The 43,695-nt window shown below is 41.5% G+C and carries 39 protein-coding genes; 22 read left to right on the top strand and 17 right to left on the bottom strand.

What is annotated here, in order from left to right; genetic code table 11:
* Positions 1-88: 88 nt before the first annotated feature.
* Positions 89-337 (bottom strand): DUF2887 domain-containing protein, encoded by a 249-nt coding sequence (locus UYC_RS0114020; protein ID WP_016876464.1) that lies wholly within the window; start codon positions 335-337, stop codon positions 89-91.
* A 164-nt stretch (positions 338-501) separates the two neighbouring features.
* Here UYC_RS0114020 and glyS point away from each other — a divergent pair, with 164 nt between their 5' ends.
* The 3 genes from glyS to UYC_RS0114005 all read left to right on the top strand — a co-directional run bounded on the left by glyS (position 502) and on the right by UYC_RS0114005 (position 4,966).
* The gene (glyS, locus tag UYC_RS0114015) at positions 502-2,733 is read left to right on the top strand and encodes a glycine--tRNA ligase subunit beta (protein ID WP_016879549.1); all 2,232 of its coding nucleotides are present in this window, start codon (positions 502-504) and stop codon (positions 2,731-2,733) included.
* An 84-nt stretch (positions 2,734-2,817) separates the two neighbouring features.
* Positions 2,818-4,191, top strand: coding sequence for a UDP-N-acetylmuramoyl-L-alanine--D-glutamate ligase (murD, locus tag UYC_RS0114010; RefSeq protein WP_016879548.1), 1,374 nt, complete (start codon positions 2,818-2,820; stop codon positions 4,189-4,191).
* Positions 4,192-4,237: 46 nt separating this feature from the next.
* On the top strand, positions 4,238-4,966 hold the full coding sequence (locus UYC_RS0114005; RefSeq protein ID WP_016879547.1) for a Uma2 family endonuclease: 729 nt from the start codon (positions 4,238-4,240) through the stop codon (positions 4,964-4,966).
* Positions 4,967-4,968: 2 nt separating this feature from the next.
* Here UYC_RS0114005 and UYC_RS0114000 read toward each other — a convergent pair whose 3' ends face one another.
* Positions 4,969-5,556: a Uma2 family endonuclease gene (locus UYC_RS0114000; protein WP_016876460.1), complete on the bottom strand. Its 588-nt coding sequence runs from the start codon at positions 5,554-5,556 to the stop codon at positions 4,969-4,971.
* 292 nt (positions 5,557-5,848) lie between these two features.
* Between UYC_RS0114000 and UYC_RS0113995 the strand changes: the two genes are divergently transcribed.
* On the top strand, positions 5,849-6,133 hold the full coding sequence (locus tag UYC_RS0113995) for a hypothetical protein (protein ID WP_016879546.1): 285 nt from the start codon (positions 5,849-5,851) through the stop codon (positions 6,131-6,133).
* A 120-nt stretch (positions 6,134-6,253) separates the two neighbouring features.
* On the opposite strand, the gene mfd is transcribed toward UYC_RS0113995, so the two are convergent.
* On the bottom strand, positions 6,254-9,784 hold the full coding sequence (gene mfd / locus UYC_RS0113990; protein WP_016876458.1) for a transcription-repair coupling factor: 3,531 nt from the start codon (positions 9,782-9,784) through the stop codon (positions 6,254-6,256).
* Between the two features lie 303 nt (positions 9,785-10,087).
* On the opposite strand from mfd, the gene UYC_RS0113985 reads away from it, so the two are divergent.
* The 6 genes from UYC_RS0113985 (at position 10,088) to psaI (ending at position 17,023) form a co-directional block, all read left to right on the top strand.
* Positions 10,088-11,413, top strand: a complete 1,326-nt coding sequence (locus UYC_RS0113985; RefSeq protein ID WP_016876457.1) for a hemolysin family protein — start codon at positions 10,088-10,090, stop codon at positions 11,411-11,413.
* Positions 11,414-11,929: 516 nt separating this feature from the next.
* Positions 11,930-12,706 carry an RNA polymerase sigma factor SigF gene (locus tag UYC_RS0113980; protein WP_016876456.1) on the top strand — a complete coding sequence of 259 codons (777 nt, stop codon included), beginning with the start codon at positions 11,930-11,932 and terminating at the stop codon, positions 12,704-12,706.
* Between the two features lie 166 nt (positions 12,707-12,872).
* Positions 12,873-13,754 carry a hypothetical protein gene (locus tag UYC_RS0113975; RefSeq protein ID WP_016876455.1) on the top strand — a complete coding sequence of 294 codons (882 nt, stop codon included), beginning with the start codon at positions 12,873-12,875 and terminating at the stop codon, positions 13,752-13,754.
* A gap of 2 nt (positions 13,755-13,756) precedes the next feature.
* Positions 13,757-14,002 carry a hypothetical protein gene (locus UYC_RS0113970; protein ID WP_016876454.1) on the top strand — a complete coding sequence of 82 codons (246 nt, stop codon included), beginning with the start codon at positions 13,757-13,759 and terminating at the stop codon, positions 14,000-14,002.
* Positions 14,003-14,326: 324 nt separating this feature from the next.
* Positions 14,327-16,759 (top strand): hypothetical protein, encoded by a 2,433-nt coding sequence (locus UYC_RS0113965; protein ID WP_016876453.1) that lies wholly within the window; start codon positions 14,327-14,329, stop codon positions 16,757-16,759.
* A 153-nt stretch (positions 16,760-16,912) separates the two neighbouring features.
* Positions 16,913-17,023: a photosystem I reaction center subunit VIII gene (psaI, locus tag UYC_RS36540; protein WP_016876452.1), complete on the top strand. Its 111-nt coding sequence runs from the start codon at positions 16,913-16,915 to the stop codon at positions 17,021-17,023.
* A 301-nt stretch (positions 17,024-17,324) separates the two neighbouring features.
* On the opposite strand, the gene UYC_RS36535 is transcribed toward psaI, so the two are convergent.
* The 6 genes from UYC_RS36535 to UYC_RS0113940 all read right to left on the bottom strand — a co-directional run bounded on the left by UYC_RS36535 (position 17,325) and on the right by UYC_RS0113940 (position 19,599).
* Positions 17,325-17,444: a photosystem II reaction center protein J gene (locus UYC_RS36535; RefSeq protein WP_071588464.1), complete on the bottom strand. Its 120-nt coding sequence runs from the start codon at positions 17,442-17,444 to the stop codon at positions 17,325-17,327.
* A gap of 70 nt (positions 17,445-17,514) precedes the next feature.
* Positions 17,515-17,634 carry a photosystem II reaction center protein PsbL gene (locus UYC_RS36530; RefSeq protein ID WP_071588463.1) on the bottom strand — a complete coding sequence of 40 codons (120 nt, stop codon included), beginning with the start codon at positions 17,632-17,634 and terminating at the stop codon, positions 17,515-17,517.
* 9 nt (positions 17,635-17,643) lie between these two features.
* Positions 17,644-17,781, bottom strand: a complete 138-nt coding sequence (psbF, locus tag UYC_RS0113955; RefSeq protein ID WP_016876451.1) for a cytochrome b559 subunit beta — start codon at positions 17,779-17,781, stop codon at positions 17,644-17,646.
* Between the two features lie 9 nt (positions 17,782-17,790).
* Complete coding sequence (psbE, locus tag UYC_RS0113950; RefSeq protein WP_016876450.1) at positions 17,791-18,039, bottom strand: cytochrome b559 subunit alpha; 249 nt, start codon at positions 18,037-18,039, stop codon at positions 17,791-17,793.
* A 116-nt stretch (positions 18,040-18,155) separates the two neighbouring features.
* The gene (locus tag UYC_RS0113945; protein ID WP_016876449.1) at positions 18,156-19,178 is read right to left on the bottom strand and encodes a photosynthesis system II assembly factor Ycf48; all 1,023 of its coding nucleotides are present in this window, start codon (positions 19,176-19,178) and stop codon (positions 18,156-18,158) included.
* An 85-nt stretch (positions 19,179-19,263) separates the two neighbouring features.
* Complete coding sequence (locus UYC_RS0113940) at positions 19,264-19,599, bottom strand: rubredoxin (protein WP_016876448.1); 336 nt, start codon at positions 19,597-19,599, stop codon at positions 19,264-19,266.
* A 194-nt stretch (positions 19,600-19,793) separates the two neighbouring features.
* On the opposite strand from UYC_RS0113940, the gene ndhC reads away from it, so the two are divergent.
* Genes ndhC through UYC_RS0113925 form a run of 3 tightly spaced genes read left to right on the top strand, consistent with a single transcriptional unit; the run spans position 19,794 to position 21,410 of the window.
* The gene (gene ndhC / locus UYC_RS0113935; protein ID WP_026087586.1) at positions 19,794-20,156 is read left to right on the top strand and encodes a photosynthetic/respiratory NAD(P)H-quinone oxidoreductase subunit C; all 363 of its coding nucleotides are present in this window, start codon (positions 19,794-19,796) and stop codon (positions 20,154-20,156) included.
* Positions 20,147-20,893, top strand: a complete 747-nt coding sequence (locus UYC_RS0113930) for an NADH dehydrogenase subunit K (RefSeq protein ID WP_016876446.1) — start codon at positions 20,147-20,149, stop codon at positions 20,891-20,893. The genes ndhC and UYC_RS0113930 overlap by 10 nt, the downstream gene beginning before the upstream one ends.
* Positions 20,886-21,410, top strand: coding sequence for an NAD(P)H-quinone oxidoreductase subunit J (locus UYC_RS0113925; RefSeq protein WP_016876445.1), 525 nt, complete (start codon positions 20,886-20,888; stop codon positions 21,408-21,410). Before UYC_RS0113930 ends, UYC_RS0113925 begins: the two co-directional genes overlap by 8 nt.
* Before the next feature lie 250 nt (positions 21,411-21,660).
* Here the strand turns inward: UYC_RS0113925 and UYC_RS0113920 are convergent, their stop codons facing one another.
* Positions 21,661-22,284, bottom strand: a complete 624-nt coding sequence (locus UYC_RS0113920) for a tetratricopeptide repeat protein (protein WP_016876444.1) — start codon at positions 22,282-22,284, stop codon at positions 21,661-21,663.
* A gap of 814 nt (positions 22,285-23,098) precedes the next feature.
* On the opposite strand from UYC_RS0113920, the gene UYC_RS0113915 reads away from it, so the two are divergent.
* Complete coding sequence (locus tag UYC_RS0113915) at positions 23,099-23,425, top strand: YbjQ family protein (protein ID WP_016876443.1); 327 nt, start codon at positions 23,099-23,101, stop codon at positions 23,423-23,425.
* 476 nt (positions 23,426-23,901) lie between these two features.
* A complete protein-coding gene (locus tag UYC_RS0113910; protein WP_016876442.1) occupies positions 23,902-24,537 on the top strand; it encodes a hypothetical protein in 636 nt (211 codons plus the stop codon).
* Positions 24,538-24,665: 128 nt separating this feature from the next.
* Here the strand turns inward: UYC_RS0113910 and UYC_RS0113905 are convergent, their stop codons facing one another.
* Both UYC_RS0113905 and sufR read right to left on the bottom strand, forming a co-directional pair.
* Complete coding sequence (locus tag UYC_RS0113905; protein ID WP_016876441.1) at positions 24,666-24,926, bottom strand: hypothetical protein; 261 nt, start codon at positions 24,924-24,926, stop codon at positions 24,666-24,668.
* 130 nt (positions 24,927-25,056) lie between these two features.
* Positions 25,057-25,731, bottom strand: a complete 675-nt coding sequence (gene sufR, locus UYC_RS0113900) for an iron-sulfur cluster biosynthesis transcriptional regulator SufR (protein WP_016876440.1) — start codon at positions 25,729-25,731, stop codon at positions 25,057-25,059.
* 223 nt (positions 25,732-25,954) lie between these two features.
* Between sufR and sufB the strand changes: the two genes are divergently transcribed.
* The 4 genes from sufB (at position 25,955) to UYC_RS0113880 (ending at position 31,045) form a co-directional block, all read left to right on the top strand.
* On the top strand, positions 25,955-27,391 hold the full coding sequence (gene sufB, locus UYC_RS0113895) for a Fe-S cluster assembly protein SufB (RefSeq protein WP_016876439.1): 1,437 nt from the start codon (positions 25,955-25,957) through the stop codon (positions 27,389-27,391).
* Positions 27,392-27,519: 128 nt separating this feature from the next.
* Positions 27,520-28,308 (top strand): Fe-S cluster assembly ATPase SufC, encoded by a 789-nt coding sequence (gene sufC / locus UYC_RS0113890; RefSeq protein ID WP_016876438.1) that lies wholly within the window; start codon positions 27,520-27,522, stop codon positions 28,306-28,308.
* Positions 28,308-29,672, top strand: coding sequence for a Fe-S cluster assembly protein SufD (sufD, locus tag UYC_RS0113885; protein WP_016876437.1), 1,365 nt, complete (start codon positions 28,308-28,310; stop codon positions 29,670-29,672). The genes sufC and sufD overlap by 1 nt, the downstream gene beginning before the upstream one ends.
* 110 nt (positions 29,673-29,782) lie before the next feature.
* A complete protein-coding gene (locus UYC_RS0113880; protein WP_016879545.1) occupies positions 29,783-31,045 on the top strand; it encodes a cysteine desulfurase in 1,263 nt (420 codons plus the stop codon).
* 39 nt (positions 31,046-31,084) lie between these two features.
* Here UYC_RS0113880 and UYC_RS0113875 read toward each other — a convergent pair whose 3' ends face one another.
* The 3 genes from UYC_RS0113875 to UYC_RS0113865 all read right to left on the bottom strand — a co-directional run bounded on the left by UYC_RS0113875 (position 31,085) and on the right by UYC_RS0113865 (position 35,731).
* A complete protein-coding gene (locus tag UYC_RS0113875) occupies positions 31,085-32,758 on the bottom strand; it encodes a sensor histidine kinase (RefSeq protein WP_016876435.1) in 1,674 nt (557 codons plus the stop codon).
* 445 nt (positions 32,759-33,203) lie between these two features.
* Entirely contained in the window at positions 33,204-34,463 is a 1,260-nt protein-coding gene (gene metK / locus UYC_RS0113870; protein ID WP_016876434.1) for a methionine adenosyltransferase, read from the bottom strand.
* Positions 34,464-34,726: 263 nt separating this feature from the next.
* Complete coding sequence (locus UYC_RS0113865; RefSeq protein WP_016876433.1) at positions 34,727-35,731, bottom strand: phosphoribulokinase; 1,005 nt, start codon at positions 35,729-35,731, stop codon at positions 34,727-34,729.
* A gap of 1,179 nt (positions 35,732-36,910) precedes the next feature.
* Between UYC_RS0113865 and petH the strand changes: the two genes are divergently transcribed.
* The 3 genes from petH to UYC_RS0113850 all read left to right on the top strand — a co-directional run bounded on the left by petH (position 36,911) and on the right by UYC_RS0113850 (position 41,001).
* Positions 36,911-38,251, top strand: a complete 1,341-nt coding sequence (gene petH, locus UYC_RS0113860) for a ferredoxin--NADP reductase (RefSeq protein ID WP_016879543.1) — start codon at positions 36,911-36,913, stop codon at positions 38,249-38,251.
* Between the two features lie 183 nt (positions 38,252-38,434).
* Positions 38,435-39,718 (top strand): homoserine dehydrogenase, encoded by a 1,284-nt coding sequence (locus UYC_RS0113855; protein WP_026087791.1) that lies wholly within the window; start codon positions 38,435-38,437, stop codon positions 39,716-39,718.
* Positions 39,719-40,053: 335 nt separating this feature from the next.
* Complete coding sequence (locus UYC_RS0113850) at positions 40,054-41,001, top strand: S-layer homology domain-containing protein (protein WP_016876430.1); 948 nt, start codon at positions 40,054-40,056, stop codon at positions 40,999-41,001.
* A 134-nt stretch (positions 41,002-41,135) separates the two neighbouring features.
* Here the strand turns inward: UYC_RS0113850 and UYC_RS0113845 are convergent, their stop codons facing one another.
* Together UYC_RS0113845 and UYC_RS0113835 are read right to left on the bottom strand one after the other, a co-directional pair.
* A complete protein-coding gene (locus tag UYC_RS0113845; protein WP_026087584.1) occupies positions 41,136-41,576 on the bottom strand; it encodes a CAAD domain-containing protein in 441 nt (146 codons plus the stop codon).
* 735 nt (positions 41,577-42,311) lie between these two features.
* The gene (locus UYC_RS0113835; RefSeq protein ID WP_016876427.1) at positions 42,312-42,794 is read right to left on the bottom strand and encodes a pentapeptide repeat-containing protein; all 483 of its coding nucleotides are present in this window, start codon (positions 42,792-42,794) and stop codon (positions 42,312-42,314) included.
* Positions 42,795-43,695: the final 901 nt, after the last annotated feature.

Here is a 43,695-nt window from a genome sequence, read left to right as displayed (position 1 = left end):
TTTTCTAGGGTACTTAGCTCACCTACATCAAATGAACAGTTATACATTTTGATGGTGACTTTTCAAAATGTACCTTAGCCATACATCCCTAGAAACTAGGGGTTCCTGCTGAGAACGAGCCGCACTCTTTTTGAAACTGTACTTCACAGAAATACACTGTTTTGTCTGGATTATTTTCTGGTGGCAGAAATACTCCATCAATACGGAAAGCAGTTTGTTTGATTTCCACTGAACGAAACTGATAACCTTGAGTATCGCTGGGAGAGCGTCCAATCAATTCAAAGAAAATACTGGGAAATTCTGCAAATAACTGATAAAAAATACTATCCGTTTTCACTAGTATTATTTGTTGCGAAAATCACACCATATTGATTTTATGCATAGATTTGGCTCTGTGAATTAATGAGTTGCGCGATCGCACACGTCTGCGTTACAAGCACGGTACACTGTTTGAGTTGACTAATATGAGTTGAGCCACGCTTTTCTTGAAAATATTGTCCTATGCCGGCATTTTTATTAGAAGTTGGTACAGAAGAACTACCTGCAAGCTTTTTGAGTAGCGCCGTAGCCCAGTGGAAGTCGCTGATTCCCCAAAGTTTAGCAGACAACAGCCTCACGAGCGACGCCGTAGAAGTTTACGGTACTCCCAGACGCCTAGCGGTACTCATTAAAGGTTTACCATCTAAGCAAGCAGATCGTGAAGAAGAAATTAAAGGCCCACCCGCACAAGCTGCATTTAAAGATGGTACACCAACACCAGCAGCGCAAGGTTTTGCCAAAAAGCAAGGTGTGGAACTTGATGCTTTAGAAGTTCGCGCTACCGACAAAGGGGATTTTGTATTTGTGCGGAAAGTCATCTCCGGTCGCAGTGTAGCAGAAATTTTGACAGAACTGGTGCGAGAGTGGATTTCGCGTTTAGAAGGTAAGCGGTTGATGCGCTGGGGCGACGGAGATTTACGCTTTTCTCGTCCGATTCGTTGGTTGGTAACTTTATTAGATGAAGCAGTGCTGCCGATAGAATTAGTGAATGGATCGGAGACAATCAAGAGCGATCGCATTTCTAGAGGGCATCGCATCTTGCATCCAGAGCCGGTGATTATTCCTCAAGCTATTGATTATGTGACTGTGATGCGTTTGGCATCCGTGGTTGTGAATGTTGAAGAAAGGGCAAAGATTATCACCCAAGAAGTCAAAGAGTCGGCACAAAAGTTAAATGGGTATGCAGAGATTTACCCAGATTTATTAGAGGAAGTTACTAACCTTGTAGAATGGCCCTCAGCTGTTATCGGTAAATTTGAAACAGAATATTTAAATTTACCAACAGAGGTAATCACCACTGTGATGGTGCATCATCAGCGTTATTTTCCTGTTTTTAAGAAGGCAGGAGGCAGTAGACGCGGAGCGGCTTCCGAAGGTAGGCAGGAGGCAGAAGGCGATAAATTAGATCCTTCATCATCATCTACTTTAGATAAAGAATTACTGCCCTATTTTGTCACGATTTCTAATGGTGATTCAGCTAAATCAGATATCATTGCTGTTGGGAATGAAAGAGTTATTCGTGCGCGTTTAGCTGATGGCAAATTTTTCTATGATGCTGATTTAAAAAATCCCTTGGATAGCTTTTTACCCCAATTAGCAAAAGTGACTTTCCAAGAAGATTTAGGCTCACTGCTTGATAAAGTAGGGCGAATATCCAAAATTGCCGCGCAAATTGCAGAACAATTGCAAGTAAATGAAGATGAACGCCATCATATTCACCGTGCTGCTTTATTGTGCAAAGCTGATTTAGTAAGTCAAATGGTGTACGAATTTCCTGAATTACAGGGAATTATGGGACAAAAATACGCCTTAGCCAGTGGAGAACCACAAGCAGTAGCAACAGCAATTTTTGAGCATTATTTACCACGGGGTGCAGATGATATTTTGCCGCAAACTTTAACAGGACAAGTTGTCGGTTTAGCAGACAGATTAGATACATTAGTCAGTATTTTTGGCTTGGGAATGATTCCCACAGGTTCCTCCGATCCCTTTGCCTTGCGTCGGGCAGCTAATGCAGTAATTAACATTACATGGGCGGCTGATTTGTCCATCAATTTGCAACAGTTATTAGAGCAAATAGCTACAGATTTTGTTGCAGCCCGCGATAAAAATAAAACAGAATTAGTTGCGACTTTGGAAGAATTTTTCCTGCAACGTATCCGCACCTTACTACAAGAAGAAAAACAGATTGATTATGACGTAGTAAATGCTGTTTTGGGAGAAAATGACCGAGATTACGCAGAAAGAGCCTTAAAAGATTTATTGGATGTACGCGATCGCGCTTTATTCTTACAACAAATCCGTAATGACGGCACCCTAGATAAAATCTACGAAACCGTCAATCGTTCGGCACGTTTGGCAGCCCAAGGAGATTTGGATACAAAACAACTCGATCCAACGGTTGCAGTCAGCCCAGAACTATTCCAAAAGCCTTCAGAAGCAGCCTTTTATAACGCCTTAGTCGAATTGTTACCCCAGACTCAAACCGCAGGGCGATCGCGCAATTATCAACTGTTGGTAGCAGGGCTAGAAGAAATTGCTCCCACAGTCAGTAACTTTTTTGATGGAGCAGAAAGCGTTTTGGTGATGGATCCCGATCCCCAGATCAAGCGCAATCGATTACACTTACTTGGTTTATTGCGTAACCACGCCCGTGTATTGGCGGATTTTGGGGCAGTTGTAAAAAATTTGTAGCCATCATCTATCAAAAGGTAGTGTAAATTGTGCCAATACACGTTACGATAAGGATTGCTTAACCAGGGACTTCTGCTACAGTCTATGCCCAAAGGCCATGTTATTGGATTAGGAAAATCCGGTGTCGCTGCGGCGAGATTGTTGAAACAGCAGGGATGGGAGGTGGTGCTAAGTGATCGCAACACCTCTGCCAACCTGCAAAAACAACAACAAGAATTAGCAACTGAACAAATTACTGTTGAACTAGGGTATTCCCTGGAATTAGATAGTTCAGATTTACCACAATTAATAGTTGTCAGTCCCGGTGTTCCCTGGGATATTCCCGAATTAGTCAAAGCACGAGAATTGGGTATAGAAACGATCGGGGAAATGGAACTCGCTTGGCGGTATTTACAACCAGTTCCTTGGGTAGCAATTACTGGCACCAATGGTAAAACTACTACTACCTCTTTAATTGCTGCAATTTTTCAAACAGCAGGATTGGATGCACCAGCGTGCGGTAATATCGGCTACGCTGCCTGTGAAGTAGTCTTAGCACCAAAGCGCCCTGATTGGATAATCGGGGAAATTAGCAGCTATCAAATCGAATCTTCTTCTTCTTTAGCACCACGTATTGGTGTATGGACGACTTTTACGCCAGATCACCTCAGTCGCCACAAAACATTAGAGAATTACTACAATATCAAAGCCAGTTTGCTGCGTAACTCAGAAATACAAGTATTTAATGGCGATGACGTATATTTGAATAAATTAGGTTTAAGTCATTGGCCTGATGCCTATTGGACAAGTATAAAAGGCAAAGATTTCCTGATTGGAGATAAAGGTTTTTACATCGAAGATGGTTGGGTTGTCGAAAAATTAACTGCAACATCTACACCGGAAGCCATTATCGAAGTATCTGCATTGCGAATGGTAGGAGAACACAATCAGCAAAATTTATTAATGTCAGTTGCTGCGGCGCGGTTAGCAGGAATTGATCCAGCCGCCATTTCTCGTGCCATTAGTGAGTTTCCTGGTGTTCCTCATCGCTTGGAACATATTTGTACTTGGCAAGGCATTGATTTTATTAACGACAGTAAAGCCACTAACTACGACGCCGCCGAAGTTGGATTAGCATCGGTTAAAAGTCCAGTCATTTTAATTGCTGGTGGTGAAGCAAAAGCTGGTGATGATACTGGCTGGATGGCACAAATTAAAGCCAAAGCAGCTGCCGTTTTACTGATTGGCGATGCAGCACCCACCTTTGCTCAACGCTTGCAAGAGCTTAGATATACCAATTATGAAATTGTAGAAACAATGGACAGAGCTGTTCCTAGAGCGGCAGAATTAGCTCAAAATAATCAAGCAGCTGTAGTTTTGCTATCACCCGCTTGTGCAAGCTTCGATCAATACGCCAACTTTGAACAAAGAGGCGATCGCTTCCGGCAGTTGTGTTTGGAGTGGGTAGGAAATAGTTAAACTTTGCTTGTTACAATCAGTGTAAATTGCAAGGATACTACCCACTATGTCTGAAGTCGGTACTGTAGATATCAACTTTTCTGAAATTTCAGACGCAGAAGTTACCTTTCCACCTGGCGATTTATGGAGTGATGAACCCCCTTTGGAAAGCGATTTACACCGCGATCAAATTGAACTATTAATTAGTATCCTCAAACTTTGGTGGCGAGAACGTCAAGATTTTTACGCTTCTGGGAACCTAACAGTTTATTATAGTCCCAACCAGAAAAAGTCAGAGTATTTCCGGGGGCCTGATTTTTTTGTAGTTTTGGGAACCGAGAAAAAAGACCGTAAAAGTTGGGTAGTCTGGCAAGAAGACGGCAAGTATCCCAATCTAATTATCGAAATTTTATCGAACTCTACTGCCGATGTTGACAAAGGCTTTAAAAAACAACTTTATCAAGACACTTTCCGCACACCTGATTACTTCTGGTTTGATCCTGTCACACTAGAATTTCAGGGATTTCATTTAGTAGATGGGCAATATCAAGAAATTCAACCTACTCCTGATGGCAAGTTGTGGAGTCAGCAGTTAGGACTTTATTTAGGAGTACATGAAGGGAAATTACGCTACTTCACACCTGAACAACAATTGATACCTTCTGCTGAAGAATTAGCGGAACAAGAAAAATTACGGGCACAACAAGCAGAAGAACGCTTACACCAAACAGAGCAAGAATTGGCTAGATTGCGAGAAATTTTACGCGCCCAGGGAATAGATCCTCAGAATATTTAACTTTACTCTTCACTCTCTGCAAAATTTACGCGATCGTAAATATCATTCAAACTAATTTGAAACCGGATAGAACTAAATTCCAAAACAGCTTCTTGGGATTCATATTCAGTTAATAACCATTTTCCTTCAAGAGTTTTGCTGTACTGCATGACATAATATCTTGCTTGGTCAATTAAGATATATTCTTTAAACTCAGGAATTGACCGATAGTAGAGAAACTTGTCACCTTGGTCATAGTTTTTAGTTGACTTGGATAATACCTCAACAATTAGCAACGGATTCATTACAGTAGTTGTACCCGTTCCTGTATAAAGGGGTTCTCCCTCGATTACCATGATATCGGGATAAGTGTACTGGCGATAACGGGGTATCCACAACCGCACGTCACCAATGTAGATATCATAGTTTTGCCCTTTTAGGCCAAACTTCAAGTTAGCATAAAAATTACCAGCAATTTTATTGTGATTGGTAGTTCCTCCTGTCATTGGAACGATTTCTCCGTCGCGATATTCACTTTTATACTCAGCCGCTTCCTCTAGTGCGAGATATTCTTCTGGGGTGTAGTAGCGTTTGGGGGATTGTACTTGCATAAAGGATTAATATAGCTCTATTTCTATTTAAACTTGCAGATTTTAGACTTTGAAAAAATACAGTAGGGTGATGCTTACACTAAGTTTCACCTATTTAGACCACACTCTTGATTCCTCTTTGCGCCTGGTGCGCCTCTGCGTGAGACAAAAAAGATGTGGTTCATTTACCCGAAAATTGCTGTAAGTAATAATGCAGCTGCAAGATTAAGCTCTTGTTCTCACAGATGAAATTCCAAAACTCAACAACGAGACTTTAAGCCTCGCTGATGAAGCTCTCAAACTCGACGATGAGATGATTATCCTCACTGATGAGATTCCCAAACTCAACGATAAAATTATCATCTTTGCTAACGAGATTCATAAACTCAACAACGAGACTGTAAATCTTGCTGGCGAGACTTCCAAACTCGACGATGAGGTTATTATCCTCGCTGATGAGACTCCCAAGCTCGATGATGACATGATTATTCTCGCTGGCAATATTCTTAGACTCAACAACGAGAATATTAACCTCGCTGGTGAATTTCTCAAACTCGCTGATGAGATGATACTGTTGGTCAATTTGTGTTGGATTTAACTCCTCGACATAAAACCCTTAATTTGACGGCATTATCCTGCCCTTGCACAGTTGTAGTATCGGAAGGCGGCAGCCCACCACCCTCGTTACCAGGTTCAACCTGGCAACGAGAAATTAATCTTAAACAACCGCCGCCTCCACAACCGCACCCTGCATTTTCTCAAACGCATCAATCAGAGTTTGCAACTGCTGATCTGCCTTAAACACTCCCAAACCCCGCACTGTGACTTTTCCAGGTGAATAAACAAAACGAGACTTGAGATTTTCTGGTAAATTCGCTGCCAACAAGTTCCAAGCTGGTTCTTCCATCGGCGTTTCTAACACAACGTGCTGCTTGGCTTCTGGTTTAATTCGGCTGAAGCCTAGCTTTTTCCCTAGCTGTTTCAACTCGATCACCCGCAATAGTTGGTTTGCAGGTGTGGGAACAGCACCATAGCGATCGCTCCACTCGGCAGCAATTTGTTTGAGTTCTTCTTTAGACTTGGCAGCCGCCACCGCCCGGTAGGCACTCACTTTTTGATCGATATCTGGAATATAATCTGCGGGAATAAACGCCGTAAGGTTAAGGTCAATCTGAGTATCATCAACTTTGGGAATTTCTTGCCCTCGGATTTCCCGAATCGCTTCTTCCAGCATTTCCATGTATAAATCAAAACCGATTACATCCATCTGACCGGATTGTTCCGCTCCTAACAAGTTACCAACTCCGCGAATTTCCATATCGCGCATTGCTAATTGATACCCAGAACCCAATTGAGTAAATTCCTGAATCGCCCGCAAGCGTTGCCGTGCTGCATCGGATAATGTTCTTTGCTTTGGATAAAATAGCCAAGCATGAGCCTGGATACCTGCACGTCCTACACGTCCCCGCAATTGATATAACTGTGCTAAACCAAAGCGGTGAGCATCTTCAATCAAAATAGTGTTAACTCGCGGAATATCCAAACCAGATTCAATAATCGTGGTACAGACAAGGATATCTGCTTCACCACTGCTGAAAGAGAGCATCGTTGCTTCTAACTCGCTTTCATCCATTTGTCCGTGGGCGATCGCTATTCTCGCTCCCGGTATCATCTCCCGCAAGCTACCTGCTGTCTCTTCAATTCCTTCCACCCGTGGAACTACGTAGAAAATTTGTCCGCCTCTGTCAATTTCCTGACGAATTGCGCTGCGGATACTTTCGGAATTCATCGCTGCCAGATGGGTTTTAATTGGACGGCGGGATGGAGGTGGTGTGGTAATCAAACTCATTTCCCGAATACCTGACAAAGACATATACAATGTCCGGGGAATCGGGGTAGCGGAGAGAGTGAGTACATCAATCTGAGTTTTGAGGGTTTTAATTTTCTCTTTTTGGTTCACCCCAAACCGCTGTTCTTCATCCACCACCAAAAGCCCTAATTCTTTGAAAGTAACTTCTTTACCCAAAAGTTGGTGCGTACCTACAACGATATCTAACTCACCCGTTGCCAGTCGTTTTTGAATTTCGCGGCGTTCTTGGGGAGTGCGGAAGCGGTTGAGTAACCCAACGTTAATCGGGTAGGGGGCAAAGCGTTCTTTGAGGGTGTGATAGTGTTGTTGCGTTAGGATGGTAGTAGGTGCAAGGAGTGCAACCTGTTTTCCGGCGGTGACAGCTTTAAAGATAGCGCGAATAGCTACTTCAGTTTTACCAAAACCAACGTCGCCACAGACTAAGCGATCCATCGGGCGATCGCTTTCCATATCCCGTTTGACATCTTGTACAGCCTTGAGTTGATCGGTTGTAGGTTGGTAAGGGAACGAGTCTTCAAGTTCCTGCTGCCAAGGCATATCTGTTGGAAAGGCAAAACCTTTTTGTTGTGATCGCGCTGCGTACAACTTTAGCAAGTCCACCGCCAATTTCTTAATTGCTCTGCGGACTTTATTCTTGGTGTTTTCCCAAGCTTTGCCAGTCATTTTATTGAGTTCTGGCGGCTTCTGAGTCGTTGTCCGAAACCGCGACAGCGCACCCACTTGATCGGCTGCTACCCGCAGCAAACCATCGGCATATTGCACTACCAAGTACTCACGGGTTTCGTGGTTAATTGTCAGACTTTCTAGTTTGAGGAATTTACCTACACCGTGGTTTCTGTGGACAACAAAGTCGCCAGGGCGAAGCTTATTAGGATCTACTTGTTTAGAAGTAGCTTTTCTGCGCTTGCGGACATAGCTAAAAGTCGCGAGGCTATGTTGCCCGTAAAATTCACGGTCAGTAATAATAACAATACGGAATGTAGGCAGAATAAAACCTTCTAACTCTGCCATACCGGAATATTTTAAGGCAATAGGTACGTGATTAATTTGTAGCTTTTCAATCGCTTGATAGTCACGGGGATTAGGTATAAACTGAGCAGGGCAGTCATGTTCTTGCAACAGAGACACAGAACGACTCGGTTGTGCCGAAATTAACCAAATAGAAAAATTGCGATCGCGTTCTTGTCGTAGTATTTCTGCTATTTTGGCAAAGGAATGGGGCGTTGCTGGCACTCCACGACTAGCAAGATTTATACCTTGATTTTCCTCTGCCAGTTCTGATAAGTATACTCTCTTGAACTCTGCCAACGCAGCCAAACAATCATCAAACCAACGATGAATTTTTGGTAAGGCAATCAAGGCTTGTTCGATGCTTCTGCCTCCATCCTCGTCTGCTGCCTTACTGCCCAAAGCTAACCACTGCTCCTCAGCATTCTCCACCCAGCGATCGCTGTGAGCGTGACACTGTTCTGGCTCATCAATGGCAATCAGGGTATTTTCTGGTAAATAATCTAACAATGAAGCTGGTTCGCGAAAAGCAAGTCCTAAAAAGCGACGGCTACCTTCTAAAGATGTGCCTGCTTCAAACTGTTCTTGTTCAACTACAGAAAGATAAGTTTTAACTGTTTCTAGCACCTCCTCACCCAAAGCCGATTGAACTACAGGGGAAAAGCTCGTAGGAGTGAGAATCAGCTGCTCAACCTTATCTAACGCAGAACGCTGAGTGGACGGATCAAATTCTCGTATTTGTTCAATCTCATCACCAAACCACTCCAAGCGCACTGGCAACTCAGAAGACACTGGAAATACATCAACAATATCGCCACGGCGGCTCCACTGTCCTTCCGTTTCTACCAGAGGAACCCGCTCGTAACCTAAACTAGTGATTTTTTCGCCAAAACTATCTAGGTCAAACTCTATACCAGACTTAATAGTAAGACAGAAAGGTTTGAAAGCTTCTAATGGTGGCAGGTGCAGTTGCAAAGCGGCATGAGTAGCGACAATAGCAATTTGTCTCCTGTCTCCTATCTCCTGTCCCCTCACTTGGACTAAATCCGCCAACACCTGCATCTGTCCCCAAGTCATTTCAGTCTCAGGATCAAAAGGTTCGTAGGGAGAGGCTTCGGAAGTTGGGTAAAAATGCACAGTTTGCCATCCCATCGCCTCTAGCTGTGCCGAAAAGCGTCCTGCTTCTTCCAAAGTTGCACAAACCACAAACAAATTCTGCCCCTCAGTTTGAGCCAAACTTGACGCTATCAAGCCTTTTGGCAACCGGGGTATACCATTTAAATGCAAATCTTGTTGTCGATTTAGCTTGGTAAGAAGCTCTGTGGTGAGCGGCGATCGCCCTAGAGTACGGACAATGGAAGAAAAAGCCATAAGTTCAAAAAACAGGTGGAAGTCGTTCTGAGCAGCAATGGATAATCATAGCGCCTACTTTAACTATTTTAGAAATGTCAAGGATGGTAGAAGTATTGTCTGAAAGAGGTAAGTCCCTAGTACAATTACGACTACTAATAGCTAATATCCGAACTGTGCTCTATCCCAATCACCTATGAATAAATGACTAATAGTTGTATTTTCAGGTTTTGAGTATTCTCTAAAAACATCTTGGATACTAGATATTAATTTCAGATTAAAGTTTAAGTATGGTTTGCCGATAGCATCGGCAATTTTATAAGAATGTCACCAACTGTTGAAATCCTAATTATTTTCCTACTCATCCTCGCCAACAGCCTGTTTGTCATGTCAGAGTTGGCTATAGTCTCAGCGCGAAAGGTTCGTCTACAACAGCTTGCAGAGCGGGGAGATCAAAAGGCTCGCGTTGCCTTTGAACTAGCCTCTTCCCCAAATCAATTTTTGGCTACTGTTCAAATCGGGATAACTCTCCTGGGTATTTTATCTGGTGCCTTTGCCGAATCGACGATCGTCAAGAGATTAGAGCCTATATTGATTCAAATGCCCTGGCTAGCATCCTATGCTGATGCGATCGCTACCGTTATAGCTGTCTTAATTATTACCTATTTGACGCTGATTCTTGGCGAATTAGTACCCAAGCGTATAGCTTTAAATAGACCAGAGCCAATTGCTTCCATTGTTGCTATTCCCATGAAATGTTTAGCAACACTTACTTCACCATTAGTTTATTTATTAAGTATTTCCACTGATACGGTTGTGCGAGCTTTGGGTATTAGACCATCTACAGAACCACAAGTAACAGAAGAAGAAATTAGAGTCTTGATCGAGCAGGGTACAGAAGAGGGAACCTTTGAAGAAGCAGAACAAGATATGGTAGAGCGAGTATTTCGGTTTGGCGATCGCCCCGTGAGCTCGTTTATGACACCCCGCCCAGAAATTGTCTGGTTGGATTTAGAGGATTCTGTAGAAGAAAATCGACAGAAGGTGATTGAAAGTCCCTATTCCCGGTATCCGGTTTGTCAAGGAGGGCTAGATAATGTTTTAGGTGTGATCCCGGTGACTGACTTGTTAGCCCGCAGTTTAACTGGAGAACCGTTAGATTTGACGGTGGGATTGCGAACGCCAGTATTTGTACCAGAAAGTACTCGTGGTTTGAAAGTCCTGGAATTATTCAAACAAACCGTCACTCACATGGCACTAGTAGTTGATGAATATGGTGTGATTCAGGGATTAGTTACTCTCAACGACGTGATGATTGAAATTGTTGGTGATGTTCCTTCCGCAGAAGAATTAGAAAACCCCCAAGCAGTACAACGGGAGGATGGTTCTTGGTTACTGGATGGAATGTTATCTGTAGAAGAATTTTTTGAACTTTTCGATCTTGAAGAATATTTGCGAGAACATCAAGGCAACTATCAAACACTAGGTGGTTTTGTGATTACTCATCTTGGTCGCATTCCCTCAGCAGCAGATCATTTTGAATGGCAGGGTATGCGCTTTGAAGTCATGGACATGGATGGTAATCGTGTTGATAAGGTACTGGTAGTGCCTAAGCAAAAACAATCACTGGATAGTAAAAAACAAGACTAGTTTAGTTAGAGTGAACCTCAGTCTTAAATACTTTATGGTACTAGAATTTTCTCCGTATAATTAAGGAATGATCTACGGAGAAAATTTTTGCTTGCATACTATTAGGAATCTTGTTAGCAACCGATAAATTAATCAATACATTAATTAAATTAAGTACAATTTCGGTTTTTGTTTTAGTAAAAAATTTTATATCTTTTGTAAGTAGTGTTGAAAAAACTATAAACCAATAACAGCAGATATTTCCATCCAAGAATTTTGATCTGCTGTTAGGGTTGCTCTGTCTTATAGAGCAATACGTTTTTTAGATATCCCTATATCTGACAACAGATTCAGTTACCTTCGGTAAAGCTGACGGTGTACACCGAAAATGCTTGTGCTGCCTATGAGTTAGTTTCCTTGTTTAACAGAAACTAGCCAAATTTTGCATACCGAAGTTTCCTTTGATATCAAAAATTTTGTTTGCGTTTACAAACACACATACCAATTGCAGTTTGTTTGACACAGAAACACGGTACTATGCCAACTACAGTCACCTACGAACTGAAACATGAAATTTTGCAGTTGTTGCGAGAATATCAGCAATCTCAATCAGCAGTTGTTCGCAATCAACTTGTAAAACTGAATTTTGGATTGGTGAGAAAAGAAGCTCACTATTGGATAAATCAATGCCAAGAAAGCTATGAAGACTTGCTTCAAGTCGGTTGTCTGGGTTTAATTCGGGCGATTGAAAGATTTGAAATATCTAAAGGCCATGCTTTCAGTTCCTTTGCTATTCCTTACATTCGCGGTGAAATTCAACATTATCTACGAGATAAAGGTGTAACGGTACGTATCCCCAGACGCTACTTAGCTTTGCAACAACAGGCGATCGGAGTTTCGCGTTCTCTACGGGAAAAATACAATCGCCAACCAACCGATTCAGAGCTAGCAGCAGCACTGGAAATTTCCTCCCAAGAATGGCAAGAAATTAAATTAGCATGGATTAATCGCGCTCCTCTGAGCTTGGATGTACCAGTACAAGATGGAGAAGAGGGATCTACCAGCTTGGGTGAACTAGTACCAGATCTCCACTACCGTAGCTTTCAGTTGGCACAAGAAGATCAAATTCGCTTGCAACAAGCTCTAGTGAAGGTAGAAAAGCGTACTCGTGAAGTTTTAGAGTTTGTTTTTTTACACGATTTAACGCAAAAACAAGTAGCAGAACAGCTAGGTATCAGTGTTGTCACTGTTTCTCGTAGAGTTAAAAAAGGACTGGACTTGCTGAAACAGTTAATGGGCGGGCCTGAAGAGTAACTGACAGCCGCATCTAAAAAATAGTTTTGCTGGAAAATGAAGTGTAAAAAAATACTTTGACAACCGAAAAATTAGGTTATAAAGGTATAAGATTTAGCCTTTGATAAAAATTTCCAGTATGTTGACTTCGATAAGCAAATATACCTGTAGCTATAGAGAAAGGTTAATGCACAGAAATTCAATAATTTTTGCTGCAGCTATTGTGTCTTTGGCGATCGCTTCCTGTGGTTCGGAAGGAGAACAACAAGCGACTAATACCCCACAGCCGAGTAACCCACCAGCACAAACTCAGCAACCGCAGGCACAAAAGTTTAACAACCCAGTGGTGCCAGCCAAAGAAAGTTCATTAGTTGCACAAGCAAGTCCTAGCTTAATTCAACCAACAAATCCAACAGAAAGGATCAATTTCGTCTCCAAAGGACGGAGCGATCCATTTGAGCAACTTGTTAAGCAATATCCCCAAGGACTATCAGATCCGAGCACCAAATTGAAACCTGTGCCTTTATTACCACCTTTACCAGCGGTGGTAACAGTAGCAAGAACACCACAAAAACGCAGTGCGGTTATATCTGCCAAGATAAATTCACCAAATACCGCTAAGTTAAACGCATCAAACACCAAAACTAATCGCAATCCCAGTTTAATTTCTGTTTTGCCTCGTGTGTTACCGCAGGTTATCCCCGATCAGAAACTAAAAGCTGCGTTGCCTCCCTCTCCACAACCTGACTTAGCAAAAGCAGTTTTTGTGAGTGGTGTAGTCTTGCTTGGCAATCAACCCCAAGCAATTATTAAAGTACCAAACGAACCAACGAGTCGTTACGTGCAGCCAGGACAAAGATTGGCGAACGGAGTACTGATCAAACGTATTGAAATGAATGAAGGTTTAGAGCCGATCGTTATTCTGGAACAATATGGTATAGAAGTTGCCAAAATGGTTGGAGAAGCGCCTGCGGGTAGTCCAGCCGCAGCGACGACAACAGCAGTTGTCCCAAATACTGTTTTGGAAACATCACCAACTCAAAACCCACTTGCGATTGGATCTTCGTAAATATGGAGACAAAAGAAAAAATTGAATTTACTGGTTTACCTTTGGCAGTCTATCGAGAGATAGCAGCGCATTTACGTCAAGTCGAAGGGGTAGAAGTGAGTTTAATTCCCCAATCTTCCCAAGAGTTTGATTATAGCCAAAGTCAAATCGGTGGCTTGTGGATATCGTGGCCTTCTGATTTCAGTTCCCAAAGCCGACAAAGGATTGAACAGATTTTGGCCTACTATCGCAGTCACTACATAGTTTAATGACTCAGATATATAAGTCGAGATATTTTGGGTTGAGGTTTCTCCACCCAAATTTTTTGTATTGCACAATATATACATAGCCTTCATAAGCTGCGTACAACAGAGCAGGGAACAGGGTACAGGTTACAGGGAATAGGAAAATTAAACTCATCTGTCTCCTGTTCCCTATCCCCTATTACCTAACTTCCCTTCTGCCTTTTCAAGTCTAGTGTTTGAATTGAAACAGCATATCAAGTTATAAAATTACAATTTGCTGAGGTAAACTGGCAAGCAAGATCGGGGAATAATGACAACAACGGCTTTACAGTCTGGGCATCTATTACGATGGAAAACTGGCAATTTCTGATACAGAAACAGGGCGATCGCTCTTGGCATCTCCTGGAATCGCCAAAACTAGATATTTTGGAAGGTAGGTATAGAGTTGTGGCTCGCTCCAACCTTACCAATACAGATGTGGAAGTGCGGATAACTCACTCCTCAACTGATCGTGCAGAAGTACCACCAAAACGACGCGTTCATAAGCGATCGCGCCGCACTAACGCAGAAGGTTTAATGGCGGTAATTCCTTTTACCCACCTCAAGCCAGGCATATGGGATTTGCAATGTTGCGGCGATTTAATGTCGGATTTGCTTGGTAAACCCTGGCAATATAGCGTTCAATTGCAAGTTTCACCCCAGGTAATAGATGGGGAGACAAGAAAGCTAGGGGTAGCGCCTTGGGAGCGCCCTGAAAATGGGGAAAACTCTGCAATTTTCAAAAAAACGAAGAGTAGCACTGAAGATACAATTATCGATCAGCCTATAAGTCCCGTATGGCTCAAAGCAGAAACAGCACAGCAGATTTTACAAAATCTGATAGATTTAGCTTTACCTAATTCAGCAACTCTTCTAGAAGATGAAAGGACTGAGAATTATCCTCTAGTTTTTACAGATCTACCACTACAAATAATTCTGGAAGAAGAAACCTACATTGGTAATTGGGGACAAGCACTTAGTCTCAATGGATACGTACAACCAAAAGAAACGACCAATCTACCAAGCATCTGCACAAAAGAGGTGCGAATCGAATTGCGCTCACCTCAGGGTTTGGAAATATTAAGTCGTCAGGTACTACAAAACTTAGGCGAAAAGTTACTGCCATTTTCCATTAGCTGCTCAATTGAAATTCCGGCTGAGTGCGAATCCAAACTCATTTTGGGTAACATCAGCTTGTATGGCACGCTCAATCCTGACACGGAAGCAATATTATTAGGCAGTCAGTCTTTTACAATTACAGCAGATATTACAGAATTATTGGCTTTGGGCACCCTAGCCAACAAAAACGAACCAGAAGTCTGGCAAGAGCAAGCTCAAATACCATCAACGCCACCTATCAAAACTAAATCGTCAGAGTCAGCTGCAAAGCTAAATTTAGAACTTTTCAATATCGTCAAATCTAAAAAAATTACTCAATCTTTACCAGCCCATCCCGCCCCAAAAATATCTCTCCCACCGCGCCTAAAGCCACTTTCATCTGAGAATTCAGGAGCTTGCCGTTCGCCACAATTACCAAATCTTCCACAACTTAATAGTCTAAATAATAACATTAGTGCCGATGTTTCCTCATCTACAGTACAATTGCAGGATTTTGAGCAAGAAGGTACTCCTACCATTGTTGAGCAAGTAGCAAGGATAGATACTACTTTTCCATTTTTAAAACGAGTCAAAAACTTGCCACAAGAGCAAAAAGAAGACATTTGTTATGATGGGGAAGCATTGGACTTGTACATTTGTAAGGAATGTGAACATCAAGGCATAACCACAACACCTGATGAAGATATAGCTCAATCAGTTACAGATCAAGGTGCAGAATACGAGGATGACTCTTTTGAAGAGTCTGTTGCATTAGTTATCCCATCAAGCTCACATTTATTAACAGTGCAACCAAATCCCTATATCTCTCCCTTGATTGTGAAGTGGATGTACAATCACGGATACTCTTTATCCGAACCCATCGACGTCGAATATGAAGACTACAATACTCACACTCCCACTCCAGAAGAGATACCTCAGGAACAATCTCCATTTACTTTTAATCCTGAATATCTACTTGAAGATACCAATTTGTACATCACCTCAGACTTAGATATAAAACCGGAGGAAGATGAAGAAAAACCCCTTACGATTTCCCTTCCTTTCCCTCCACCACCTCCTTTTGTTGCTTCCCCCTTATATCAACTACCGCCTCTTCGTCATGCCAAGACACCACCAGTGTGGTTGACAAAAGAAATTGTTGTAGATGATACATACAGCAAAGTGGAAGTTGAAGCAAAAGACAGTAGCTCTGCTAGCGAGGAAAAGCAATGTTTGCCAAATATATCAATTGCTCTACCAATGACTGGAGCGATCGCACAGCCATTACCAATTCCGCAACTGCATTTACCAGAAGGTGAATTAATCTGTGGCAAGTCTGTGAGGATACGCATCCAAGTGCCTTGTAGGCGTCCTGGCATTGCAGTTAAATTATGGATAGAGGATTGCCAAATGCGGTGGCTGTTAGAAGGGCCACGTTTGCTCACGAATTTACAGCCCAACTCTTCGGGAGGATTGGAAGTTATTACTATAATCCAGATTCCTTTTGGCTGTTTGGAAATTTGCTTAGAAGCGATCGCCGTAGATATGGCAACCAAACAGGAAAGCCACAAAGCCACTATTATGCGGACTGTGATTCCAGAAGACTTGCTTAGTTTGCAGCAAGATGAAATGCTGGGTTTATAGGATGCTTGTGTAAGAACTGCTAGCCAGAAATGTTAAATAGCTGTTTACATAAGGTCTCACAGTGTTAAAAATCTTTAGAATTTACAAAATTAGGCTGGATTTGCAGTAAGCTCATTTTGAATCGTAGTGTGATTTCAACAGGAATTATTTACTATGGCTGCTTCATTTTTGCCTTCTATTTTCGTTCCCCTGACAGGTCTAGTTTTTCCATTTGTAGCAATGGCGTTTTTGTTTGTGTACATTGAACGCGAAGATCTTGTCTAAATTTGGATAGTGGATAGTGGATAGTGGTAAATAACTACCTACTACTTACTAACTACTACCTACTGTACGGGCGGGTTTAAACTAAAAGTCATTAAAAAAACCCGCACGGCAGTCGCTACAACGGAGCGGAGCCGGAGAATCCGAAAGCTCCTCTTAACCTCTAAGGGCGCGCTGCCTCCCCTACTCACAACAATCTCAAAATAATACCGCCCGTCTCCATGAGATAGGCGGTTTTTTAAATACTGATTTCTAAACCAGTGCTAGAAAATTTGAGACCGTTGTTATGCGGCTCATGCCAATCTTAAACAGATGAACCAAGTCCGGCGTAAGCTCCATAGAAGAAAATGCCTACAACCGTAATTACACCTAAGCCCGCGATTGTCGCAACAATCCACAAAGGAATTCTCCCACTTTCAGACACTGTATTCTCCTCCCTAAACAAAAAAATCAACGCAGGTTAAATAAACAAAAATTAATACCTATGCTTCCAGTTAGTTAAAGAAGTAACTGGAAAACAAAATCCCCAGAACAAAAACTAGTAGCAGTCCCAGGTATAAAGATGTCCGGTTTAATTCAACCGGCTGATTATTAGGGTTGGTGTTTCTTTCCATTCTTATCTCCTAGCGTTGAATAAACTGCATTGCGGCGATCGCGCCCAAAAAGAATACAGTAGGCACAGCTAGGGTGTGAACTGCCAGCCATCTGACGGTAAAAATTGGATATTGTACTGGTTGGTTAACGTTGCTGCCGCTAGTCATAATTTCAAACTACTTTGCAATAAATTCTTCGACTTGTTGTTTTGCATCAAAACGGTTATTCACAATCGGCAATTCTTGCCGTTCTTGGGTGTAATACTCGTTTGGCCGAGGTGTGCCAAATACATCATACGCCAAGCCTGTACTCACAAATAACCAACCTGCGATAAATAAGGCAGGAATGGTGATGCTGTGAATCACCCAATAACGAACGCTGGTAATAATATCCGAAAACGGACGTTCTCCAGTACTACCTGACATTTAGATCCCTACCTCCATCATCTATTGTTAATTAATTTATTATCCTACAAAGTTAAGAAAGAGTTACAACTTGCAACTTCTTTCTCATAAATAGGAGTTAATACCTGTTTTGTTACCTAAGCTGCTTCTGATTTGGCATCAGGGGCAATATTAGGTTGGTATTTGAGCAAAATTCCGCGATCGCCAATTACAAATCCTTGTTCTGGTGATAAGAAAACTATTTTGTAAAAATTAGCAGGCACATTTTCAACATCACGGTCTTTTTCCCAAGTTTTGCCACCATCAGGACTGCGTAGCAAATTAGCACTGCCACCGCTGATCCAAACTTCCTCAGGTGTGCGATATGCCAAATCAAGCAAACCCCAACTAGTAGACACTTCTGGATATTGTACTTCCAACCATTTGTCAGGGTTAGCAGGATCGCTAAATTGTACCTGTCCTCCCCGTGCTAGCATCCACATTTGCCCGTTTTCTGTAAAGCCCATATTTTCGACTCGTCGGGAACTATTGCGGTTATGGGGTACCCAAGCATTTATACCCGGCTCCCAAGTCGAATAAAAGTTACCTTTAGCAGAAACAGCAACGTATTTGCCATCAGCAGAACGTTCCATATTTCGCACTACACCGACGGCTTCTTCCACCTGTGCTTTCCAGTTTTGACCCCCATCTGTAGTTTTGTATATTGCTCCTACATCGGTAGCCATTTCAGCTGTTTTTGCTCCTAGCGCTAAAACATTTATCGGATTACCTGGCAACTTTTCACTCAAAGGAATGCGTGACCAAGAATTACCTTCATCAGTGCTGTGTAGTACCAGCGAAGGTTCACCGACAATCCATCCTTCCTTGCCAGCAAAACTGACGGAGTTAAAGCGATACTTGTTGTCATCTAGCTGTAATGTTATTGGTTGCCAGGTATTGCCACCATCTTTGGTTTCCAAAAGTGTAGCGTTACTGCCTACTAAATAGCCGTGTTTAGGATTGTCAGTAAAGGCTATATCCAGTAGTTTTGCTTCTGTCGGTAGGGAAATCACTTCCCAAGGGTTGTAACTTGTGGAAGGAACGTTACTACAACCGACACACATTAAAACAACAGCAAACAAGGCAAATATTCGTTGCCAGATTCTCACTTTTGAGCGCATTTTTGTATTTATTAGTTTTTTGTTAATTTGTCTAAGATTTGCTGTAGGCAGGGTATTACCCTACCTACACTCTTAAAAGTGCGGCTTATTGTAAGCCATAAAGACTCATGAAAAATAAGAAAGCAAGAGCCAAAGCACCAAAAATCAAAAGACTTTTTTGAGTTGGTGTCAGATTATTGACACCCAAACCATAACCGAGATTTTCTTGGAAGCCAGAAGCCTTACCCGCAGGGCCGATATTGGTGAAAGCGTTTTTCTTTGCACCACAAACCGGACAGCGCCAAGTTAAGGGCAGCTCTGCAAAAGGTGTACCTGGGAGAATGTCATTTTTTTCATCTCCTTTACTCGGTTCGTAGACGTAACCGCAGGCACGACACTCGTAGCGGTCTAAAACTGGATTTTCAACAGCTTGGTCGCTCATAGCCGTAGCATGGGTGAGGGTCAAAGCTTAAACTTACGTTAAAAATTATGACATAACTGTTAGGTTTTTCTATCACTGACAAAAAGGAATCAAATTACCTCTGGTCTGTTTTCCAAATTTCAGAATAGTCAAATCGATATAATGTAAAAGAAGGTAACAGAGTTATTTGCACTATATAGCGGTAGATATTCATTGTGTTTGTCCTTAGCGGTTACGAGTACCTTCTAGGCTTCTTAATTATCTGTAGCCTAGTGCCTGCCTTAGCTCTATCTGCGTCCAAGCTCCTGCGACCTAGCGGTCGCAACCCAGAACGGCGCACTACTTACGAATCCGGTATGGAACCTATTGGCGGAGCCTGGATTCAGTTCAATATCCGCTACTATATGTTTGCCCTGGTATTCGTTGTATTTGATGTGGAGACAGTGTTCTTATACCCTTGGGCAGTTGCTTTCCACCGTCTGGGCTTACTGGCATTTATTGAAGCACTAATTTTTATCGCAATTCTTGTAGTTGCCCTAGTTTATGCATGGCGTAAAGGAGCATTGGAATGGTCTTAGATGCTAATTTAACAGCGAAAGATGTGGAACAACAGCAAAAGGAGCGCATTCTCAGCCCAATTGGGCGTCCGACAGTTACTCAAGAGTTGTCAGAAAATGTCATTTTGACAACTGTTGACGATCTCTACAACTGGGCACGACTTTCTAGTCTTTGGCCTTTACTGTTTGGTACTGCTTGCTGCTTCATTGAGTTTGCTGCTTTGATTGGTTCCCGGTTTGACTTTGACCGCTTCGGACTAATTCCCCGTTCTAGCCCCCGCCAAGCTGATTTGATTATTACAGCAGGTACAATCACGATGAAGATGGCTCCTCAACTGGTGCGTCTTTATGAACAAATGCCCGAACCAAAGTACGTGATTGCGATGGGGGCTTGTACAATCACTGGTGGGATGTTCAGCGTAGATTCCCCTACAGCAGTGCGTGGAGTCGATAAACTGATTCCAGTTGATGTGTACTTACCCGGTTGTCCACCACGTCCAGAAGCAATTATTGATGCAATTATCAAGTTGCGGAAGAAAATAGCTAATGATTCGATGCAAGAGCGGGGTGTAATCAAACAAACCCATCGTTATTACAGCACGACTCATAACATGAAGTCAGTACCCCAAGTCCACACTGGTCAATATTTGCTTTCTGATACCCGCGTTACACCACCAAAGGAATTAACAGAAGCAATAGGGCTGCCTGTACCTCCTGCTCTGTTGACTGCGAAGAAGGAGGAGGCAAATCGTGGCTGAAGAATCAAAACCAGTACCAGCAGAAGAACAATCTTTAGTCAAAGCAGGCAAAACTTCTCAGTGGTTGATGGAAAATGGTTTTGCCAATGAGGCTTTAACACCTGATGTAAATGGGGTAGAGATCATTAAGGTAGAACCTGATTTCCTGTTGCCAATTTGTACCGCTCTTTATGCTTACGGGTTTAATTATCTCCAGTGTCAATGCGGTATAGATCTGGGGCCTGGACAGGATTTAGTCAGTATGTACCACTTGGTTAAGGTCAGTGATAATGCTGATAAGCCAGAAGAGGTACGTATAAAAGTTTTCTTGCCTAGAGAAAACCCAAGAGTGCCTTCAGTCTACTGGATCTGGAAGACGGCTGACTGGCAAGAGCGCGAATCCTACGATATGTTCGGGATAATTTACGAAGGGCACCCGGATTTGAAGCGTATTTTAATGCCAGAAGATTGGGTTGGTTGGCCTTTGCGTAAGGATTACGTGTCACCTGACTTTTATGAGTTGCAGGACGCTTTTTAGAGCGCATAGGCACCTTACTCCCCCTTAATCCCCCTCTCGTATGTGTAGAGGGGGTGTTTTTTGTTTTTTTGGTGGGTAGCCACAAGAATGATCGCGCTAATTAATTTATCATGCAGCCAATGTGAGCCATGATATGAATGGTTAGGTATCCAATAACAGTAAAATACAATGTCTTAAGATTTATTAAAGTCGTTTCAGAGGGAGTGATTAGATAACTTGCTATAGCCACCAAGACGCCATTTAAATTAATTCATACTCCTAACTCGCGCAATGTAGCTTCTATTCTACTCACACTGTCATATTTACCCTGCTGCTCGTACAAATCGCGTGCTTTTCTAAAAATAGCGATCGCTTCTTTAGCTTTACCCTGCTTTTTCAACATTGTTCCCCGCAATTCAAACACTTGAGGATTTTTAGGAGCGAGCTTCACTGCTTCATCGTATGCCCACTGGGCACTTTTGTAGTCTCCCAGCCGTAGCAGGATAGTTGCTAATCCTACGTAGGCATTGACATTACTACGGTTAAGTTGTATCGCCCGACGATAAGCTTCTTTTGCTCTAGCATTATCTCCTAAGTTGCCACTAACGTAACCAAGAGCGTATTGATAATCACTATTATTAGGATTGAGGGCAGTCGCACGGCGGTAAAAGTTTAAAGCTGTCGAATAATTTCCTTGCAATGCATATAAATAACCAATGCCAGAATAAATAGATGCATTTTTTGGCTCTAATTCTGCTGCTTGCTGATAGACTGCGATCGCCCGATTATAATCACCAGCTTGCACCAAACTACGCCCTTCTTGCAAAAGTTCCTTTACTTGTGCGCTACTTTGGCTTTGTGCAAGCAAAACTTGAGCTTGAGCAGGAAAAGACATTATTGCAGCAATGCTTCCTATTAAGAAAACTTTAATTAAGAGTGGTGTTTGTCTGTACACAGCAAAATACCCTGGTCTTCATGCAACATTTATAAAGTTTCCGTGATTGCTTGTCCATTAAAACAAAAATCTTCAGCTTTGCAAACTCTATTAATTAACTTTTACCAAAGATTTATAGCAATCTAGGATTAATAGACTGCGGTGAATACTATATATACTTAGTTCTTTTTGATACTACTATCTTCATTAGTTACAAATCATTACCTATAGGAATGATTTAATGAAGTGATCGGTAGAAGTCAAAGGTTAAAGAGCAGGAGACTCAAAAGTAACATATCCGTTAGTAGGTAAAAGGTAAAAGAATGTTTCTATTTACTGTCTAGAAATTGGTATTTTACATTTAATTGTGTCCGCCTACTTATCACCGATACACAATCTCAAACTACAACTTTTGATTAGGGTTGTAAATTTTGAAAGAAAAATAATTATATATGATTCAACATTCTCCATAAAAGGCAGAGATGGTAGACGCTAAGATTGTGTAGATTTACCACTACTACAGTCTTTTGATGGATATAATATAGAGCTTATCAAAAAAATAGGAGCAAATAACTTTATGAAAAAACACGTAATATATCAATGTTTGCGTGTTTAGCTACTTAGTTTTTAGTTCTTAACTTCTATGTTTTATCTGAATAATATAAACTCACCCTCGAACAAGATACTGATGCAAATCAAAACTCTATTGCATCTCTCTTACATATATTGATTTTAAATTAACATAAGTTGATAGTTGCGTTTTTAAGGGAAATCTATGATTTTAACTACTACTGATGTCATTCAAGGTGTTATAGTTGAATCATACTTAGGTATTGTTACGGCCGAAGTTGTTTATGGCAGCAATTTTCTAAGGGATTTTTTTGCTGGCTTGAGAGATATTATTGGAGGACGTACTGGTAGCTATGAGCGTCTGTTTGAAGAAGGTCAAAGGAAAGCACTAGCAGAATTAGAGCAACGGGCACTGCGGCTAGGCGCAGATGCTGTAATTGGTATTGAAATTGACACTGGTACAATCAATGTCGATCAATCGGGTGTTCTTTTATTAATTACCGCTACAGGTACTGCAGTTAAGGTACGCTAGTCAGCAAGATTGGTTTAGTATTAATACCAGTTTTCATAGTTAGCCAAAAAAAGTTAAACATCACTACCCAGAAGATTGGTATTAATATTTTTTTTGAACTTTAGCCTCAGAAAATTTAGAACTTACTAATTATTCAGCTGACATTTATCAAAATTATTATATTTTCATATACATTGCTATCAAATAGCTTCATAATGTCATGCATTTTGAAACTTATTTTGACAAACTGTATAATTATTTAATTTACCTTTTTTAATATTTCCAAGCATAGAAATTATTAACACACTTAACATTGCATTCTTCAAGATTCAGTCTATATCAAATGTCATAAAAGGAATATAAGTTTTATTGCTAAAGATAGAGAGAGTAACTCTTTCTATTGATAGATATTCAAATTTAGAGATAGCAATTTAATTTTAAGATAAGCATAAAAATACCGAAAATCTTCAAGAAAAAGAGTCAGGAGACTATAGCTTATGTCTTATGTGAACCGTGTAGGTGACGATGTTATTAATGAACCTGCAGTACCCAGTAGAGTTGTTGATTACCACGATCGCGTTCGTTGGGGGCCTATTATTTCTGGCTTATTAGTTGCTATAGCTACTCAGCTAATTTTGAGCGCCATTATTGGTGCCTTAGGCGCAGGCGCAATAGAAGCTTCAGGTAGACCAAGAACAATTGCACCTAATGTTGCCGGTAATGTGGGGATTTGGTCAACTATTGCTTTGTTAATTTCTCTATTTACTGGTGGTTGGGTAACAGCCCGTGCTTGTGGCCCTATGAACCGCAATACAGCCCTTCTCAATGGTGCTATTCTCTGGGCAACAACTTTAGCAGTTAGCTCTTGGTTATTTGCAAGTGGTGTAACAGGTGCTTTTGGAGTTGCTGCTTCTAATGCAGCGGAAGTTCTTAACCAAGTTCAACAACCGGGTGGTGCGGCTGTACCGCAAAATGTACCTAACCTTACTGCCCAACAAGCTCGTGAGGTTGCAGAATCTTTTCGTAGATCGTTGTGGTGGTTTGTATTTGGTTCCTTGTTAGGTTTACTTGCCTCAATGATCGGAGCCGTTGTTGGTGCTCGCAGTCCGCGCAATGCAGAGAACTACAGATAAAATTTAGTCTACAAAATTTAAGGACACTACTTGCTTTAGCACCTGAGAAAAGGTGCATTTTTTTATGAATAGTTAATGGCAATTCATAATTAACTATTAGCCATTAACTACTATGATCTAATCACTACTCACCATTTTAAATATGCTGCTTCTATACCCTTCTCCCGTCTAGTCTTGCCGTCTTTCTCAAACCAAGCAATTACTTGCTCTGATGTTAAATCTTCAATTGCAACATTGTGCTCAGTAGCAATGTGCTTCAAAAGTTTGAGTGATGAAATCGTCAATCTCGTTAAAAACTTTTCTGGTGAAGAAAGCAAAGCAGCATCTACTTTTGCTGACTCTTCCGAAGTTAAAAATTGCTCTGACGGTTGTGTTGGTGGAAAATTCATAACCAAATCTAAAACTCATCAGTTTAAAATCGTGAATAGGTAATGGCTTCATAAATTATTCCCAATTCGTAAAACCAATTACCAATTACCAATTATCTATGCCATAGAGTGATAGTAAAAATTCAGTTATTTATTCATTAAGTCTATTTTTTCTTGCTTGTACTAAATATCCGCAACGATGCTCACCGTTAATTATCCAGTGAGTACGTTCTACTGTGCAATCTGGCAAAACAGCGGCAAACATTTCTAATTCGTGAACACAAACACTGGGGAAAGACTCTGCAACGTTGGAAATTGCGCAGTTATGCTCAGTGATGATAAAGCGATCGCGACTGTTAGAGGTATCTGTAGGGTGGCACTCAGCCATGTAGCCTTCAGCTTTTCTCAATTCTACTAAGGTTGCAACGCGATCGCTTAACGAGCCGTTACCCAAGCGTTCTCGATATTCCTGCGCTTTACGCTGCCATTGTTTTTTTAAAATTGTACTTACTTGGTCGTGTCCTACCGTTTCTGCTAAAGCATCTAGTAAAGAAACGGCAAACTCGCCATAGCTGTCAGCGTATTCTCCACGTAAGCGATCGCTTCCCTTACTACTTAATTTATAGACGTGCTGGGGACGTCCCATTCCCACTTGCACTGATGAATAGACAATTAACTGCTCTGCCTCCAAGTCTTTGAGATGACGACGAATCGCTTGAGGACTAATCTCTAAAGCGGTGGCAAGTTCCAAAGCCGTTGCTTGGATGTGTTTGTGGAGATACTGGAGTATATCTTGTTTAGTTGAGGACTGGTGGATAGTCGCCATCATCGTCCCAAAATTTTATTAGAAAATTTCACTTTGACAACAATATTGTTGTTAATCTAGCTTAAAATGAAGATGTGTTAAACAACATAGCTGTTGTTTTAGTAGTTATCCTTATTCTAACAGCCGTGTGACCAGTTGGTAACACGATATGGGAATTGCCCAGCAATAACCCGTCTTCCATCCTTAAAGAGATTGATTTTGCGAACACGAGAGATTATTAGCAATGAGTGCCACTGTCAAAACTTTAGTCAACCAGCCCTACAAATACGGCTTCGTTACAAATATCGAGGCAGACACTATTCCTCGTGGACTAAATGAGGACATCATCCGCATGATCTCCGCGAAGAAGAACGAGCCGGAGTTTATGTTGGAATTTCGCTTGCGAGCTTACCGCCAGTGGCAAAAAATGACAGAACCAACTTGGCCTAGTGTCAAGTATCCACCGATTGATTATCAAAATATTATCTATTACTCAGCACCCAAGCAAAAAGCTAAGAAGCAAAGCTTGGAAGAAGTAGATCCTACCCTTTTGGAAACCTTTGAAAAATTAGGCATTCCTTTATCAGAACAGAAGCGACTGGCAAATGTCGCTGTAGATGCCATTTTCGATAGTGTTTCCGTCGCCACCACCTTCAAGGAAAAGCTAGCCAAGGAAGGAGTAATTTTCTGCTCTATTTCCGAAGCATTGCAGGAATACCCAGAACTAGTGAAGAAGTACCTGGGTAGTGTGGTTCCAGTTGCAGATAACTACTTTGCGGCTTTAAACTCCGCAGTCTTCAGCGATGGTTCCTTTGTCTACATTCCCAAAGGCGTGAAATGCCCGATGGAATTGTCTACTTACTTCCGTATTAATAACGGTGAAACAGGGCAATTTGAGCGGACATTAATTGTTGCTGAGGAAGACAGCTACGTTTCTTACTTAGAAGGTTGTACGGCACCGATGTACGACAGCAACCAACTGCACGCGGCAGTTGTAGAACTCGTTGCTCTCGACAACGCTGAAATTAAATACTCCACCGTACAGAACTGGTACGCTGGAGATGAAAGCGGCAAAGGCGGTATTTACAACTTCGTCACCAAGCGCGGTTTGTGCCAAGGTGTCAATTCTAAGATTTCTTGGACGCAGGTGGAAACTGGTTCTGCTATTACTTGGAAGTATCCTAGCTGCGTGCTAGTGGGTGATAACTCTGTGGGTGAGTTTTACTCTGTAGCATTAACAAATAATATGCAGCAAGCCGATACTGGCACCAAAATGGTTCACATCGGTAAAAATACTCGCAGCACCATTATTTCTAAAGGAATTTCTGCTGGTAAATCAAGCAATAGCTATCGAGGTTTGGTAAAAATCGGCCCCAAAGCCCAAAAAGCGCGGAATTATTCTCAGTGTGACTCCATGCTAATTGGGGATAATGCCCATGCCAATACTTTCCCTTACATTCAAGTCCAAAATAATACTGGGAAGGTAGAACACGAAGCTTCTACTTCCAAAATAGGAGAGGATCAACTGTTTTACTTTGCACAGCGGGGCATTTCAGCAGAAGACGCAGTGAAGCTGATGATTAGCGGCTTCTGTAAGGATGTGTTTAATCACCTGCCGATGGAATTTGCTGTGGAAGCTGATAAGCTGTTGAGTTTGAAGTTGGAAGGTAGTGTTGGGTAAATCGAACATAGATAAACACAGATGCACATAGATGATTTATCTGTGTTTATCTGTGTGCATCTGTGGTTGAAATAAAAAATCGCCGTGACGCACAGAGCACATAGAAATAGAAGTAATAGAGAGAGAACATGATTATTGAAAATAGTGAAGTTGTGCTATCAGTTCGCGACTTGACAGCTGAGGTTAATGGGACACCAATTCTCAGAGGTGTAAATCTTGAGGTACGCTTAGGAGAAATCCATGCGATTATGGGGCCGAATGGTTCTGGTAAGAGTACCTTTTCTAAAGTGCTAGCTGGGCATCCGGCGTATGAAGTGACTGGCGGAGAGGTGATTTTCCAAGGGCAAAATCTACTAGAAATGGAACCAGAAGAACGCGCCAGAACTGGTATATTTTTAGCGTTTCAGTATCCTTTGGAAATTCCGGGCGTTAGCAATTTGGATTTCTTGCGTGTCTCTTACAATTCTCGCCGGAAAGCACAGGGATTGGAAGAATTGGACGCGTTTGATTTTGATGATCTAGTAGAGGAAAAGCTGGAAGTGGTGAAAATGGATGCCGCTTTTCTGAATCGAAGTGTGAATGAAGGTTTTTCTGGTGGTGAGAAAAAGCGGAATGAAATTTTGCAAATGGCGCTACTAGAGCCAAAGTTGGCTATTTTAGATGAAACAGATTCTGGTTTGGATATTGACGCGTTAAAAATAGTGGCGAATGGTGTCAATCAGTTGACTAACCCAGAGAATGCCACGATTATGATTACCCACTACCAGCGGTTACTTAACTACATTGTGCCGGATTACGTACACGTGATGGCACACGGACGGATTATTAAGTCGGGTGGTAAGGAGTTGGCGCTGGAATTAGAGAACCGTGGATATGATTGGCTGTTAGAAGAAGCTGCGATTGAGGTGGGTGTATAATGACAATTTCAGTTTCTCCCAGTCCTATACCTAACTCCAGTGAAGTTAGCTTGGCAACTACTTTGCTCAATCGAGATGCTTATCTAACTGAGTTATTAGATCGAGTAATTGCACCAAAAGTAGAAGGTTGGTTGCAACAAGTACGCGATCGCGCTGCTAGTTGGGTGCGTCATTCGGCTCTTCCCACCCCTCGCGATGAAGAATGGCGCTTTACTGATTTGTCCCCCCTACGGCAGGTAAAATTTACTGTACAAACAACATTAGGTGTGTCTGTACAACCAGACGCTCTTCCAGAAACTGCTAACTCTCGCTTGGTGTTCGTTAACGGTGTCTATGCACCAGAGTTATCAGCGATCGCTGCTTTGCCAGAGGGGGTAGTAATTAGCAATTTAGCTGATTTGCCTGTAGCTTACAGCCAGCGTGTGCAGCAATATTTAGCACAGTCTGAAGGGGCACTAGAAGTATTTACTGCCCTTAATACTGCTGGAATCAAAAATGTGGCAGTTATTTGGGTGCCTAAGAATGTAGTAGTGGAAACACCGATTCATTTAGTGTTTATTGCTGCTGGGGATGTAGCGGGGATTTCTTTACCGCGTTGCTTGGTGGTAGCGGAAAGTGGAGCGCAGGTGACTTTGGTGGAAGAATATAAAAACCACAAAGACGCAAAGAGCGCAAAGGAAGAGCTTTACTTTACCAATGCGGTGACGGAGATTTTTGTTGAGGAAAATGCTCAGGTAAATCACACGCGTTTGGAGTTGGATAGTACAGAGGCTTTTCATATTGGAAAGACAGCCGTTACCCAAGCACGCTATAGTCGCTATACCTGTAATGCCATTTCTTTGGGTGCAAAGTTGTCGCGGCACAATTTAGAAATTTTACAAACTGGCGAGCAAACGGAAACCACTCTCAATGGATTGACGATTATCGGTGGGAACCAGTTGGCAGATACTCACAGTGCGATCGCACTCAATTATCCTTATGGCACAAGTCGGCAATTACATAAGACAATAGTAGGCGATCGCGCTCATGCTGTATTTAATGGTAAAGTTTTTGTCCCCAAGCCCGCACAGCTTACAGACGCATCGCAGTTGAATCGTAATTTGCTACTATCGTCTAAAGCGAGAATTGATACTAAACCCCAACTAGAAATTACAGCAGATAATGTGAAATGCGCTCACGGTGCCACCGTCAGCCAACTAGAAGATGATGAAATCTTCTACCTGCAAAGCCGGTGTATCGATGAACAAGATGCCCGTAACTTACTAATTAATGCCTTCGCGGCTGAAATTATTAATCAAATTCCTGTCACCTCTTTGCGCGAAAGACTCACACAAACCGTCAATAGTCTACAGTCCAAAGCTTAAAACTATTGACTGTTGTACGGGCGGGTTTAATGAGAAATTGTATCTGCCCTGCTACTAATTAACTGGTAAAACCCGCCCCTACTAAACTTTTGACTATTAACCAATTAGACATGACCTTTACCCAAGAATTAACCCTTGCTGAAAAAGTCCGTTTTGACTTCCCGATCTTGCACCAGGAAGTCAACGGCAAACCCTTGGTTTATTTCGACAACGCTGCCACATCTCAAAAGCCTTTGCTCGTAATAGACACGCTGCGCGATTACTATGAGCACTACAATGCCAACGTACATCGCGGCGTACATACCTTGAGCGCTAAAGCTACCGATGCTTACGAAGCAGCGCGAGACAAAGTTGCTAAATTCGTTAATGCTAAATCGCGGCAGGAAATTGTCTTCACCCGCAATGCAACTGAGGCAATTAACTTGGTTGCTTATAGCTGGGGCATGAACAATTTACAGCAGGGAGACGAAATTATTCTGTCGGTGATGGAACACCACAGCAATATTGTTCCCTGGCAATTTGTCGCTGCCAAAACAGGTGCGGTGCTCAAATACGTGGAACTGACATCAGAAGAGACTTTTGATTTAGAACAGTTTCAAAAGCTGCTTTCTGAGAAAACAAAATTGGTGTCAGTAGTTCATGTTTCTAACACTTTGGGTTGTATCAATCCTGTGGAAGAAATTTGCAGCCTTGCACACCAGCACGACGCAAAAGTATTAATTGATGCTTGCCAAAGCGTGCCTCATATGCCTGTTGACGTACAGCAAATAGACTGTGACTGGTTGGTGGCATCCGGTCATAAAATGTGCGCTACGACTGGGGTTGGCTTTTTATGCGGGAAGCTGGAACTGCTGCAAGAAATGCCACCTTTTTTAGGTGGTGGCGAAATGATTGCGGAAGTATTTTTAGACTATTCTACCTACGCAGATTTACCACATAAATTTGAAGCTGGTACACCTGCCATCGGAGAAGCGATCGCTCTTGGTGCTGCGGTAGACTATCTTAGCGCCATTGGTATGGATAAAATTCACGCCTATGAAGCAGAATTGACTGCTTATTTATTCCAACAGTTAGAAAAAATACCTCAAATTAAAATCTACGGCCCTCAACCAGATGCTAAAGGTGAAGGTAGAGCAGCTCTTGCTGCATTCACTGTGGCAGAAGTTCACGCTAACGACTTATCGACATTATTAGATCAAGAAGGTATTGCCATCCGTTCGGGGCACCACTGTACACAACCCTTACATCGTTACTTAGGTGCTGCTGCCACCGCACGGGCAAGTTTATCTTTCTATAATACCCGTGAGGAAATAGATGTTTTTATTAAGGCGTTAAAGGAAACTATTGACTTTTTTACTGGGATTTTCGGTTAATTCCTATCTTGTCCCCTGTCCCCTGTCACCTGTACCCTGTTACTCTTTAACAACAATCGGCAACCGTACAGTAAAAGTAGAACCTACACCCTGCTCGCTAGTTACAAAAATTTCTCCTCCCATCATATGGCAAAAGTGCCGGCTAATTGCTAATCCCAGTCCGGTACCGCCATATTTTTTTGTCGTTGAGGCATCTCCTTGGGTAAAGGGTTGAAATAACTGTTGCTGTTGTTTTTGAGACATACCAATCCCCGTGTCACTGACTACAAAAGTAATCTTGCCACTAGTCTCTTCCTCTAATGAGTAATCTTTTTCCCGCTTGATTTTCAGCTTAACTTTACCGTTAGTGGTAAATTTGGCAGCATTACTCAGCAGGTTGTAAAGTACCTGCCGCAGCTTAGTCTGATCGGTATGCATAATGCCTAATTCATGATCGTAATCAATCTCTAATACATTGCCATTTTTCTCTACCAAAGGCTTAACTGTAAGGACGACATTATTAATTAACGTCATCAAGTCAAATGTCTCTGAGTAAAAAGTCATTTTACCCGCTTCAATTTTCGACAAGTCAAGAATGTCGTTAATCAATGTCAGCAGATGTTTACCTGCGGAGTTGATAGAGTCAAGATCGTTAATAAAATCTTCTGCTAAACCCATATCAACAGCATCATCTTCCAAGAGTTGACTCAAGCCAATAATCGCATTCAACGGAGTGCGTAATTCATGGCTAATATTAGCCAAAAACTGACTTTTAGCTTTACTGGCAGCTTCTGCAAGTTCTTTGGCGTTTTCTAGTTCTTTAGTGTGCTTGGAGACTTGCTCAATAAGGCGATTGAGAGATTTAGCAAGCAAACCAATTTCATCTTCTGTAGTAATCGGCGCTCGTAAATCAAAATTTGATTTTTGTGCCACCTGTTCGGCAACTTGAGTTACGGTGATTACTGGTTCAGCGATCGCGCGAGAAGTACGCCAAGCCACAACAGCAGCAATTCCTACCGACACAAGCATACTAGCTATAACTATTAATCTCTCAATTCCTTTTGCCTGTTCTACATCTATTGTCATTACCTGCTCTTGCTGTTGGGCACTTTGCAGGATATTAGTTAATTGTCCAGATAGTTGCTCTAGGCGTGCAGCTTTTTCACCACCCATCACAGCCAGCAATTGGCTTTGTACTGCTACTACCTGTTCAGGCTGTAACTGCTGCTCGTTTATCGGTTCTAAAATCGCATTGATTTGTTGAACGTAAGCATCTAAAGTAGTCGCGTAAGTTTGTAATAAAGTTTTTAAAGTGGCTTCAGTTGCTGCCAATCTCCTTGGTTTACTCTCTAAAAAATCTATAATTTGACGTTCAATTTTCTTTGTTTCATCAATATTTCTCAAAAATTCGGCTCTTTTGGACGCTAGCCTTTCTGGCTCTTCTACTACAGCAGGCAAATAGGCGCTATTCAATTGTGCTCCAAACACCGCATCTCTATAACCAGTCAGCATTTGTGTTTGGTAATGGGCATGATTAAATTGCCTGATTTCTCGCGCTCGGTAGTAGTTTGCGACTATCAATCCAGCAACAGAACCAAGACAGCCAATTCCAATGGCTAGAAAATAGCCATAACCTATTTTTTGATGAATGCGCCAAGAACTAGCTTTTAATTTCCCTCGTGAGGGAAATTCTATAGTCGGGAGTTCGTCGGTAGAGGGCTGATCGACTGACACTTTTTTGCTTTATGAACTGCTGTCAACAGCGGTTGGCTTTTGAGTTTGTATACCTCAAATTTCTGTTGCCCTCCCGCCAAAAAAACCGTCTACATTATTTTTATAGCAAGAGCAACTCCTCACTCTCTATATAGTAAGCATGGTAAGCATGGTATTGATGATATTTAAGTAGTTTTTATATATATGTAAATTTTTGACAAACCAGATCGGGGACTGAAGAAGACACGGAGAAGAATTCTCCCCCATCTTCCCCATCTTCCCTATCTTCCTCATCTGTTCCTCTCCCACTCTTCTTCCTAATCCCTAGTCCCCAGTCCCTAGCCCCCAGCCCCTATTTTCAAGCTCAAGCCCTCTCTATCTTGACAGACAAAGAGGGCAAATCGGCAAAGCTAAAAGTCAAGTATTATGATTTTTGACTTTTCAGTTTTTGCTTCTAAGTTTAGGGTTAGGCGATCGCTGCTGATAATTGCTTGCTAACTGCTCCCTTCAAAAGTTCCGCTTTATCGGTACGCTCCCAAGGCAAGTCTAAATCAGTCCGGCCAAAGTGACCATAAGCAGCGACGTCCTGATAAAAACGTCCGCCTCGCTCACTGGGCAGGTTGCGTAAATTAAAGACGTGGATAATCCCTGCTGGACGCAGTTCAAAATGCTCTTGGATTAGATCGAGCAAGATTTGCTCATCCACTTTGCTGGTGCCAAAGGTATCGACCATAATGCTCACAGGACGTGCTACACCAATGGCATAACTAAGTTGAACTTCGCATTTTTCTGCTAACCCGGCAGCAACAATATTTTTTGCCGCATATCTACAAGCATAAGCTGCACTGCGGTCTACTTTGGTGGGATCTTTGCCAGAAAATGCTCCGCCGCCATGCCTGGAATAACCACCGTAGGTATCGACAATAATTTTGCGCCCAGTTAAGCCAGAATCTCCTTGTGGCCCGCCGATGACGAATTTACCCGTAGGATTGACTAAAAAGCGGGTATTCTCGTCTGGCTGAATACTTAAGTCTCCAAACACAGGCTGGACTACAGATGACCAAAGATCTTGTTTGATTTTGGCTTGCACTGCCGCCTCATCAGTAATATCACCAATAGTGGGTGTGTGCTGTGTGGAGATGAGAATCGTATCAATACCTACAGGGCGTCCATCTTCATAAACCACGCTGACCTGAGTTTTACCATCAGGACGTAGGTATGATAGATCGCCAGTCTTGCGAACTGCCGCCAATCGGCGAGCAATACGGTGAGCGAGACTGATAGGTAAAGGCATCAGTTCGGGTGTTTCGTTACAAGCAAAGCCAAACATAATACCCTGATCACCCGCCCCAATCTTGTCAAAAAGTTCCTCACTATCCTGACGAGCTTCTTGGGCAGCGTTTACACCTTGGGCAATATCAGGTGATTGTTCGTCCAAGGCTACCATGACTGAGCAGCTATTAGCACAGAAGCCGTTAACGGCATCAGTGTAGCCAATCTCAGCAATTTTCTTGCGGGCAATATTTACATAATTGGCATTGGCTTTGGTGGTAATTTCACCAGTAATTAGTACCAAGCCAGTATTAACAACAACCTCAGCCGCAACCCGGCTACTAGGATCTTGTGTAAGTAAGGCATCTAGAATGGCATCAGAAATCTGATCGCAGATTTTGTCTGGATGACCTTCGGTAACTGACTCGGAGGTAAATAGATAACGTCGAGACAATTTTTAATCCTCCTAAAAAGGTTACGTAGCTGATCCAATATTGACATTTAAATCAGCTACCTTAATCTGCGATCATATCAATATTTTCACAATTAGCAGTTCGAGATACACACGAACTTTATCAAAACCACTTATTGTCTTAAACTAAATACAACTGAGGTGACTTTTTTGCTGAATAAGCGACTGATGCGATCGCCCATAAAAAATAAAAAAAAGGAGGACGCAACAGCGTCCCCAAGACATTTGACACAAATATTGAGCTTCTAAACTTGAACTGCCATTTTTGCTTCCTTTGCTGTCAAACGCTCGTAGGCAGCACGCATTTTCAAGCCTGTCAGGACTTGGAATAAACCAGTACCGTTATTGGAGCCAGGGTACTCACGATGCTGGAGCAATAGGTGAGTCATCTCGCCTTGGTACTTAGTAGAAGTGTTACTCAGATGGGTTTCGATGTAAATTACTTCATCTAGGTTGTCAAATTGTCCATCTACTTCTAATACCGAGACGTAGCGACCGTAGTACACATCCGAACCGTAGTACATTTGCATACCAGGATAAGAACAAGTCAGCTTGCGTCCGCAAGGAGTCCAGTGAATGGTGGAACCTTCATCAAACAGATACACTGGCTCGAAGCCTTCCTTACCCTCGCGCTGTAGCATCCGTACCCGCAGAACTTTACGTTCTTTATCCTCTTTAATCAGATTGGTGGGTAATACCTGGAGAACTACATCCGCAAATTCTCTTTGTGGCTCGATGTACTTCTGAAAATCTGGTTTGCGGGAATTGATTTGAGCTAAAACATCTTCATATTTGTGACCGCGTTCTGCCATGTCTCGCTGGATTTTCCAAGCGATTTTGACTTCATCACTAATATCAAAATAGACACTGAAGTCAATTAGCGATCGCACGCGTTCATCATATAAAGGATGCAAACCTTCAATGACTATAATGTGATTCGGTTCTATTAACTCTGGAGGATCGATTAGGCCGGTTTCGTGGTTGTAAATCGGCTTCATTATAGATTGACCTTCTTTGAGCGCTTTGATTTGCTCATACATCAGGTCAAAATTGTTCGCTCTAGGATCTAAAGCAGTTATTCCTGTTTCTTTACGCTGTTTTCTATCCAGACAATGATAGTCATCCAAACAGATGACTGTCATTAATTCTTCACCAAATAAATCTATAAGACGACGCAAAAACGTAGATTTACCACATCCGGAGTCTCCGGCTACTCCAATCAATACCACGCGTTCCGGCTTATTAGTCATAAATCTCCTTTAGTTACTAAAGTTGAGTCAATCAATATTTTTCACACCTGAAGACATGAAGCCAGGAGTTTACCCCTCTGGTTTATCCTGCGTTATTGCCACTCAGCAGCGCCATAAGACATTGGACGGGTAGACATAAAATTGTAACTGTTACCCGTCTAGCAATGTCTAAAATCGTTGCTGGTAAGTATTTAGTCCTAGTGATATATTGAATTTTAACAGAAGGAAGTACTCTATACAAGGCTTGCTATTGGGAAGAATGATGTTTGTGGGATCGCACTAGGGACTGGTTTCCAGTCAAAATATACATCTCATCACTTACCCATCAAAGAGTTAAGTAACCTACAGATGTAACTTGTAATTCTAAGCTTTGTTAATTTAAGTTTATAAAGTATTTTTGCTTTTCAAAAATTATTTTTAATTTTACAGCGAGCAGTTCATTTTACACAGATATTTTTGAAAGCGATATTTTTATCTATCTCAAGAAGTAAATAAGTCAAGCGAGAGCAAAAAAGAGCTAGTTTTTGACACTAAATTTGTTTATCTGCCCAAAGATACAGTTTTCTTGCTTTTTTAGCGCAACAGTAGTGTACTGAATAGAGGTTGACAGATTTTTCACATCAAGTAAGACTTATTATAGTTGCTTAATATAACTTCTATTCAGAATACTTATAGCTAATACTTAACCGTGGTTGTGTGAATCACCATGACCAGTGCTTAAGTGTAGTTATTAAGTAGTCTGGTTGAAACTCCCCAATCGATGTTTTTCTCTGAGGAGGAAAACTTCTAAGCTAGAGTTAGGAGTTTGAGGAGAAAAATCAAAACAAATCGGAATTAGCCTTCCAGATTTGGAAATTTAGAGTCTTCTGCCCAAGAGCGGACGTAGGTTGGCTACTTCACGCAATCTCTCTTGTAAAGATGCCATATCACGAAAAATAAATAAAATTGACTCATTATTAACATTCTCCAAAGAACTTATCCTCTACCTTAGAAGGTGAACAGGTGTGACTTTTTCCATACCTTGATGTCTTTGGCGAGTGTTTTTAAAAGCATTGGCTTGTGATGCCACTTTCCCAAGGTCAGCTATTTCTGTCCGGAATTCCGGTAAACTAAGTCTGACAGATGGTGGAAATAGTTTTTTTGAGAAACGGTTAAGTAAATATCGGAGTGGTAGAACTAATGTACTATCAAGGTGCTGTTGAAGGAGCTGCCAATACAGAATCAGGTAGCCGCGTCTTCGTGTACGAAGTGGTAGGCCTGCGTCAGAGCGAAGAAACTGATCAAACAAACTACCAAATTCGTAAGAGTGGCAGTGTGTTCATCAAAGTGCCTTACAACCGCATGAATCAGGAAATGCGACGCATCACTCGCCTGGGCGGCAGAATTGTTAGCATACAATCGGTTGGGGTTTTACAACAAGTCAATGGTAAAGCTGCATCTGGAGTTGCTAACAGCGAAGCGATGAGCCAAGCCACATCTGCTAATTCTGCCGAACGAGAAGGAAATGGTAAAGCCACACCTGTGAATGCTGGCAGTGAAGTGAAAGGCTCTGCCGAATCACCAGCCCAGTCACAGCCCAAGAAGAAGGATACGAAAGGCAACACCATGACTCAAGCGAAAGCCAAACACGCTGATGTTCCTGTAAACCTTTACCGCCCGAATGCTCCATTCATTGGTAAATGTATATCTAATGAAGCATTAGTAAAAGAAGGCGGGATTGGTATCGTTCAGCATATCAAATTCGACCTCACTGGCGGCGATTTACGCTATGTAGAAGGCCAAAGCATTGGTATTATTCCGCCGGGAGTAGACAAGAACGGCAAACCAGAAAAACTGAGACTGTACTCGATCGCCTCCACACGCCACGGTGATGATGTAGATGACAAAACTGTATCATTGTGCGTCCGTCAATTGGAGTACAAGCACCCAGAAACTGGCGAAACAGTATACGGTGTATGCTCAACTTATCTATGTAACCTCAAGCCTGGAGATGATGTCAAAATCACAGGCCCGGTGGGTAAAGAAATGTTATTACCCCCTGACGAAGATGCCAACGTTATTATGATGGCAACAGGAACGGGTATTGCTCCAATGCGAGCTTATCTGTGGCGGATGTTCAAGGATAACGAAAGATCTGTTAACCCAGAATATCAGTTTAAAGGCTTTTCTTGGTTAATATTTGGTGTTCCTACAACTCCCAACATCCTCTATAAGGAAGAATTGGAAGAAATCCAAGCGAAATATCCTGACAACTTCCGTCTGACTTATGCCATCAGCCGCGAGCAGAAAAACGCCCAAGGCGGTAGGATGTACATTCAAGACCGTGTAGCAGAACACGCAGATGAGTTGTGGAATTTGATTAAAAACGAGAAAACACACACATATATCTGCGGTTTGCGGGGTATGGAAGATGGTATTGATGCGGCGTTAACAGCGGCAGCAGCTAAAGAGGGTGTAACCTGGAGTGATTACCAAAAAGAACTGAAAAAAGCTGGTCGCTGGCACGTAGAAACATACTAATTTGGTCATTAGTTATTAGTCATTGGTCATTAGTGAGCTAGCGCACAAAATAGGGGATTTCCCCATGAGTGGCTGGCAAACCCGTAAGGGTCATTTAATTACAAAGGACAAATGACAAATAACACTAGTAGGGTGGGCAAGACCCACCCTACAATTATTGTTGGTGAAATTGGGTTAAAATTCGTGGGTGTAAAGCTGGGAATACTGGGATTAGGTACGGTAGGCACGGGTACGGTGCAGCTTTTACAAGATAGTGCCGGACGTCACCCTTTACTACAGGATATAGAAATATATCGAGTGGGAGTGCGATCGCTTGATAAAAACCGTGCTGTAAAGTTGCCAGAATCGGTATTAATAACAGATTTAGAAGCTATTGTCAACGATCCACAGGTAGAAATTGTGGTAGAGGTGATGGGTGGACTTGAACCAGCGCGATCGCTCATTCTCAAAGCTATTGAAAACGGCAAGCACGTTGTCACTGCTAATAAAGCAGTAATTTCTCGCTTTGGCGCGGAAATTTTTACTGCTGCCAACCAAGCTGGTGTATACGTGATGCTAGAAGCTGCTGTCGGTGGTGGTATACCTGTAATTCAACCCCTCAAGCAGTCCTTAAGTGTCAACTGTATTCACACCGTCACTGGCATAGTCAACGGTACAACCAATTATATTCTCACACGGATGCAGACAGAAGGCAGCGATTTTAGCGATGTCTTAACTGATGCCCAGCGATTAGGTTATGCGGAAGCCGATCCAACTGCTGATATTGATGGCTTGGACGCCGCCGATAAAATTGCTATTCTTGCTTCATTAGCCTTTGATGGACGTATCAAACTTCAAGATGTTTATTGTGAGGGCATTCGGCAAGTAAGCAAGACAGATATTGCCTATGCCGAAAAACTAGGATTTGTAATCAAACTGTTAGCCATCGCCAACAAAGTTAATCCCCCTGCAATTTCTATCCGAGTTCATCCAACTTTAGTTCCTAAAGCTCATCCTTTAGCTAGCATTAACGGCGTTTATAACGCCATCTTAGTAGAAGGTGAACCAATCGGACAGGTAATGTTTTTTGGCCCTGGTGCTGGTGCTGGGGCAACTGCTAGCGCCGTAGCTTCGGATATTTTGAATTTAGCAGCAACATTAAAAGCCAGTACAACAACACCAAATCCCTTACTAACTTGTAGGCATCAAGACTACTGCCAAATAGCTCCCATAGAAGAACTAGTTACCAGATTTTACGCTCGTTTTCTGACAAAAGACCAACCCGGAGTGATTGGTAAATTGGGTACTTGCTTTGGCAATTACGGCGTCAGTTTAGAGTCAGTTGTGCAAACAGGCTTTCAGGGAGAACTCGCAGAGATTGTTGTTGTTACCCACGATGTGAGAGAAGGAGATTTTCGACAAGCTTTAGCAGAAATTCATACCTTAGAAGCCGTAGATAGTATTCCCAGCTTGCTACGAGTATTATGAAGGGATTAGTTAGTAGTTGGTTGATAGTAATTGGTAATTAGTAATTAGTAATTATTCATTGGTCATTAGTTTTCTCTGCTAACTACTAACTACTAACTACTGTACGGGCGGGTTTAAAAGATAAATTGTCGGTTTTAACCGTTCATATAATCAACAAAACCCGCACGGCAGTCGCACTCGACGCGCTTAAACCGACGCCAGGTGCTACAACGGGGGGAACCCCCGCAACGCACTGGCTCCGCAAGGGCGCGCTGCCTCCCCTACTAGCCACTAACACTCCCTAATTATGGCTTAATTAGTTAAATGCACATTGTACTGTTATCAGGGTAATTACAATGACAAATATGCCTCCCGATCCCAAGTCATCTCAAACAAATGTCCTTGGCTTCGATGAATTTATTGGCATTTTAGTTGCCTTTACCAGTATTGGGGCAGTTCTTTTTTGGTCATTTTTCCGCAATTATTCTGCCTGGAACTTACCTGGCATACTCTTGCCATCTCCTAATCTATCAGCAACTCCTACTGCTCCTACTCAAAACACTCCTCCTGCGGTGATGCCTCTTCCCAGTGTTGCTCCATCTGAGTTACCTAAGAGGCAAACGCCTTTCCAATCCTCCTCCAATCCCGCCAAAAAATTTCCACTGGTTATTCCTACTGAGAAAAAATCCACTATTCCTCCGCCGATCGCTTTCACCGATGTACCCAACAACTTTTGGGCAAGTCGTTTTATCAACGCCCTTTCCTCTCGCAATATTATTAAAGGCTATCAAGATAATTCATTTCGACCAAATCAACCTGTCACCCGCGCGGAATTTGCCGCCATACTCCAACAGGCTTTTGAAAATGAACTAGGAAAAACCAAAAACAAAATTTCTTTTCAAGACATACCAAATCGGTTCTGGGCAACCTCAGCAATTGACTTAGCTATTAGTACTGGATTCTTAAAAGGTTACCCTAACAATACCTTTAAAGCACAAAAAAATATACCAAGAGTAGAAGTTTTAGTAGCTCTTGCTAGTGGACTAAATTTAAATACTCCCACTTCTGGGACTAAAATTTTAAATATTTACCAAGATGCTAAACAAATTCCAACTTATGCGCGCAATAAAGTAGCCGCAGCTACAGAAAATGGTCTTGTCATAAACTATCCAAATCCAAAAGTTTTTGCTCCTAATAAAGAAGCTACCCGTGCTGAGGTAGCAGCAATGATTCATCAAGCTTTGGTGCTAATAGGAAGGTTAGACAGGGTTCCATCTCAAAAAATTGTAAAATTACCTGAATAGACCAAAAAAAATTAAAGTGGTCAAGAGTTAATGTAATTCTTCTTGACCACCTGTAGATAGAGGAGGCAATACCTAGCAGTAATTCATAGCGCACTAGCAGTCAAAATTGCTATCTGCACTGAACTACTTAGATTTTAAGCATCTTTACCAACAACTTGCGATTTCAGGGTGGCAAGTTCATCGGTTAGCTCTTGCCTGGTTGAGGCTTTGAGTAAATAGCGGTAAACAAACCATGCAGAGTAACCAATACCAATCAATTCAAAAGTTGGTGCTACTAAGGGAATATCATTCAAAGCATCTAAAATCGCCAAAACAACTTTCACAGCCACAATTGCTGTCACAATTAAACCAAAGGTAATCAGTGGCTGTTTGTACTTGTTAAAAAAGGTTCCCAGATATTCAGGCAGTGTCGCTAAAAAACTAGAGGCTATTTCTCCATATTTGAGCCATTGTTCTTGAGTCTGCGCGCCGGGTTGGATTTTTGTTATGGTTCCCGTTTGATTGTTGATTTCTGTCATCATTGCCTCTGGAGATTTGGTTTCCACTACTTCCGGTTCTTGCATTTCCGCTCCCATAATTTTGACAGTTGAATTACTCTTATCCGGACTAATTACAACCAAAAGGCTGTTAGTAGGCGATGCATAGGGCATCACTACAACAGATTTTTGGGCACAAAGAGGCTCTAGTTGCCTATAACCATAATTGCCCTTTAACCACTATTTCATCAACTACTGTTGATAAACTAAGTAGTCAGGTAGTAGTTATGACACGGAAGGATAAACTTGAAACTAGTATTTTGAGTTCTTTTTTGTCAAACTAAAATTCTGAGTTTGCTGTTATCCAATACACTGTAGGTTGCATGCCATCGTACTTAAATCAGTACAAATCATGCAAAAAATTAGATCACCTCTTACTTTATACAAGTTTAGATGCAGATCTTACCGGATATTTAGGCAATCTTAAGCTGCTATTCTCAATTGAAAAATTGTTATTGATATAAATATGTAATAAAAGTTTTTATGAATTTAAAAGCTCTAGACTTTTTAGCTATTTTATGATATGCAAATAGGGCTAACAAAGAAAAGTAATTAGTAAGTCCGCTGATATCTTGCGCCCTGCTCAATAACTGTAGGGTGGGTATTGCTTGTAAAAACTTGAAAATTTTACCCCTGAAGACGCCCCTTAAGGGCATTTTCAAGGGAGAGTTTGGTCTTGAGATTAAGAATTACTCTGTCAAAAAATTTTGCTGCAACAGGTGTTACTGAACAACTTAACCAATAGTTATTAGTTCATCGATAAAAACAACCAAATTATTCTGGCTTATATGTCTCTATCTGCTGATCCCAATCAGGAATTTCCGCATTGTCACCACCAATACCAATTCCTGTGTTGTATATGTCGGCATTAGTGATAGTGAGGTTATTCATTGATGCGCCATATACATTAGAGTCAGAAATCATGGCGTTAGTAAAATTGACGCCATTGAGATTGGCTTTCTTGAAATTAACATTGGTTGCAAAAGCCGACTTGAGGTTGGCTCCTTGAAGATTTGCACCAGTAAAATCGGCACCTTCAATATTCGCTTCTTCCAAGTTAGCTCCTTGAAGATTGGCACCTCTCAAATCAGCACCAATCAAATGAGCTCCACTGAGATCGGCTCCTGATAAATCGCACTGGATACATTCCCCAGTTGATAAAAGCTTTTGTACTTGCTGCGGATTTGCAGCGCTTACTACGCTGGTAAAGAACAGGGGAGTCACTAAAGTGAGAGCTGCTAGAAGCTTGGTTTTCATATTTCCCCCTTATTTATTTAGTTAACATGCTTCCGTTCTTTTCCTCACATTTTCATTGTCTCACTAAACTGAATGTGAAATATTGATCTATATCACACTTAGTTAGCGATCGCATTCAATTTTTACATCATAACTAATCAAAAATATTTAGTCATTAATTTGACTAAATATCTCTGTTCCCAAATGTATATGACTGAACTAGGAACTATAAAAATCCAAAGTTATTGAAGTTAAATCTGTTTTTATTTCCTAACAAAGTCATGAAATAAAAACAATGTTTTTCCCTCTACTTTAGAAATCTGAGTGACATGACTGTCATTTCTATCAGATAGTTAATTGTGTAGACAACCGGGATATCTCTGATTTTTTCAAAAATAATATTACATCTGAAGGTGAAAATATTTGACATTGACTAAATTTTTTATACAATAATTTATTAAACTCAATAGTCAAAGTTGTTTTTTAATTAAGCATTTACAAAACTTTATAATATTTTAGATAATGAGATTTATACATCATAATTTCTATTTTATCTCTAAAGCGAGTAAATTAAAACTACAGAAGATATCAACTGTTGCAGGTTATTAGTCAAATTAAAGATAAATTATATGAAATACATTAACTCCGTGTAACTTATCCTAAAACTTTAAATTTCGCTTTATCAATCGGCAGTTTTAGCTATTTAGAGATGGCATAATTATAGTCAATTTAACAAAAAATTAATATACCAAAATAGCTATTTTTTCATATCCAGAAACTCTTAAGATTTCAACTGATATTGAAGTGTAAAAATAAATAATAGTTTAAGAAAGTGTACTACAGTATTAATACTAAGTAGTCTGAATATTAAAAACAGACAAAAAGTTATCTACATCACAATAATTAAATTAACCAAAAAATC

This window comes from Chlorogloeopsis fritschii PCC 6912 (assembly GCF_000317285.1).
In the GTDB taxonomy this organism is placed as follows: domain Bacteria; phylum Cyanobacteriota; class Cyanobacteriia; order Cyanobacteriales; family Nostocaceae; genus Chlorogloeopsis; species Chlorogloeopsis fritschii.
Note: the sequence above shows the minus strand (reverse complement) of the source record. Positions and strands in the feature narration are given on the sequence as shown.

Coding starts and splice junctions, on each gene's coding strand:
- UYC_RS0113940 (WP_016876448.1), bottom strand. CDS start 19,599: ATGAGCGACCAAGCTGTTGAAAATCCAGTTTTAGACCGCTACGAGTGT.
- psaI (WP_016876452.1), top strand. CDS start 16,913: ATGGCTGCTTCATTTTTGCCTTCTATTTTCGTTCCCCTGACAGGTCTA.
- UYC_RS0113865 (WP_016876433.1), bottom strand. CDS start 35,731: ATGACTAATAAGCCGGAACGCGTGGTATTGATTGGAGTAGCCGGAGAC.
- UYC_RS0113845 (WP_026087584.1), bottom strand. CDS start 41,576: ATGGGAGCGGAAATGCAAGAACCGGAAGTAGTGGAAACCAAATCTCCA.
- UYC_RS0113995 (WP_016879546.1), top strand. CDS start 5,849: ATGATTATCCTCACTGATGAGATTCCCAAACTCAACGATAAAATTATC.
- glyS (WP_016879549.1), top strand. CDS start 502: ATGCCGGCATTTTTATTAGAAGTTGGTACAGAAGAACTACCTGCAAGC.
- UYC_RS0113850 (WP_016876430.1), top strand. CDS start 40,054: ATGACAAATATGCCTCCCGATCCCAAGTCATCTCAAACAAATGTCCTT.
- UYC_RS0113945 (WP_016876449.1), bottom strand. CDS start 19,178: ATGCGCTCAAAAGTGAGAATCTGGCAACGAATATTTGCCTTGTTTGCT.
- sufD (WP_016876437.1), top strand. CDS start 28,308: ATGACAATTTCAGTTTCTCCCAGTCCTATACCTAACTCCAGTGAAGTT.
- UYC_RS0113965 (WP_016876453.1), top strand. CDS start 14,327: ATGGAAAACTGGCAATTTCTGATACAGAAACAGGGCGATCGCTCTTGG.
- UYC_RS0113910 (WP_016876442.1), top strand. CDS start 23,902: ATGTCTTATGTGAACCGTGTAGGTGACGATGTTATTAATGAACCTGCA.
- UYC_RS0113975 (WP_016876455.1), top strand. CDS start 12,873: ATGCACAGAAATTCAATAATTTTTGCTGCAGCTATTGTGTCTTTGGCG.
- UYC_RS0113905 (WP_016876441.1), bottom strand. CDS start 24,926: ATGAATTTTCCACCAACACAACCGTCAGAGCAATTTTTAACTTCGGAA.
- UYC_RS0114000 (WP_016876460.1), bottom strand. CDS start 5,556: ATGCAAGTACAATCCCCCAAACGCTACTACACCCCAGAAGAATATCTC.
- UYC_RS0113880 (WP_016879545.1), top strand. CDS start 29,783: ATGACCTTTACCCAAGAATTAACCCTTGCTGAAAAAGTCCGTTTTGAC.
- UYC_RS36530 (WP_071588463.1), bottom strand. CDS start 17,634: ATGGAAAGAAACACCAACCCTAATAATCAGCCGGTTGAATTAAACCGG.
- sufC (WP_016876438.1), top strand. CDS start 27,520: ATGATTATTGAAAATAGTGAAGTTGTGCTATCAGTTCGCGACTTGACA.
- UYC_RS0113835 (WP_016876427.1), bottom strand. CDS start 42,794: ATGAAAACCAAGCTTCTAGCAGCTCTCACTTTAGTGACTCCCCTGTTC.
- mfd (WP_016876458.1), bottom strand. CDS start 9,784: ATGGCTTTTTCTTCCATTGTCCGTACTCTAGGGCGATCGCCGCTCACC.
- sufB (WP_016876439.1), top strand. CDS start 25,955: ATGAGTGCCACTGTCAAAACTTTAGTCAACCAGCCCTACAAATACGGC.
- murD (WP_016879548.1), top strand. CDS start 2,818: ATGCCCAAAGGCCATGTTATTGGATTAGGAAAATCCGGTGTCGCTGCG.
- psbE (WP_016876450.1), bottom strand. CDS start 18,039: ATGTCAGGTAGTACTGGAGAACGTCCGTTTTCGGATATTATTACCAGC.
- petH (WP_016879543.1), top strand. CDS start 36,911: ATGTACTATCAAGGTGCTGTTGAAGGAGCTGCCAATACAGAATCAGGT.
- sufR (WP_016876440.1), bottom strand. CDS start 25,731: ATGGCGACTATCCACCAGTCCTCAACTAAACAAGATATACTCCAGTAT.
- UYC_RS0113980 (WP_016876456.1), top strand. CDS start 11,930: ATGCCAACTACAGTCACCTACGAACTGAAACATGAAATTTTGCAGTTG.
- UYC_RS0113915 (WP_016876443.1), top strand. CDS start 23,099: ATGATTTTAACTACTACTGATGTCATTCAAGGTGTTATAGTTGAATCA.
- UYC_RS0113930 (WP_016876446.1), top strand. CDS start 20,147: ATGGTCTTAGATGCTAATTTAACAGCGAAAGATGTGGAACAACAGCAA.
- UYC_RS0113920 (WP_016876444.1), bottom strand. CDS start 22,284: ATGTCTTTTCCTGCTCAAGCTCAAGTTTTGCTTGCACAAAGCCAAAGT.
- UYC_RS0114005 (WP_016879547.1), top strand. CDS start 4,238: ATGTCTGAAGTCGGTACTGTAGATATCAACTTTTCTGAAATTTCAGAC.
- UYC_RS0113985 (WP_016876457.1), top strand. CDS start 10,088: ATGTCACCAACTGTTGAAATCCTAATTATTTTCCTACTCATCCTCGCC.
- UYC_RS0113970 (WP_016876454.1), top strand. CDS start 13,757: ATGGAGACAAAAGAAAAAATTGAATTTACTGGTTTACCTTTGGCAGTC.
- psbF (WP_016876451.1), bottom strand. CDS start 17,781: ATGACTAGCGGCAGCAACGTTAACCAACCAGTACAATATCCAATTTTT.